The organism is Oryzifoliimicrobium ureilyticum, from assembly GCF_037199735.1.
In the GTDB taxonomy this organism is placed as follows: domain Bacteria; phylum Pseudomonadota; class Alphaproteobacteria; order Rhizobiales; family Rhizobiaceae; genus Rhizobium; species Rhizobium ureilyticus.
On the sequence record NZ_JBBBVQ010000001.1, the window covers coordinates 112,767 to 170,437 of the forward strand.

Annotated in this window: 48 protein-coding genes and 1 tRNA gene (2 of these 49 cut by a window edge); 37 read left to right on the top strand and 12 right to left on the bottom strand. The window is 55.9% G+C overall.

What is annotated here, in order from left to right; all coding sequences use genetic code 11:
- The 10 genes from fliQ to VQ830_RS00630 form a co-directional block, all read left to right on the top strand.
- Positions 1 to 30, top strand: the end of a protein-coding gene (gene fliQ, locus VQ830_RS00585; protein WP_337266115.1) for a flagellar biosynthesis protein FliQ. 237 nt of this gene lie to the left of the window's left edge; 30 of the gene's 267 nt are visible here — the last part of the coding sequence; the start codon falls outside the window, past its left edge; the stop codon is at positions 28 to 30.
- An 87-nt stretch (positions 31 to 117) separates the two neighbouring features.
- Entirely contained in the window at positions 118 to 2,205 is a 2,088-nt protein-coding gene (gene flhA / locus VQ830_RS00590; RefSeq protein WP_337266116.1) for a flagellar biosynthesis protein FlhA, read from the top strand.
- Positions 2,202 to 2,954, top strand: a complete 753-nt coding sequence (locus tag VQ830_RS00595; RefSeq protein WP_337266117.1) for a flagellar biosynthetic protein FliR — start codon at positions 2,202 to 2,204, stop codon at positions 2,952 to 2,954. Before flhA ends, VQ830_RS00595 begins: the two co-directional genes overlap by 4 nt.
- Before the next feature lie 7 nt (positions 2,955 to 2,961).
- Entirely contained in the window at positions 2,962 to 3,375 is a 414-nt protein-coding gene (locus VQ830_RS00600; RefSeq protein WP_337266118.1) for a hypothetical protein, read from the top strand.
- A 33-nt stretch (positions 3,376 to 3,408) separates the two neighbouring features.
- Positions 3,409 to 3,975: a rod-binding protein gene (locus VQ830_RS00605; protein ID WP_337266119.1), complete on the top strand. Its 567-nt coding sequence runs from the start codon at positions 3,409 to 3,411 to the stop codon at positions 3,973 to 3,975.
- Positions 3,976 to 3,986: 11 nt separating this feature from the next.
- A complete protein-coding gene (locus VQ830_RS00610) occupies positions 3,987 to 4,352 on the top strand; it encodes a hypothetical protein (protein ID WP_337266120.1) in 366 nt (121 codons plus the stop codon).
- Positions 4,352 to 4,888, top strand: a complete 537-nt coding sequence (locus VQ830_RS00615) for a hypothetical protein (protein WP_337266121.1) — start codon at positions 4,352 to 4,354, stop codon at positions 4,886 to 4,888. The genes VQ830_RS00610 and VQ830_RS00615 overlap by 1 nt, the downstream gene beginning before the upstream one ends.
- 248 nt (positions 4,889 to 5,136) lie before the next feature.
- Entirely contained in the window at positions 5,137 to 5,976 is an 840-nt protein-coding gene (locus VQ830_RS00620) for a WecB/TagA/CpsF family glycosyltransferase (protein WP_337266122.1), read from the top strand.
- 161 nt (positions 5,977 to 6,137) lie between these two features.
- On the top strand, positions 6,138 to 7,676 hold the full coding sequence (locus VQ830_RS00625; RefSeq protein ID WP_337266123.1) for a GumC domain-containing protein: 1,539 nt from the start codon (positions 6,138 to 6,140) through the stop codon (positions 7,674 to 7,676).
- 121 nt (positions 7,677 to 7,797) lie between these two features.
- Positions 7,798 to 8,700, top strand: a complete 903-nt coding sequence (locus VQ830_RS00630; RefSeq protein ID WP_337266124.1) for a bifunctional methylenetetrahydrofolate dehydrogenase/methenyltetrahydrofolate cyclohydrolase — start codon at positions 7,798 to 7,800, stop codon at positions 8,698 to 8,700.
- Positions 8,701 to 8,748: 48 nt separating this feature from the next.
- Here VQ830_RS00630 and VQ830_RS00635 read toward each other — a convergent pair whose 3' ends face one another.
- Positions 8,749 to 9,777: a LacI family DNA-binding transcriptional regulator gene (locus VQ830_RS00635; RefSeq protein WP_337266125.1), complete on the bottom strand. Its 1,029-nt coding sequence runs from the start codon at positions 9,775 to 9,777 to the stop codon at positions 8,749 to 8,751.
- Between the two features lie 239 nt (positions 9,778 to 10,016).
- Between VQ830_RS00635 and VQ830_RS00640 the strand changes: the two genes are divergently transcribed.
- The 6 genes from VQ830_RS00640 to VQ830_RS00665 all read left to right on the top strand — a co-directional run bounded on the left by VQ830_RS00640 (position 10,017) and on the right by VQ830_RS00665 (position 17,040).
- Positions 10,017 to 11,378, top strand: coding sequence for an ABC transporter substrate-binding protein (locus VQ830_RS00640; protein ID WP_337266126.1), 1,362 nt, complete (start codon positions 10,017 to 10,019; stop codon positions 11,376 to 11,378).
- 115 nt (positions 11,379 to 11,493) lie between these two features.
- Entirely contained in the window at positions 11,494 to 12,507 is a 1,014-nt protein-coding gene (locus VQ830_RS00645; RefSeq protein ID WP_337266127.1) for a carbohydrate ABC transporter permease, read from the top strand.
- A gap of 2 nt (positions 12,508 to 12,509) precedes the next feature.
- Complete coding sequence (locus VQ830_RS00650; protein ID WP_337266128.1) at positions 12,510 to 13,673, top strand: carbohydrate ABC transporter permease; 1,164 nt, start codon at positions 12,510 to 12,512, stop codon at positions 13,671 to 13,673.
- Between the two features lie 28 nt (positions 13,674 to 13,701).
- Positions 13,702 to 15,354, top strand: a complete 1,653-nt coding sequence (gene bglA, locus VQ830_RS00655) for a beta-galactosidase BglA (protein WP_337266129.1) — start codon at positions 13,702 to 13,704, stop codon at positions 15,352 to 15,354.
- Positions 15,355 to 15,374: 20 nt separating this feature from the next.
- Entirely contained in the window at positions 15,375 to 16,466 is a 1,092-nt protein-coding gene (locus VQ830_RS00660; RefSeq protein WP_337266130.1) for an ABC transporter ATP-binding protein, read from the top strand.
- Between the two features lie 220 nt (positions 16,467 to 16,686).
- Positions 16,687 to 17,040, top strand: coding sequence for a hypothetical protein (locus VQ830_RS00665; RefSeq protein ID WP_337266131.1), 354 nt, complete (start codon positions 16,687 to 16,689; stop codon positions 17,038 to 17,040).
- Positions 17,041 to 17,204: 164 nt separating this feature from the next.
- Here VQ830_RS00665 and edd read toward each other — a convergent pair whose 3' ends face one another.
- The 5 genes from edd to VQ830_RS00690 all read right to left on the bottom strand — a co-directional run bounded on the left by edd (position 17,205) and on the right by VQ830_RS00690 (position 24,143).
- Positions 17,205 to 19,025, bottom strand: coding sequence for a phosphogluconate dehydratase (gene edd, locus VQ830_RS00670; protein WP_337266132.1), 1,821 nt, complete (start codon positions 19,023 to 19,025; stop codon positions 17,205 to 17,207).
- A gap of 60 nt (positions 19,026 to 19,085) precedes the next feature.
- Complete coding sequence (gene pgl / locus VQ830_RS00675) at positions 19,086 to 19,784, bottom strand: 6-phosphogluconolactonase (RefSeq protein WP_337266133.1); 699 nt, start codon at positions 19,782 to 19,784, stop codon at positions 19,086 to 19,088.
- 12 nt (positions 19,785 to 19,796) lie between these two features.
- Positions 19,797 to 21,272, bottom strand: a complete 1,476-nt coding sequence (zwf, locus tag VQ830_RS00680; protein ID WP_337266134.1) for a glucose-6-phosphate dehydrogenase — start codon at positions 21,270 to 21,272, stop codon at positions 19,797 to 19,799.
- A 128-nt stretch (positions 21,273 to 21,400) separates the two neighbouring features.
- Complete coding sequence (locus VQ830_RS00685) at positions 21,401 to 22,699, bottom strand: NAD(P)/FAD-dependent oxidoreductase (RefSeq protein WP_337266135.1); 1,299 nt, start codon at positions 22,697 to 22,699, stop codon at positions 21,401 to 21,403.
- A 7-nt stretch (positions 22,700 to 22,706) separates the two neighbouring features.
- On the bottom strand, positions 22,707 to 24,143 hold the full coding sequence (locus VQ830_RS00690) for a glutamine synthetase family protein (protein ID WP_337266136.1): 1,437 nt from the start codon (positions 24,141 to 24,143) through the stop codon (positions 22,707 to 22,709).
- Between the two features lie 119 nt (positions 24,144 to 24,262).
- Here VQ830_RS00690 and VQ830_RS00695 point away from each other — a divergent pair, with 119 nt between their 5' ends.
- The 4 genes from VQ830_RS00695 to VQ830_RS00710 all read left to right on the top strand — a co-directional run bounded on the left by VQ830_RS00695 (position 24,263) and on the right by VQ830_RS00710 (position 30,635).
- Positions 24,263 to 25,444, top strand: coding sequence for a BaiN/RdsA family NAD(P)/FAD-dependent oxidoreductase (locus tag VQ830_RS00695; protein ID WP_337266137.1), 1,182 nt, complete (start codon positions 24,263 to 24,265; stop codon positions 25,442 to 25,444).
- A 153-nt stretch (positions 25,445 to 25,597) separates the two neighbouring features.
- Entirely contained in the window at positions 25,598 to 25,741 is a 144-nt protein-coding gene (locus VQ830_RS00700) for a hypothetical protein (protein WP_337266138.1), read from the top strand.
- Between the two features lie 254 nt (positions 25,742 to 25,995).
- A complete protein-coding gene (locus tag VQ830_RS00705; RefSeq protein ID WP_337266601.1) occupies positions 25,996 to 28,530 on the top strand; it encodes a methyl-accepting chemotaxis protein in 2,535 nt (844 codons plus the stop codon).
- Between the two features lie 269 nt (positions 28,531 to 28,799).
- On the top strand, positions 28,800 to 30,635 hold the full coding sequence (locus VQ830_RS00710; RefSeq protein WP_337266139.1) for a methyl-accepting chemotaxis protein: 1,836 nt from the start codon (positions 28,800 to 28,802) through the stop codon (positions 30,633 to 30,635).
- A 117-nt stretch (positions 30,636 to 30,752) separates the two neighbouring features.
- Here VQ830_RS00710 and VQ830_RS00715 read toward each other — a convergent pair whose 3' ends face one another.
- The gene (locus tag VQ830_RS00715; RefSeq protein WP_337266140.1) at positions 30,753 to 30,989 is read right to left on the bottom strand and encodes an SMc00767 family acetate metabolism repressor; all 237 of its coding nucleotides are present in this window, start codon (positions 30,987 to 30,989) and stop codon (positions 30,753 to 30,755) included.
- Positions 30,990 to 31,003: 14 nt separating this feature from the next.
- Positions 31,004 to 32,293: an isocitrate lyase gene (aceA, locus tag VQ830_RS00720; protein ID WP_337266141.1), complete on the bottom strand. Its 1,290-nt coding sequence runs from the start codon at positions 32,291 to 32,293 to the stop codon at positions 31,004 to 31,006.
- A gap of 184 nt (positions 32,294 to 32,477) precedes the next feature.
- Between aceA and VQ830_RS00725 the strand changes: the two genes are divergently transcribed.
- The 5 genes from VQ830_RS00725 to VQ830_RS00745 all read left to right on the top strand — a co-directional run bounded on the left by VQ830_RS00725 (position 32,478) and on the right by VQ830_RS00745 (position 38,094).
- Entirely contained in the window at positions 32,478 to 33,893 is a 1,416-nt protein-coding gene (locus tag VQ830_RS00725) for a helix-turn-helix domain-containing protein (protein ID WP_337266142.1), read from the top strand.
- Between the two features lie 131 nt (positions 33,894 to 34,024).
- Positions 34,025 to 35,122 (top strand): polyamine ABC transporter substrate-binding protein, encoded by a 1,098-nt coding sequence (locus tag VQ830_RS00730; RefSeq protein ID WP_337266143.1) that lies wholly within the window; start codon positions 34,025 to 34,027, stop codon positions 35,120 to 35,122.
- An 87-nt stretch (positions 35,123 to 35,209) separates the two neighbouring features.
- Positions 35,210 to 36,358: an ABC transporter ATP-binding protein gene (locus VQ830_RS00735; RefSeq protein WP_337266144.1), complete on the top strand. Its 1,149-nt coding sequence runs from the start codon at positions 35,210 to 35,212 to the stop codon at positions 36,356 to 36,358.
- A 3-nt stretch (positions 36,359 to 36,361) separates the two neighbouring features.
- Entirely contained in the window at positions 36,362 to 37,273 is a 912-nt protein-coding gene (locus VQ830_RS00740) for an ABC transporter permease subunit (protein WP_337266145.1), read from the top strand.
- A 2-nt stretch (positions 37,274 to 37,275) separates the two neighbouring features.
- Positions 37,276 to 38,094, top strand: a complete 819-nt coding sequence (locus VQ830_RS00745; protein WP_337266146.1) for an ABC transporter permease — start codon at positions 37,276 to 37,278, stop codon at positions 38,092 to 38,094.
- Positions 38,095 to 38,153: 59 nt separating this feature from the next.
- On the opposite strand, the gene VQ830_RS00750 is transcribed toward VQ830_RS00745, so the two are convergent.
- Entirely contained in the window at positions 38,154 to 40,037 is a 1,884-nt protein-coding gene (locus tag VQ830_RS00750) for an AsmA family protein (RefSeq protein WP_337266147.1), read from the bottom strand.
- Between the two features lie 81 nt (positions 40,038 to 40,118).
- Between VQ830_RS00750 and VQ830_RS00755 the strand changes: the two genes are divergently transcribed.
- On the top strand, positions 40,119 to 42,113 hold the full coding sequence (locus VQ830_RS00755; protein ID WP_438617136.1) for an acetoacetate--CoA ligase: 1,995 nt from the start codon (positions 40,119 to 40,121) through the stop codon (positions 42,111 to 42,113).
- Positions 42,114 to 42,215: 102 nt separating this feature from the next.
- On the opposite strand, the gene VQ830_RS00760 is transcribed toward VQ830_RS00755, so the two are convergent.
- Together VQ830_RS00760 and VQ830_RS00765 are read right to left on the bottom strand one after the other, a co-directional pair.
- On the bottom strand, positions 42,216 to 46,034 hold the full coding sequence (locus VQ830_RS00760; protein ID WP_337266148.1) for a PAS domain-containing sensor histidine kinase: 3,819 nt from the start codon (positions 46,032 to 46,034) through the stop codon (positions 42,216 to 42,218).
- 337 nt (positions 46,035 to 46,371) lie between these two features.
- A tRNA-His gene (locus VQ830_RS00765) sits at positions 46,372 to 46,448 on the bottom strand.
- 586 nt (positions 46,449 to 47,034) lie between these two features.
- Here VQ830_RS00765 and VQ830_RS00770 point away from each other — a divergent pair.
- The 3 genes from VQ830_RS00770 (at position 47,035) to VQ830_RS00780 (ending at position 48,132) form a co-directional block, all read left to right on the top strand.
- On the top strand, positions 47,035 to 47,274 hold the full coding sequence (locus VQ830_RS00770) for a helix-turn-helix domain-containing protein (protein ID WP_337266149.1): 240 nt from the start codon (positions 47,035 to 47,037) through the stop codon (positions 47,272 to 47,274).
- Between the two features lie 193 nt (positions 47,275 to 47,467).
- On the top strand, positions 47,468 to 47,896 hold the full coding sequence (locus tag VQ830_RS00775) for a DUF4174 domain-containing protein (RefSeq protein ID WP_337266150.1): 429 nt from the start codon (positions 47,468 to 47,470) through the stop codon (positions 47,894 to 47,896).
- A gap of 47 nt (positions 47,897 to 47,943) precedes the next feature.
- On the top strand, positions 47,944 to 48,132 hold the full coding sequence (locus tag VQ830_RS00780; RefSeq protein WP_337266151.1) for a hypothetical protein: 189 nt from the start codon (positions 47,944 to 47,946) through the stop codon (positions 48,130 to 48,132).
- On the opposite strand, the gene VQ830_RS00785 is transcribed toward VQ830_RS00780, so the two are convergent.
- Entirely contained in the window at positions 48,118 to 48,999 is an 882-nt protein-coding gene (locus VQ830_RS00785) for a LysR family transcriptional regulator (protein WP_337266152.1), read from the bottom strand. The genes VQ830_RS00780 and VQ830_RS00785 overlap by 15 nt on opposite strands.
- A 141-nt stretch (positions 49,000 to 49,140) precedes the next feature.
- On the opposite strand from VQ830_RS00785, the gene VQ830_RS00790 reads away from it, so the two are divergent.
- The 8 genes from VQ830_RS00790 to VQ830_RS00825 form a co-directional block, all read left to right on the top strand.
- Positions 49,141 to 50,637, top strand: coding sequence for a CoA-acylating methylmalonate-semialdehyde dehydrogenase (locus VQ830_RS00790; RefSeq protein ID WP_337266153.1), 1,497 nt, complete (start codon positions 49,141 to 49,143; stop codon positions 50,635 to 50,637).
- Positions 50,638 to 50,812: 175 nt separating this feature from the next.
- Positions 50,813 to 51,292 (top strand): iron-responsive transcriptional regulator RirA, encoded by a 480-nt coding sequence (rirA, locus tag VQ830_RS00795; RefSeq protein ID WP_337266154.1) that lies wholly within the window; start codon positions 50,813 to 50,815, stop codon positions 51,290 to 51,292.
- A 239-nt stretch (positions 51,293 to 51,531) separates the two neighbouring features.
- On the top strand, positions 51,532 to 53,127 hold the full coding sequence (locus VQ830_RS00800) for an ABC transporter substrate-binding protein (RefSeq protein WP_337266155.1): 1,596 nt from the start codon (positions 51,532 to 51,534) through the stop codon (positions 53,125 to 53,127).
- Between the two features lie 122 nt (positions 53,128 to 53,249).
- Complete coding sequence (locus tag VQ830_RS00805) at positions 53,250 to 54,254, top strand: ABC transporter permease subunit (RefSeq protein ID WP_337266156.1); 1,005 nt, start codon at positions 53,250 to 53,252, stop codon at positions 54,252 to 54,254.
- A 9-nt stretch (positions 54,255 to 54,263) separates the two neighbouring features.
- Positions 54,264 to 55,154, top strand: coding sequence for an ABC transporter permease subunit (locus VQ830_RS00810; protein WP_337266157.1), 891 nt, complete (start codon positions 54,264 to 54,266; stop codon positions 55,152 to 55,154).
- Entirely contained in the window at positions 55,154 to 56,170 is a 1,017-nt protein-coding gene (locus VQ830_RS00815; protein WP_337266158.1) for an ABC transporter ATP-binding protein, read from the top strand. The genes VQ830_RS00810 and VQ830_RS00815 overlap by 1 nt, the downstream gene beginning before the upstream one ends.
- A complete protein-coding gene (locus VQ830_RS00820; protein WP_337266159.1) occupies positions 56,167 to 57,132 on the top strand; it encodes a peptide ABC transporter ATP-binding protein in 966 nt (321 codons plus the stop codon). Before VQ830_RS00815 ends, VQ830_RS00820 begins: the two co-directional genes overlap by 4 nt.
- Before the next feature lie 10 nt (positions 57,133 to 57,142).
- Positions 57,143 to 57,671, top strand: the 5' portion of a protein-coding gene (locus VQ830_RS00825) for a gluconokinase (RefSeq protein WP_337266160.1). The gene runs 5 nt beyond the window's last position; 529 of the gene's 534 nt are visible here — the first part of the coding sequence; the start codon lies at positions 57,143 to 57,145; its stop codon lies off the right edge, out of view.

Here is a 57,671-nt window from a genome sequence, read left to right on the forward strand (position 1 = left end):
GTCTTCTCGCGCATTCAGTCCGGTTTTTGAGCCATCTTCGCGCAAGCTTCGGCTTGTATGCCTTTGGCTGAATGGCAGGCTTTAAGCCTGCTCCTCTCATGAAGAGACGGACAAAAGATGGCGCAACCACCTGCACTTACCCTTCCGAAATCAGGCCCGAACCTTCGGGATGTCGGCTTTGCGCTTGGCATTGTCGTCATCATCTGCGTTCTCTTTCTACCGATACCGGCATTTCTCATCGACATGGGTCTTGCCTTTTCGATTGCGCTTTCCGTTTTGATCCTGATGGTCTCTCTGTGGATCCAGAAGCCGCTCGAATTCTCGTCCTTCCCGACTATTTTGCTGATTGCAACGATGACGCGACTGTCGCTCAACATTGCAACGACGCGTGTAATCCTTTCGCATGGCAATGAGGGGCATGAGGCAGCCGGCCATGTGATCGCCGGCTTTGCCAATCTCGTCATGTCGGGCGATTTCGTGATCGGTCTGATCGTCTTTCTGATCCTGATCACGATCAACTTCATCGTCATCACCAAAGGTGCAACGCGTATCGCTGAAGTCGGCGCGCGTTTCACCCTAGACGCCATTCCCGGCAAGCAGATGTCGATCGATGCCGATCTTTCGGCCGGCATCATCGATGAAAAGGAAGCACAGCGCCGCCGGCGTGAACTCGAAGAAGAAAGCTCTTTCTTCGGTGCGATGGACGGTGCGTCCAAATTCGTACGCGGCGATGCCGTCGCCGGCCTGATCATCACCTGCATCAATATCTTCGGCGGGATCATCATTGGTTACTTCCGCCATGGAATGCCGATCGGCGAAGCTGCAGATGTTTTCGTCAAGCTGTCCGTCGGTGACGGCCTCGTTTCACAGATGCCTGCTCTGGTCATCTCGCTGGCCGCCGGTCTTCTTGTCTCTCGCGGTGGAAATACCGGCTCGACAGACAAAGCGGTTGTCGATCAGCTGAGCGGTTATCCGCGCGCCCTGGCCGTAGCAGCGGTGCTGATGGCCGTGCTTGCCTTGATGCCGGGCCTGCCTTTCATTCCATTCATGGTCCTTGGCGGCCTGATGGCTTTTGGCGGCTGGGCCATTCCTCGCAAGATCGCAGCGGAAAATGAAGCCTTGCGGGAAGCGCAGGAGCAAGCGGTTACAGAAAGCAAGGAAACCGAGAAAGACTCGGTTAAGTCGGTCCTCAAAACCTCCGAGATCGAACTTGCGCTCGGAAAAATGGTTTCCACGCGGCTTCTGGGCGCGCATCAGGAGCTTGCCTTCCGCGTCGGCAAAATGCGCAAGAAGTTCGCCACGCAGTACGGTTTCGTCGTTCCGGAAATCAAGGTGACGGACGACATTGCCATCAATGAGAAGGCCTACCAGATCCGTATTCACGGAACGACGGTCGCTTCGAACATTCTGCGGGTTGGCGAAGTTCTCGTTATCACGGGCAATGGCCGCAGGCCGAGCGTGCCGGGCGACGAGATCCGCGAACCAGCGTTCGGCATGCCGGCAATGTCCATTCTTGAAGCATTTGCGGAAGACGTGAAGCGCGAAGGCTTCCAGCCGATCGACAATGTCTCGGTCGTCCTGACCCACATGAGCGAGGTCATTCGCAACAATCTTCCGCAGCTTCTTTCGTACAAGGACGTCAAAATCCTCATCGACCGGCTTGATCCGGAATATAAGAAGCTGGCTGACGAAATCTGCACCTCGCACATGTCTTATTCCGGATTGCAGGCTGTCCTGAAACTTCTGCTGGCCGAGCGCGTCTCGATCCGCAATCTTCATCTCATCCTGGAAGCCGTCGCGGAATTGGCGCCGCATGTGCGCAAGACGGAGCAGATCGTCGAACATGTGCGCGTGCGTATGGCCCAGCAGTTGTGCGGCGATCTTTCCGACAATGGCGTCCTGCGCGTCTTGCGGCTCGGCAGCAAGTGGGATCTTGCCTTCCATCAGGCTCTGAAGCGCGACCAGAAGGGCGAGGTGATCGAATTCGACATCGATCCGCGCATGCTCGAAGAGTTTACGGAACAGGCAACGGAAGTTGTCCGTGAATTCATGGATCGCGGTCTTTCTTTTGTGCTTGTCACATCGCCCGAAACGCGCTCCTATGTGCGCATGATCGTGGAGCGGCTTTTTGCAACGCTCCCTGTCCTGTCGCATGTCGAACTCGCCAAAGGGTTCGACATCAAGATCCTGGGATCCATTTCATGATAACAGACCCGCAGGGGACCGTGCTTGCACTCTTTCTGGTCTTCTGCAGGATCGGCGGCTGCGTGATGGTGATGCCGGGTTTTTCCTCGGCGCGGGTTGCTCCTCAAATGCGCGTTTTCCTCGCCGCCGGGTTATCGATCTCTATCCTGCCGGTACTCTGGGACACTGTTTACCCTGCGGCACGCACATCGAGTCCGCTCTTCATTGAGCTGATTTTCAGCGAATCTCTGATCGGCGTTATGTTCGGCATGCTGGCGCGCCTTTATACCGTCGGCCTTCAATTTGCCGCCACGATCATCGCAACGATGATCGGCTTTTCGCAGCCCGCCGGCATGGATATCTTCGAAGACACAATGGAAAGTGCACTGTCGGGGTTCATCACCTTTTGCGGCCTCATGATGCTCTTCATGATGGATTTCCATCATATCATCTTCAGCGCCCTGATAGATTCCTATACGAGCATGCCCTTTGGCGGCGGCACCACGATGCGCGGTACCCTGATCTCGTTTACCGACACGTTGGAATCGACAACTTTTGTCATGCTGCGTCTGGCAAGTCCGTTTCTCATTTTCGGACTGATGTTCAATATATCGATCGGTTTCATCAATAAGCTTGCACCGCAGATCCCGGTCTATTTCATATCGACGCCCTATCTCCTGATGGGCGGCCTTTTCCTGTTCTACTTTTCCGTCACGGCCATCATCGGGCAATTCGCGCAGTTCTTCCCAACCATCTTTCTCGGGAAATAAAGATCCTATGGCTGACCAGGCTCGATCAGATAAACTTCGTCGTCTTGTTGCCGTTCAGCGCCACCTTGAGCGTATTGCCGAATTTGACCTGGCAGAAACTGGCCGCCAGCGCAGCGAGGTTGCAAAGCAGATGGACAATGTGGTGACGGCTTTGAACTCCGTCGATCCTGTTCATCAGGCTTTTGGGCAAGCTTATGCCGAACGTTTTTCTCGCTTAAGCGTAAAGGATCGGCAGCTCAAGGGCATGGAGCAGGTCCACGAAATGCGTTTGCGCCAGGAGCGCGCGAAGGGGGATCGGCTGGAAGAGGGCATGCGCGAGGCGCAGGAGGGCGAGCGCCGCGAGGCGGAGGATGCGGCGATCGAAGACTTGATCGACCAAAGATTTGCAACGCCAGCCTCCAGCAAGCTTCACAAACCATAATTGCCGCCATTCCGAACCACGGAGGATTTCGAATTGGCGATATCACCCCCGAGCGATCTCGTGCTCGACGTTGTGCGCGCTGCAGACCCGCTTGAGGTCCAGGCGGCACAGGAAAAGCTGAAGGCGAGCAAGGCCGCATTCGCAGCCCATAGTCTTGCCGAGGCAGGCAATGGCTTCTCGTCGACCGTCGATGTTCTTGACAAGCTGTCGCCAAAAACCGGGCTCGCCGAGGTCAGCAATCGTGAGGCGAAGACCGATACAATTCCCAAGACGTACCGCAAGTTCGAAGCCATGGTGATGCAGAGCTTCATCAAAGACATGCTGCCGAAGGAAAGCGATGATGTCTATGGCAAAGGCGCGACCGGCGATATCTGGAAGGGCATGATGGCTGAACAGCTCGGCAATGTCATGGCCGAGGGCAAAGGCATCGGTATTGCCAAGCAGCTCTATGAAAACGCGCTGAAGAAGCAGGAAGGCAAAGTCGTCAATGCGACGGCTGACCAGAACGACCGGCGCGTAGCCATGAGCATGGTGGAGGACTTCCAGCGCAAGACGTTTGGAACTCCGACCGCGGACACCAAAACAACAAAACAGGCTTGATCGAGGAAATTATGGAAATCATCTCAAACGAATATCGGATCAAATCCGTCCTCGGCCGGCTCGAAATGATCATCGACAATGAGAACAACCGGATCGGCACTGATCCACAGTTCGACCTCAAAGTATCGAACGCGCATAAGAGCCGCTGCCTTTATGAGCTGTCGAACCTCTTTCGCGACACCGATCCGCGTGAACTGGCTGACTCGCACGTTGAGCAGTTGCATGTCCTTAAGAAGAAGTTGGTGCTGAACGCCAGGCGTGTTGAAGCACATCTCGAAGCCGTCAGAGCTGTCGCGGATCTCCTGAAAAGCGCCGTGCAGGATGCCGATGCCGATGGTACCTACAGCCAGGAACAGTTTGCCCTGCGTGAGGCGTGATGATTAAGCTCGTCCTGACAGGCATCTGGGTCTGCGTCATCACGCTCGTATCGGTCTATTTTTCCGTAAAGATGGCGACGGCTCCAGTTCCAGACGCCGATGCCGCAAAGAAGGCGGAACTCGCTTATGTCAAAGGCGAGTCGGTGACGGTGCCTGTCATCGTCAATGGTGCGGTGAACGGCTATTTCGTCAGCCGGATCTCCTACATGATGGACAAGAAGAAAGCTGAGGACAAGACGCTGCCTGTCACGGCGTTGACGACCGACGAACTGTTCAGCCTGCTGGTGGGAAATACCGCTATCGACATAGGCAACATGTCTGCCTTCGATCCCAAGTCCTTTAGAGACATGATCAAGACCGATATGAACAAGCGTCTCAACGGCGATTTTGTTGCCGATGTCTTGATCGAGCAGCTTGATTACCTCTCTAGAGAGGATCTGAATGCAACCGCTTCCGGCGAGCCGCGTAAACTGCGCAAACCGGTCAGCCTTGTAACGCCCGTAGCGGATACGCCGGCAGCAGCGCCAGCGCACTAGGACAACGCAAAGGGCGGTCAATCGGTCGCTTTGGCCTCTGGTTTCCTAGTTAACGATGTTCTTATTCGTCTGCTCAAAGCCAAGCGATTTCTCTAAGCCTTGTTTGAGAGAGCTCTGATACTAAAGAGGGCGTCACTGTGCAGCGTCCTCTCATGTCATTCAGGCGCTCACACCTGTTACTCGGTGGGCCGCCGGATAATGGGAGGAACTCAAGGCAGCTGAGCCATCATGGCTTGGGCGGGAGCGCAATGGATACGACTGTTACGTCTGTTGGGACCTCGTCCCACCGCAAAATCTTTGACGTGCCGGTTTATGATATGGGCTGGCATGATGCGCTGTCGATGGCGGAAGATCTTGCCATGCGTCCGAGCGGCCAGACCCTCCTTGCCTTTGTCAACGCGCACAATATCCTTCTGACGTTGTCGGATCCGGAATATCGCGAAATCCTTCTCCGCTCGATCGTCCTGCCAGATGGCATCGGACTGGATATTGCCTCTAGCGTTGAACATGGAAGCGCTTTTCCCGCAAACCTGAATGGCACTGATTTCGTGCCGGCCTTTTTGACCTACATGCAAAGGCCGCGGCGCGTTGGCCTGATTGGAGCAACGCGTGAAATTGTCGAGAAGGCTGCCGCAAATTTTGCCAAACATGCCCCGTGGCATTTATTCTTTGTGATCTCTGACGGCTATTTCGACAAGAATAATCCAGCACCCGTGCTTGCTGAGATCGAGCGCCAAAAGCTCGATATCATTCTAATCGGGATGGGGACGCCGCTGCAGGAGAAGTGGGCAGTCGACCATCTCAAGCCCGAGCACGCTCGTCTGGTCATGACGGTCGGCGCCTTGTTCGATTTTGTCTCAGGGATCATTCCACGCGCGCCATACACCATTCGGCTTCTGCGGCTCGAATGGGCGTATCGCCTCCTGCAGGAACCTTATCGCCTCTGGCGCCGCTATATCCTCGGGATTCCCTTGTTTTTCTTCGAGGTCTTGCGACATCGTTTCCGCAGGGTCTGTCCGGACGAAACAAAGCCGCGTGTGCTGCATAATTCGCGCAAGCTGGATCGATCCAAGACCAATCGCGTCTAATCGCTTGCGGGCTCGAGGTGGCTGCAAAATACAGATGCCAGGCGCGCCACCTTGCAAAAATTAACCTTTTATTCGTCATGAAATTTTAGATTGAATTAATGAAGAGGTCGCGAGGCACTGCCGCGTCGGTCTCGCGACCTGTGGCAATCAAGGCGCACATTATGCGGCATGCAAATCTGGCGAAGCGAGCGACTATGCCCGAGGCTGTAGAGCGACAGCTCTCCGCCGACAATACCACGCGTCCCGCAATGGCCAAGGCCGAGGCTGATTTGTTGCGCGCAATCGAGCGTGCTTTGGAGCGGCATCGAGAGCAGGAGGAGCCGGCCGCCGAGCTTCCCACTCTGGTCGGACGTATCGAGACCATTCTCGGCAAGAGCATCGAGGCGGCCAACCAGGATCATCTGATCTTGGAGCCGCCTGAGCAAGTTGCCATGTCAGCGGTTGATCTCAGCGAAGTCTCGTCGGAAAATCCTGCCTCCAAACGATCGCGTCCGTCGGGAAGGGCTGCGCTTCCTTTCGCGACTGCTGCGCTAGGAGCGCTTCTCTTTTGTGCGGGTTTCCAGGGCCAGCAGCTCTATAGAGCGGAAGGCAGGCTCGAGCTTTCCAAAGACCAGGCGGCGCAGCCGAGCCGGGGCGAGGTCGTGCGCAAACAACTTTCTTCGCCGCATCTTTTGAGCAGCGTCGTCTCGGCGTTGCATCTCGATCGCGATCCCGAGTTCGGCGGAACGCAGAGCTGGTCGGATATTGCGATAGATTTGATATCGCCCAGCGGTAAAGCAATGGATCCCGTGTCGCGCGCGGAGGCAAAGCTTGCCGCCTCGCTGTCGGTAAGTGACAACGATGCGATGATCACTTATGGCATTACGACCCACGACAAGGCTAAATCTGTCCGCCTTGCGAATGACATCGCTGCCAAGCTCTCCTCGTCTGCTGCAGTCATCCAGCCAAATGCTCTGAGAGCGGCAAAGGAAGCTGCAGATGCTGAACTGGCTGCTTTCACGGCAAAGAGCGGGCAGGGCAATGTCAGTGCTGCGACGAATTTGTTGCAGCGAGTTGCGGCAACTGAAGACGAGATGAATGCAGCTTTACGCCGGTCTGCCGATGCTCAGACGGCCGCAGGCCGGTTAAAAAGCGCGACCGCTGATCAGGTCATTGCTGCCAGCTTTCCACCGAGCCTCGCATCGCCCGCTCTCACCGATTTGAGCAGTCGCTACGCGCAGGCCAAGGCGAACCTTGCGAGACTTTCGACCGATCTTGGTCCTCGGCATCCCAAGCTGATTGCCGGCCGGAATGAGGCCGATGAACTGAAACTGGCCATTGGAAAAGAGCTGTCCCGACTGCAGCGACAAGCCGAGCAGGATATGAAGACGGCCGAGGCGGATCAGCAGAGGCTCCGTCGGGCGCGTGAGAGCTTGATTGCCCAGGGCCGTGATACCGGCGTTGATCTTTCTCGCCTTGCCAGCTTGCGTGCGAAAGCCGAAGAGGCCAGCCAGCAATTTGAGGATTCAATGACGACGGCGAGCATCTCGCCAGCTCCGCTCGCAAAATTGACCGTCGAGCCGGATGTCACCGTTGTCAAAGCACCATTCCTGTCGCCGCTCAAGGTTCTTCTGGGCGCAGGCTGCGGCTTCGTCACGGGCCTTTTCCTTCTCTGGTATGCGCGTCGGCGGCCTTCGGTTCAGTTGGCTCAGGACGAATGAGTTCTTCTCTCTCGAGCACAGATTTTCCGTAATCCGTCGCAATCGATCCATTTTTGCGGACAAAGCTGACTACCCTCGTTGAGTGCCATGCGATAAAACGCCTCCAGCAAGGGAGAGTGGCATGACAACGCTGATTGACGGCAAGGAAGTTGCAGCATCCATCATCGAGCAGGTAAAAGCGGCAAGCGCCACGCTTGAGGCTGAAACCGGCGTGAAAACCGGCCTCGGCGTCGTGATCGTTGGGGATGACCCTGCCAGTCATGCTTATGTCGGCGCCAAGAGCCGCATGGCGAAAGACTGCGGCTTCAACTCAGTGCAGCACACGCTGCCTGCCGAGACCACGCAGGATCAATTGGCTGGGCTTGTGGCGCAGATGAATGCCGACACCTCGCTTCATGGGATCCTCGTTCAACTGCCGCTACCAAAGCCTCTTTCTTCAGAGCCGATCATCCAATCGATCCTGCCCGAAAAGGATGTGGACGGACTGCATGTCGTCAATGCCGGAAAGCTTGCTACAGGTGATCTCGAAAGCGGCCTTGTCTCATGCACTCCCGCCGGCGCGATGATCTTGGCACGTCGGATTCGCGGCAACGACCTGTCAGGTCTGCACGCCGTTGTCATCGGTCGGTCCAACTTGTTCGGCAAGCCGATGGCGCAGCTTCTCTTAAATGCCAATGCAACCGTCACTATCGCCCATTCGCGAACGAAAGATCTTCCGGCCGTCTGCCGCACGGCCGATATTTTGGTCGCGGCGGTCGGGCGGGCGGAAATGGTCAAGGCAGATTGGGTCAAGCCTGGCGCGACCGTGATTGACGTCGGCATCAACCGCGTTCCAGCTCCGGAAAAGGGCGAAGGCAAAAGCCGGCTTTTGGGAGATGTGGATTTCGGTGCCGTAAGGGATGTCGCCGGTGCAATTACTCCGGTACCCGGTGGGGTTGGCCCCATGACCATCGCCATGCTCATGGCCAATACGGTGATTGCTGCCTATCGCAAAGCAGGCAAGACACCGCCGGTCTTCATCTAAGCCCATGATCCTTCTTGCAAGCGTGCCGCGTGTACGGTCAATCGTGTGCTAGGTATCCGATGGCGCGGGTCCGGTTGATCCGCGCACGATCAGTTCGACGTTCCACAGTTCTTGAGCCGGATCGCTCGGCGGGCCCTCGATAGCTGCCACCAATCTTTGGGCGACACGGATACCGGCGGCGCGCAAGGAGGAGCGTGTTGTCGTCAGTGGCACTGAAAAATTTTCGGGCTTCAGCAGCGGCAGCACGTCGTCATGTGCGATCAGCGAAACGTCTTCTCCGAGCTTCAGCCCAGCCCGATTGACAGCGCGTAATGCGCCAAGTGCTAATGCCGTACTTGAACATAGAACGGCGGTCGGTCGTTGGTCCTGTTGGAGGAAGTTTTCCATGGCCTTCTGACCATTCTCATCGGTCATCTGAATCTGCACTTCACAATCCGCCGCTAGTGTCAGCCCATGTTCACCAAGGGCCGCAACAACGCCCGCACGACGACGAATGGCGAAATCGAGATGAGCTTGACCGTTGATCAGGCCAAAGCGCTTATGCCCAAGCTGGATCAATAGCTTTGTGGCATCGCGGAAAGCGCCCTCGTTGTCGATATCGATAAACGGAAAATTGCTTTCTACGCCGTAGGAACGCCCATGCACGATGTAAGGAATGCCGAGCGTTTGAAGAATAGTCAGGCGTGGATCCTGAGCCCGCATGTGTGCGATGAACAAGGCGTCGACATTGCCGCTCGTAGCCAACTTGTTGAGTGCCGCCACCTCGTCGTCGGGACCTGCCGGCATGATGACGAGATGCATATCGTGACGGGCACTCTCTTCGCCCACGCCCGCCAAGAACTCGCCGAAGTGAACGTCTGAATGATTGGTATCGGTAATTGGCATCACGAGGCCGATAGAGCCGGCCTTGCCCGTTGCAAGTCGTTGTGCGGCGCGGTTTGGACGATACCCGGTTTTACGCGCTGCCTTCAGCACGCGTTCGCGCGTATCCTCGTTGACTTCAGGAAATCCGTTCAAAGCCCGGCTTACAGTCGTTTGCGACAAGCCGAGCATCTTCGACAATTCTCTGAGGTTCAAAGGAACCCTCCTCCCGCGCCAAAATCAAAGCGCTTTGAATGTTTTACATGATGTGTCCTTGTCCCTCAAGATTGCTCTTCCATATTCTATCCAGAAGCCGACGGTGCTGAGGTGCAAGAGTTGCCTTCCGCTTAAGTGAATGGGAATGCGACCACTGTGGGTTGACACGGTTGGCGAAAAAAGAAATGTATAATCTCCAAAGCGCTTTGGAGCTTTCTGAGATGAGAGGGAGGAAGATCATGCGTCGTATTCTACTGGCGGGGATTTGCTTGGCGGCCGTGTATGGAGCGGCTGCTTCTGCAGCTGATTTGAAATTTGCTCCAGGTTCTGACGCGAAGTTCAACTGGAAGAGCTTTGACGAGTTCAAGGCAGCTCACGCCGATCTTAAAGGCCAGGCGCTGACCATCTTCGGACCGTGGCGCGGAGAAGACGAAGCGCTGTTTAGGAGCGTGCTCGCCTATTTCTCCGAGGCCACTGGCGCGGACGTGAAATATTCGTCCTCTGAAAATTACGAACAGCAGATCGTCATCGACACGCAGGCCGGCTCACCCCCAAACATTGCGATCCTTCCTCAGCCTGGTCTGCTGGCTGATTTGGCCGCCAAGGGAATGTTGACGCCGCTTGGCGATGACTACGCGAGTTGGATCAAGCAGAATTACGGGGCCGGCGATAGCTGGGTTGGCTATGGCACATATAAGGGTAAGGACGGCAAAGACGCTTTCTTTGCTTTTCCCTATAAGGCGGACGTAAAGTCTCTTGTTTGGTATGTGCCGGAAAACTTTAAGGAAGCCGGTTACAAGATTCCAAAGACGATGGAAGAACTGCACGCCCTCTCGGATCAAATCGTCAAGGATGGTGGCGTGCCATGGTGCATTGGTCTTGGCTCTGGCGGTGCCACGGGCTGGCCAGCGACCGACTGGGTAGAAGATATCATGCTGCGCCTCAATACGCCGCAGCAGTATGATGACTGGACCACCAACAAGCTGAAGTTCAACGACCCAGCTGTCGTCGCTGCCATTGAGGAGTTCGGCAAGTTCGCTAAGAACGACAAATATGTCGCGGGCGGTGTGGCTGCCGTCGCCTCGACCGATTTCCGCGATAGCCCCAAGGGCCTCTTCAGCGTCCCGCCGAAGTGCTACCTCCACCATCAGGCGTCGTTTATTCCCTCGTTCTTCCCTGAGGGAACGAAGCTTGGGAAGGATGCCGACTTCTTCTACATGCCGACTTATGCGTCTCATCCCGAGCTCGGCAAGCCGGTCGAGGGCGCCGGGACTTTGGTTGCTATCACCAAGGATTCCAAAACTGCGCGTGCTTTCGTCGACTTCTTGAAGACCCCGATCGCGCATGAAATATGGATGGCTCAATCTGGCTTCCTGACCCCCTTCAAGGGCGTCAACAAAGATGCTTACGGCAACGATACGCTGCGGAAAGAGGGCGAGCTTCTCATCTCTGCCACGACCTTCCGCTTTGACGGCTCGGATCTGATGCCTGGTAAAATCGGAGCCGGCGCATTCTGGACTGGCATGGTGAACTTCGTTGGCGGCAAAACCGCACAGCAGTCTGCAGACGAAATTCAGGCGGCCTGGGACTCCATTAAATAATCAGGCTGTCGTCTGATGCTAACTTCGCCGGCACCGTCGTGAGCGGTGCCGGAGGAAAGAGCGAGCCACCTTTAGAGGGTTCGGAAAAGGGCGTTTGGAGGGGAGGAAGAACGCGATGTTGGCGCAAATTGTGTCCGCCTTGGGCGTTGTGATTGTGGCGGTTTTCGCCTGTGCCGCCTATTTCTATATCTCCAACAAACTACTGGATATGGCGCTTCCGGTGACCAGTGACGATATCGCCAAGATGTCGCGCAACTTTAACCGGCGCGCTGCAATCCGTCCCTGGCTTTTTCTGGGGCCGGCCCTTCTGCTTCTCGGTCTTTATCTCGTTTATCCGGTCGCCGCGACGGCCATCTTATCCTTCTACGATCGGACCGGCACAAAGTTCGTCGGTTTTGCAAACTACCAATGGGCGATCAACGACCAGGAATTCCGTCAGTCGATCTTCAACAACATCCTGTGGCTTGCCGTTGTGCCGGCAGCTTGCACCTTTCTCGGTCTCGTCATTGCGGTGATGACCGATCGCATCTGGTGGGGAAATATCGCCAAGAGCATTGTTTTCATGCCCATGGCCATCTCGTTCGTCGGTGCATCCGTCATCTGGAAGTTCATTTATGAATATCGCGGTGGCACCGATACGCAGATTGGATTGCTCAACGCGATCGTGCAGCTTTTCGGCGGCACGCCGCAGGTCTGGATATCCATTCCGTTCTGGAACAACTTCTTTTTGATGGCCATCCTCATCTGGATTCAGACAGGCTTTGCCATGGTCATTCTTTCCGCAGCGCTTCGTGGCATCCCTGAAGAAACGATTGAAGCTGCCGTCATCGACGGCGCCAACGGTTGGCAGATCTTCTGGAAGATCATGGTTCCACAGATCTGGGGTTCTATTGCGGTGGTCTGGACCACGATCACCATTCTCGTTCTCAAGGTCTTCGACATCGTCCTGACGATGACGAATGGGCAGTGGAACACGATGGTGCTGGCCAATCTCATGTTCAACTGGATGTTCCGTGGTGGGGGCGATTCAGGTCGAGGTGCGATCATTGCGCTGGTGATTATGCTGGCAGTCACGCCGATCATGATATGGAACGTGCGCCGAGCTACCAGAGAATTGAGGGAGCGCTGAAAATGACCATGTCAGCTCGCTTTTTAAAGATCGGTCCCGCGCGACTTTTTGTTCATATTTGCGTGCTCTTCATCGTTATCCTGTGGCTCATTCCGACGCTCGGGATTCTGGTCAGCTCCATCAGGGACAAGGACCAGATTGTTGCGTCTGGATGGTGGACGTCTTTTTCCGGTTCGGCGCGCTCGATCGCCGTGAGAACGGCAGACGCGGATAAACAGAAGCAGGAAGGCGCTTCCTATGTGATTTCGGGCAACCTCTTGGAAGGCCAGAATGGCGGCGCTGTGAAAGCCTTCGGAACGCGCGTACAGCAGCCTACGGCCTACGAAGCCGGCCAGATGGCCGACCTTGGAGATGGCGTCACCCTTCAGGTCAACGAAGACGGAACCTATCGCTATCAGAAGAATGCTGCGTTTACCGATGATGATGGGGGCCGCAGGGTTTATCTTTCAATTGCCACCCCGCCGCATTTCACGCTCGATAATTATAAAACGGTTCTGACGGGCGAGGGGATCGGGCAGTCCTTTATGAACTCTTTGACGGTCGCGATCCCTGCGACGATCATCCCAATCCTGATTGCCGCCTTTGCTGCCTACGCCTTGAGCTGGATGAATTTTCCGGGGCGCGCGCTTCTCATTGCCATTGTCGTTGGCTTGATCGTGGTGCCGCTTCAAATGTCACTGATCCCGCTTCTGAAGCTTTACAATTCGTTCGGCAGCATTTTCGACGTGCCCTCGAAAACCTATCCCGGCATATGGCTGGCGCATACGGCGTTTGGCATGCCTTTGGCGATCTATCTGCTGCGTGCCTATATTGCCGGTTTGCCCAAGGAGATCATCGAGTCGGCCCGCGTCGACGGAGCAAGTGATTTCGAGATTTTCGTTCGCATTGTGCTGCCGCTGTCTTTTCCCGCCCTTGCGTCATTCGCGATCTTTCAGTTCCTCTGGGTCTGGAACGACCTTCTCGTTGCCATGGTGTTCCTCGGGACAGATCGCGACCATCTGGTGCTGACTGGAAGTTTGAATGCATTGCTCGGCTCGCGCGGTGGAAATTGGGAAATCCTGACGGCGTCTGCCTTTGTCACGATCATCGTACCGCTGCTCGTCTTTTTTGGGCTGCAGCGGTATCTGGTGCGCGGTCTACTGGCCGGTTCCGTCAAGGGCGGCTGACAAGTTTCTATTTCGACATAGGATAATGATGAATACGGCATTTCAGACCACTGTTGATGTGGACAAGGATTGGTGGCGCGGTGCGGTCATCTACCAGATCTATCCCCGCTCCTATCAGGATTCGAACGGGGATGGCATTGGCGATCTCAAGGGCATCACGGCGCGCCTGCCGCATGTCGCTTCGCTCGGCGCTGACGCGATCTGGATTTCACCGTTCTTCACCTCGCCGATGCGCGATTTCGGATACGACGTCGCGGATTACGAAGATGTTGACGCGATCTTCGGGACCCTGATCGATTTTGACGGGCTGATTGCAGAGGCGCACCGGCTTAACATCCGCGTGATGATCGACCTCGTCATTTCCCACAGCTCGGATCAACATCCATGGTTTGTGGAAAGTCGCTCAAGCAGAACGAATGCCAAGGCTGACTGGTATGTGTGGGCAGATGCAAAGCCCGATGGCACGCCGCCCAACAACTGGCTGTCGATCTTCGGCGGCTCGGCCTGGGCGTGGGACCCAACCCGCATGCAGTATTACCTGCATAACTTTTTGACATCCCAGCCCGACCTCAACCTGCACAACACGGAAGTTCAGGATCGTCTCCTGGAGGTCGTTCGTTTCTGGTTGAACAGAGGCGTCGACGGCTTTCGCCTCGATACGATCAACTTCTACTTCCACGACAAGCTGTTGCGCGACAACCCCGCCTTGGCCCCCGAGCGCCGCAACGCATCGACGGCGCCAGCCGTCAATCCTTATAATTTCCAAGAGCATATCTTCGATAAGAACCGTCCGGAAAACATCGCGTTTCTCCAGCGCTTTCGCGCCGTTCTCAATGAATATCCGGCCATTGCCGCTGTCGGCGAGGTTGGCGACAGCCAGCGCGGTCTCGAGATCGTCGGCGAATATACGGCCGGCGACGACAAGATGCATATGTGCTATGCCTTCGAGTTCCTCGCGCCCGATCCCTTGACGGCAGATCGTGTCGAAGACGTCATGCAAGCCTTCAAAACCGCTGCGCCTGACGGATGGGCCTGCTGGGCCTTTTCGAACCACGACGTGGTGCGCCATGTCAGCCGCTGGGGCTCGCTCGTTGCGGATCGGGAATCCTTCGCAAAGCTCTATGCATCCCTGCTTTTGACACTGCGCGGTTCGGTTTGCATTTACCAGGGCGAAGAGCTTGGCCTGACCGAAGCCGAACTCGCCTATCAAGACCTGCAGGACCCTTATGGCATCCAGTTCTGGCCCGAATTCAAAGGCCGCGACGGATGCCGCACACCGATGGTATGGGACTCGCAGGTGGCTCAAGGCGGCTTTTCCACGGTAAAGCCATGGTTGCCGGTGCCTGTCGAGCATATCCTAAGAGCCGTCAGCGTTCAGCAAGGCGACGAGACGTCGGTTCTCGAGCATTATCGTCGCTTCATCGCGTTTCGTCGCCAGTACCCGGCCTTCGCCAAAGGCGAGATTGAATTTGAACCGGCTCAGGGCGATGTTCTTATGTTCAAGCGCAAGCACAACAACGAGGTCCTGCTTTGCGTGTTCAATATGAGTCCGGCCGTTTCTGCCGCCATGCTGCCGCAGGGTAGTTGGCACCCGCTGCCGGGACACGGATTTATAAGTGACGTCTATGGCGACAGAGTCGATCTGCCCGCCTGGGGCGCCTATTTCGCAAGGCTTGCTTGATAGCCTCAGGGGAGGGTTCGATGACTGCGCTTTCACTTAAGGACGCTAGAAAAGCCTACGGAGCCGTCGAGGTGCTTCGCGGCATCAATCTTGAAATAGAGCAGGGCGAATTCATCGTCTTTGTCGGTCCTTCCGGCTGCGGAAAGTCGACGCTGCTGCGCATGATCGCTGGCTTGGAAGAGGTTACCGGGGGCGACCTTTACATCGGCGGCCAACGGGTGAATGACGTGCCGCCTTCGCGACGCGGGATCGCCATGGTCTTTCAGTCATACGCGCTTTACCCTCATATGACCGTCTACGACAATATGGCGTTCGGCATGCGAATTGCCGGCGAGAGTCGCCAGGAGATCGACCGGCGAGTGCGGGCGGCCGCAGATAGCCTGCAACTGACGGCTTATCTGGACCGGCTGCCAAAGGCGCTTTCTGGCGGACAGCGCCAGCGCGTGGCGATCGGCCGGGCGATCTGCCGCGATCCTAAGGTCTTCCTGTTCGACGAGCCCCTCTCCAATCTCGACGCTGCCTTGCGCGTTGCGACCCGCATCGAGATTGCGCGCTTGAAGGAACAGATGGCCGATACCACGATGATCTATGTCACGCATGATCAGGTGGAAGCCATGACCCTCGCAGACAGGATCGTGGTCCTCTCGGCAGGTCGCATCGAACAAGTTGGCGCACCTCTCGAACTCTACGAGCGTCCGGCCAACCTGTTCGTTGCCAAATTCATCGGATCGCCTGCGATGAACATCATCAAGGCGAAAATCAGCGAGGCTGGTTCAACGACCAGGGTTGACCTCCAGGCAGGTCGTACGGCAACGCTCGACATCGTTACCGATGCCTCGCAGAAAGGCAAACCGGCAAGTTTTGGCGTGCGACCGGAAGACTTGCGTGTCGTCACAGATGGCGAGGATTATCTATTTGAGGGAGAGGTTGCGCTGGTCGAGGCGCTTGGCGAGGTCACCTTGCTTTACATTAATGGTCCTGCCTCCGAAGAGCCGATTGTCGTCAAGCTCGCCGGAATACACTCCATCAAAAAAGGCGAGAGACTGCATTTTGCAGCAGATCCCGCTCGCTTCCATCTCTTCGATGAAAATGGCCGCACCTATCGCCGCTGAGAAAAACTGCTAAGGCGCGCCCATTTGGTATCGGGCGCGGCTCAGGTCGTAGAGTCCCGAGAATTACGACCACAGGTTTCATGCGGAAAACGCGACTAAGCCGTCCTGTCTATTACGATCCGTTAAAGAACAGCTGATAGCGTTATTCCTGAAATAAGCAGGGAGTGTAGCTGTGGCTGGCCCGGGTTCGACAAACTACTTAAACAAAGAAGAATCCTTCATGTATGACCGCGAGGCGCGGTTCAAAATGGAGGATACGATGAATGCTGCCCGTATCGAATATACGGAGAAAGGCGTGATGCATATGGCGTCACGGCGTTGCGACATCGTGCGTATCTCCCTGAGCAGCGCAGTCCTGGCCATTCTCACGCAATACAACCTTCCCAAGCAATTCTATCTCGACATACCGGATGCCCGGATTACCAAGATCGGGTGCATGTTGATGCGGGTGAACGCCAACAATACGGTGGAGGTCAGGTTCCTGCGCCTGCTCACCCAAAAAGAGCTAAATCGCATTTTCGTCTACAGCACCCATCCCGCGCATCGCGACCGGGTCCTGGACATTCGCGGCTGAGCTGATTGAGAGCTACGCGCCTGCTTGATGACCGACGGCGCGCTTCAAAGTCGTTTGAACGCGATGCGGCTGAAGCTACTTTTACGGCGCGAACAAACAACTGAAGTGTGCTTTTGTCGATGGATGGGAGCCTGCGATGTGAGCTCCCAATCTCGAAGTCTTCTTTAGTGAAAGAGCACGCTGGCTCCCTGATCGGATGGTCCCACAACCCGTCTGAACGACGCAAAGAGCTCGCGGCCCATACCGAACTCGTTCTCCGACAGATCGGCAGTGACCGGTTCCCGCTCCGCCAATGTGGCCGCATCGACGAGCACTTCCAACGTTCCATGGACCGCATCGAGGCGGATCATGTCGCCATCCTGAATGCGCGCGATTGGGCCGCCATCGACAGCTTCGGGCGTGACATGGATTGCGGCAGGAACTTTGCCTGAGGCGCCTGACATGCGCCCGTCTGTCAGCAATGCAACGCGGAAACCCTTATCCTGGAGCACGCCAAGCGGCGGCGTCAGTTTGTGGAGTTCCGGCATCCCATTGGCTTTCGGTCCTTGGAAGCGGACGACCGCAACGAAGTCACGATTGAGCTTTCCGCTCTTAAACGCGTCCTGCAACTCTTGTTGGCTATGGAAGACGATCGCGGGCGCCTCGATAATATGCCGTTCAGGTTTGACGGCGGAAATCTTGATGACTGCCTTGCCAAGATTGCCGCGCAGCATTTTCAGGCCGCCGTTCGGCTGGAACGGCGTTTCGATGCTGGCAAGCACTTTCGGATCATGGCTCTTCTCAGGAGCTGGCTCCCGGACGATGTTGCCGTCGTCACCGAGCCTCACTTCGATCGTGTAATTGGCAAGCCCTTGCCCGAAGACGGTGCGGACATCGTCATGCAGGAGGCCATGCTTCAAAAGTTCCTTGATCAGGAAACCCATGCCGCCGGCCGCATGGAAGTGGTTTACATCTGCCAAGCCGTTAGGATAAACGCGCGCCATCAGCGGTACGATCTCTGACAATTCGGCAATATCCTGCCACGTCAGCTGGATACCGGCAGCCTTCGCCATGGCAAGCAAATGCAGCGTATGGTTTGTGGAGCCGCCCGTCGCGTGAAGACCTACAACCCCGTTCACCACGGAGCGTTCGTCGATCATCTCGCCGGCGGGCGTGTATTCGTTCCCTTGTGCCGTAATGGCAAGAGCCCGTTTGGCGGCTTCTCGCGTTAAGGCATCGCGCAAAGGGGTACCGGGATTGACGAAGGATGCGCCGGGCATGTGGAAGCCCATGATTTCCATGAGCATTTGGTTGGAATTGGCCGTGCCATAGAACGTACATGTACCCGGTCCGTGATAGGATTTGGATTCGGCTTCGAGGAGTTCGGCGCGCCCAACCTTTCCTTCTGCAAAAAGCTGCCGCACGCGCGACTTCTCGTCATTGGGAAGCCCAGACGTCATTGGACCTGCGGGCACGAAGATCGCCGGAAGATGACCGAAGGAGAGGGCGGCGATGGTCAAGCCCGGAACGATCTTGTCACATACGCCGAGATAGACTGCCGCATCGAACATATTGTGCGACAACCCAACGCCTGCAGCCATCGCGATCAGATCGCGAGAAAAGAGTGAGAGCTCCATACCTGGCTGACCTTGGGTCACCCCATCGCACATCGCGGGCACGCCGCCGGCAACCTGCGCGATACCGCCTGCTTCGCGGGCTGCCTCCCGAATGATCGCCGGATAAGTTTCGAACGGCTGATGCGCCGACAGCATATCGTTGTATGAGGTTATGATGCCGAGATTGGGAATGCGGTCTCCTGCCAGCGCGTCCTTCTCAGCGGGGGAACAGACCGCAAAGCCGTGCGCCAGGTTTGCGCAACCCAGAACGGACCGCGCGACGCCTTTCGACGAAGCAGCGCGAAGCCTGTCCAGATATCGTTCCCGTGTCGGCTTCGACCGTTCGACAATGCGCGACGTGATCGCAGAAATGCGTGCATCAGCAGCCATGGCTTCACCTGCCCTTTAAACGTCAGATATGTGTGCAGTCGCTCCCGCCCAGAAGGCTTCTCAGGGAGCCCAATAAATTTCGACAAGCGAAGCGGCACGTCGCAAAATGGCGCGGATCGGCATTTCGCTTTCCGGTCCGTCGGCCTGCGCCTTTTCTAGAACCTGCTTCTTGCTGTCGCCCTCGATATGAAGGATGAGCAGTCGCGCGTCCTGCAAGCTCGCAAACGTGAATGTCAGACGAGGTTCGCCCGCGCCTTCCGCCTCCATGGTGATCACGCCGCGAGGCGTTCCAGCGTCGAGTGCTTTGGCCAGATTGGAGCCACCTGGAAAGAATGAGGCGGTATGTCCGTCGCTGCCCATTCCAAGAATGACCGCATCGAATGGATTGCCGATCTGTCTCGTCTTCTCGCTTGCAAGGCGTGCCGCTTCCTCGACGGAAGCGACAGCCTGATAAAGAGAAGCGAAATGCGCTGCCGCTGCTTTGTTTTGAAGCAGATTCTGGGCAACGAGGAGATGGTTCGAACGATCATTATCCGGGGGTACGAAGCGCTCGTCTACCAGCGTTATCGTGACCTTAGACCAATCCATATCTCGTGTTGAGAGCGTCTGGAAGAAGCGCTTTGGCGTTGATCCGCCGGACACTGCCAGGCTTGCTGAGCCTCGTGTTGCAATGGCCTTGGAGAGGGCGCCGACAATTGCGTCGGCGAGGCTCTCGGCGAGGTCTTGCGCAGTATCAAAACCGTGAAAAGCGCTTGTCATATCCATCCGTTCCTACAGTGTGTCGTGCCATGTGCGACCGTCACGCTCGATCAGCGCGATGGCCTGGCTTGGACCCCATGTGCCGGCCGTATAGCCTTGCACGGACTGTCCGGTTTCTTCCCATCCCTTCAGGATCGGGTCCACCCAACGCCACGCCGCTTCTACTTCGTCACGCCGCATGAACAATGTCTGATTTGACCTGACGACATCCATCAAAAGGCGCTCGTAAGCGTCAGGGCTGCGAGCATTGAAGGATTCCGCAAAGCTCATGTCGAGCGATACGTTCCGCAGGCGCATGCCCCCTGGACCCGGGTCCTTGATCATCAGCGACTGCTTGACGCCCTCATCCGGTTGCAGCCGGATCATCAACTGGTTCTGGCTTATACGGCCAGCGGCTGGCTCGAAAATCGTATGCGGGATAGGCTTGAAGGTGATGACGATTTCCGAAACACGCTGACTGAGCCGCTTGCCGGTGCGGATATAGAACGGCACGCCGGCCCAACGCCAATTATTGATCTCGGCCTTGATAGCGACGAAGGTTTCCGTGTTGGAAACACCACCTTCAAGTTCTTCGAGATAGCCCTTGACTGGACCGGACGTCGAAGCGCCGGCGCGATACTGTCCACGAACGGTAAACTGCTCGACATTCGAGGCGTCAATTGGCTTGAGTGAACGCAGAACCTTGAGCTTTTCATCGCGAACAGCTTCGGAATCCACAGTGTTCGGAACTTCCATGGCGGTAAGGCAAAGAAGCTGCAGAATATGGTTCTGCACCATGTCACGCAGGGCGCCCGCGGTATCATAGTATCCAGCGCGGCCTTCGAGGCCGACGGCTTCCGCAACCGTGATCTGGACGTGGTCGATGTAGTTCGCGTTCCACAGTGGCTCATAAAGTGCGTTCGCGAAGCGCAGCGCCATCAGGTTCTGGACCGTCTCTTTGCCAAGATAGTGGTCGATACGGAAGATTTGCTCTTCCTTGAAGACCTTGCCGATTGTCTCGTTGAGAAGCAGCGCCGACGACAAATCTCTGCCGATCGGCTTTTCGACAACGATACGGGTGCGATTGGTGATCAACTTGTGATCGGCGATCTTCTTGGAAATATCGCCAAAGATGCCAGGAGCAACGGCAAGGTAAAACGCGCGAACGCGATCTTTGCCCTCATCCAGAAGTTTCTTCAGCTGATCCCATCCGCCGTCAGAGCGTGCGTCAACCGGGACATAGTAAAGCCGAGCGCAGAACTTTTCTGCTTCCGCTTTATCATATTCACCTTTTTTCAGATGCTTCTTGAGCGCTTCATCGGCAAACTTCCGGTATTCTTCATGCGAGAGCGCGCTGCGGGAAGCACCAATGATACGGGTCGGTTCAGAAAACTGACCTTCGATCTGCCGATGATAAAGGGCTGGTAGAAGTTTGCGTTCGGCAAGGTCGCCGCTGCCGCCGAAGACGACATAGTCAAAGGGATCGACGGGAATGATCTGACTGCTCATGACTTTCTTTCCAAGAAGGGGTACTTGGCTTTTAATCTAATCGATTTAAAAAAGCCAGTCCGCGGCGTGATGAATCTCCCGCAACAAGTTTTAAAGCGGATTTGCCTGCGTGAAAACCCGCAAACGGACTAAAACCTGTCGCGCAGGGCGAACCAGCTCAAAGCCAGGAAAAGCAGTGGCCTACGCATCCGCGCCCCTCCTGGAAAAGCAGGTATATCGAGGCTCTTGAACAATTCTATGTCAGGAGAGGTTCCGAGCACCGACTGCGCGTAAAGCCGGCCGCAATAGTTCGCCAACATCACCCCGTGGCCGGAATAGCCTCCAATCGAGGTCACGCCTGGCATAACGTCACGCACGAAGGGTTGACGCGGCATCGTGATGCCGACGGAACCGCCCCAGGCATGGGTCATCTCGATGTCTTTGAGTTGCGGGTAGAGTTCAGCGATTTGCCGGCGAATATGATGGCTGATATCGCGCGGATTATCAGCCGTGTACGCCTCGCGCCCGCCGAACAACAAGCGGCCATCTTTGGTTTTCCGGAAGTAGCGCACGACAAAACGGGAATCGGCCACCGATTCGCCGCCAGGAATAATCTCAGGAAAGCGATCGAGCGGCACGGTCGCTCCAATGAAGGAGCGGATCGGCATGACATGGCTGGCTGTCACCGGCTCCAGATTGCCGATATAGCCGTTGCAGGCAATCAGGGCACGGTCGGCGGTGAGCTGCCCCTTCGCAGTGTCAATGACCACCTTGCCGCGCTGTCGATCGATCGATTTCGCAGCCGTCATTTCAAAGATTGAAGCCCCCGCTACGGAAGCTGACCGGGCGAGGCCGATCAAAAGCTTAAGCGGGTGTATATGGCCTGTCCCCGAATCGTAAACGCCGCAATGATAGCGTGTTGATCCGAGGATCGAATCCGTTTCCGCTTTGTCCAGAAAACGCATGTGCGGATAGCTGTATCGACTTGCCGCGATTTCTGCATTGGCTCTGAAGGCAGCCTCGTAGCTTTTCTTGTGCGAGACGTTGAGGTGGCCTTGGACAAAGTCGATGTCGATCTTCTGCTCGGCGGCGAAATCGAGAAGATGCCGCTTCGCCCCTTCTGCCAGATCGAAAAGAGCCTTGGAGCGTTCGTAGCCGATTTTCTCTTCAAGCTCCTCCGGCCACCAACGCTGCCCCGTGCCCAACTGCCCGCCATTGCGGCCGGAAGCGCCGTCGCCCACTCTCTGGGCTTCGATCAGCGCAACACGTGTCCCTGCCTCGGCAAGATGATAGGCGGCCTGCAAGCCTGTATAACCGCCGCCGATAATTGCCACATCGCAGTCAAGAGAGCCCTCCAATGCCGGAAACGCAGGCCGTTCGCCAGAGCTTTCCTGATACCAGGAAAGGCCCGGTGCAATGGGGCTTTGCCAATCCTTTGCAATGAACATGATGACCTCACACGTTCAGCAGAAGGAATTCGCGCTCCCAGGGGCTGATCACCTGCATGAATGTCTCGAACTCGCCGCGCTTGACGCCGGCATAAAGCCCGATGAACTCCTTGCCGAAAACTTCTTCAAATGCAGGTTCGTCCTCCATCAGCGCAACAGCCTCCAGCAAGCCGCGCGGCAAGTCGATGGATCCTTCGTTCGCCGAGTCTTCCGTTGGCGCGGTCGGTTCGATCTCTTTCATGATGCCAAGCAGACCTGCGGCAAGGGAAGCGGCCAAGGCGAGATAGGGATTGGCATCCGAACTGGGGAGACGGTTTTCGACACGGCGCGCCTGCGGATCTGAGACAGGAACCCGAAACGCGGTTGTCCTGTTATCGTAGCCCCAGGCATTGTTCACTGGGCAAGACATATCCGGCGTCAGTCGCCGATAGGAGTTGACATAGGGCGCAAGCATCGAAAGCGCACTTGGTACATATTTTTGCAAGCCGCCGATAAAGTGGAAAAACTCCTTCGAGGCTGACCCGTCGCGATTGGAAAAAACATTGCTGCCGTCATCCAGACGTACCACGGACTGATGAATATGCATGGCTGACCCAGGCTGTCCTTGCATGGGCTTGGCCATGAAGGTCGCGTAGATGTCATGCTTCATCGCAGCTTCGCGTATGGTGCGTTTGAACAGGAAGACTTGGTCGGCAAGTTCGATCGGATTGCCGTGACGCAGGTTGATTTCCAGCTGCGCCGGACCTTCCTCGTGAATAAGCGTATCGATCTCCAACCCCTGCTTCTCGGAGAAGTGGTAGATATCGTCGATCAACTCGTCGAATTCGTTGATCCCGGCAATGGAGTAGCCCTGGCCGCCAAGGATCGAACGGCCGGATCGTCCTTTGGGAGGGCGCAGCGGATAGTCCGGATCGTCGTTCTTGGCGACGAGATAAAACTCGATTTCAGGAGCGACGATCGGCTTCCAGCCACGGCGATCGTAAAGCTCGAGGACGCGCTTGAGAACATTGCGCGGCGTGTAGGATACCTCGCCGCCATCGGCGTTGACGACGTCGCAAATGACCTGCGCGGTTGGATCCGTTTCCCACGGCACCACGGAAAGCGTGGAAAGATCCGGTGTCAGCTTCAGGTCGCTATCGCGCGGCTCATATCGAAAGCTGTCCGTCTCGGCAGGATATTCGCCGGAAATCGTATGACGGTAGATCGCCGAAGGCAGGGCAAGCGATGTGTTGGATGTAAACTTGGAGCTTGGCATCATCTTGCCGCGCGGCACGCCGGCAAGGTCGGGAGTAATGCATTCGACGTCTTCGATACCGCGTGCCCGCAGCCAGCTTGCCGCTTCCTTCCAATCCGCTACGCCGCGCAAAGACCCGGGGTCAGGAGGAGTGCTTTTCTTGGGAGACACGTTTCTGACGGGTTTCAGTGCGTTTTTTTTGGGAGCCATGACACGATGGGTTCGGTTGATCGGACCTCTATCATAACCAGCATTTAGTGATTGGCGAGTGGGGTGCCGTTGACTTTCTATGGCTCTGTCGAAAAAAGAAGCAAGAAGCGGAGACCAAGGTGCAGTCAAAAGCGGACGTTATTGTTATCGGCGCGGGTGCCGCCGGCATGATGTGTGCGGCTCGTGCCGCACAGCGCGGCCGTTCCGTGATTGTGCTTGATCACGCCAAAGCACCGGGTGAGAAAATCAGAATCTCAGGTGGCGGTCGGTGCAATTTCACCAATGTTCACACCAGTCCGAAGAACTTCCTGTCGGCAAATCCGCACTTCTGCAAATCCGCTCTCTCGCGCTATACGCCCGCCGATTTCATCGCCCTGGTGGAACGTTATCAAATCGCCTGGCATGAAAAGACCCTGGGACAACTGTTCTGCGACAACAGCGCCAAGCAAATCGTCGATATGCTTCTAACCGAGATGCGGGAGGCGGGGGTCACGCTCAAAATGTCGACTGAGATTACCTCGATAGAACCTGCGAATAGCGGCTTTAGAGTCGTCTCGTCGGAAGGCGTTTTAGAAAGTGCGGCCTTGGTGATCGCGACAGGCGGCAAGTCTATTCCGAAGATGCGCGCAACGGGCTTTGCCTATCGGATTGCCGAGCAATTTGGCCTGACTATCGTCGAGCCGCGGCCCGGCCTGGTACCGTTGACCCTCGACCCGCATCTCTTGGAAAGACTATTGCCCTTGGCAGGGGTTGCTGTCGATGCCGATGTCGCCTGCGGAAAGACGGTTTTTCGAGAAGCATTGCTTTTCACCCATCGCGGCCTCAGCGGCCCTGCCGTGCTGCAGATTTCCTCATATTGGCGAGAGGGTGACGACATCTCCATCTGCATGGAGCCGGATGTCGATGTACTTTCGAAATTGAAGCAAGCGCGCAAGGACAATGGACGGCAGTTGCCGCAAACCGTTTTGGCTGAGTTTTTGCCAAAACGGCTTGCTCAACATCTGACGGCCAGCAGCCAAGTCTCTGGTCAGCTAGCTGACCTTTCGGATCGTGTTTTAGGAAAGATCGCAAGTGGCATAACTGACTGGCGGATCAAACCGTCCGGCTCGGAAGGATACCGGACTGCGGAAGTCACGCTGGGAGGCGTCGATACACGTCATCTCGACTCGCGCACGATGCAAGCCAAAACGATACCTGGACTTTACTTCATTGGGGAGTGTGTCGACGTGACAGGCTGGCTCGGAGGTTATAATTTCCAGTGGGCTTGGGCCTCTGGTGTTGCCGCAGGCGAAGCCGTTTAGCTTTTTTCGAGTTCGTTCGGAAACCACAAACGCGATTCGATAGTTCTTAACGGGCGGTCGTCATTCTGTTGAATGGCGAAGGAAGGCTTGTTCGGTCAAGCTTGGCGCAGTCGCCGGCTTTGCAGTGACTTTACTCGAGGATGAGGATAGCCGATGTATAGAAACGCCCGGCGCGCTCGCGCCATCGCAATCGCCAAGGTCAAGGATGACAACAAGCTCTTGATGGCCCGTGCACTGATGATTGCAACCGGTGCAATGGCAGCCCTCCTTGCCTTGCTTCTCGCCAATCCCGGTTGAATTCGCGCTCTACCGGTTTCATCGGCTTTTAGGTCTCGGGCTTCGTCCGTTTTTGTACGGAAAATTCCGGCTTATAAAAAATTAAAAGATTGTCCTTAGGCTTGCCTGGATAATTGAGCAGGACCATTCCGTCTTCCGGAGTGGAAGGCAATGACTGCCGCCCGCCCTCAGCGGCTCCTCACACTGTTCCCCATACATCGCAGTCAATGCCGCGCTTCCCACAGCGGCTTAAATCCAGTGGGCGAGGGATCATGATGTTCATCGACAAGGTTCTTTCCCGTTTCAAAATCAAAACGAAGGTCGTGATCTTTGTTTTGCCATTTGTGATCAGCATTTCGGCCGTTGGCCTGACCGGACTTTACGCTTCGGGGCTCCTGCAGGGCAGAATGGAGATTTCCAACAGTATTCTGCAGTCGCTCAGCGGGTTCAAAGATCTCTATGGTTCGATGAACGACTACTTACGCGCGCCCAGCGAGCAGGCACGCGACAAACTGAATGCCGACTTGAAGGCACAGCAAGGCATGCTGCAGGCAACCTTGTCGCAAATCGGTGATGGTGCGGGTCGTGAGGATCTCGAAGCTGCCATTTCCGGCACCGGCGATATCAATGGTCTGGTCTCCCGCCTGTGGAACGGCCACCAGACTGAGCTTGCCCTTCACAAGTCCATGGAAGACAACAAGAACGTCTTGATCGATGCACAAGCCAAGATCGGTAATGATGCTCGGCAGATGGAAGACAGTATTAAGAAGACTGAGGGAACCGCAACGGCAGCGCTTCGCGCCGGCGACCGTCTCTTGAAGGCTGGCGAGTCGATGACGGGTGTCATTAATGACTATGGCAAGGTGTCTGCTGCTGCCGATAAGCTGAAGTTCGTGATCGGCGTTCTGCCACGGCTGAACGAAGCGCTGAGCGCTATCGAAAGCGCGGTGCCGGCAAACCAGAAAAACGTCGTCCAGTCGATCGCACAAACGATCAACGATCTGAAAACCGCGGTGAGCGCACCGGACGCGGCAACCGACGAATCGATTGCAAATATCGGCCGCCTGGTTTCACGCTTCCGGCAAACGGCCACCTACACACAGCTGACCGCGACACAGATGATGCGCGGTGCTGCATCCACCTTTGTTGAACTCGATAGCCGTATCGTCCAGTCCAACGCTGTTCTTCAAGATACTCGCCGCGTCCAGAATGCGGTCTACGATCTTGAATTGGCGCTCGCCGATTTCAACCTGACGCCAACGAAGGCCAGCCGGGCCAAGCTGCAACTCCAATCGGCTGTTCTCGGCAACAGTGTCATGAGGCTGCTCGGTAGCGCCAAAGGTTTGAACTTTGCCAAGACGCTTTCCGACACGATCACACCCGCTTTGAATAAGATTGGGCAGGATTCGCAAAAGCTTCTGGACAACCTCGCACAGGAAAACGCAGACTTCACGCTTGGCCGCCAGCAGCTCGATACGGTCTGGAAAAGGCTGACGTCGTTCGCCGAGCTGCAAAAACAGACAGCTGGGGCAGAACGTCAACAGGCGAACGGCATCTCCTTCGCGGCGACTGCACTTGGCGTCATTCTTTCGATCGCAGGCGGTATTGCGTTGGTCATCACGTTGCAGCGCCCGATCGGTCAGATCACGGCAGCAATGCGCAGGCTCGCCGATGGCGCTCTCGATACCGGCATCACCGGCGAAAAGCGTGGGGACGAAATCGGCGACATGGCGCGGGCGCTCGGCATCTTCAAGGAAAATGCCATTTCGAAAGTTCGCATCGAAGAACAAAGCGAGCAGGAACGCGCTGCAGCTGAAGCCGAGCGGCAACGCAATGATGAGGAAAAGCGTGAGCTTGACCGTCAGATCGAGCTTGCCGTAACGGAGCTTGCCGCCGGTCTTGAGCGGATGTCGCAAGGCGATATTTCCGTAACGATCGATCGCCCGTTCATCGGACGGCTGGAGCAATTGCGGCAGGACTTCAACGCCTCCATGCTTCGTCTGCAGGCAACCATGCGCCAGATCCGCGACAATGTGCAGGTTATCCAAGGCAATGGCGGACAGATGGCGGAATCGGCCGAAGGTCTGTCGCGCCGCACAGAGCAGCAGGCTGCTTCTCTCGAGGAAACCGCTGCCGCCGTCGAGGAGATTACCGTCACCGTAAGATCTTCAGCGGAGCGAGCTCGCGAGGCCGAGGACATCGTCATCAAGACGAAGAAGAATGCGGACGAGTCGAGTGCCGTTGTCGGTAACGCGATCAACGCGATGAAGCGGATAGAAGATGCTTCACAGCAGATCGAGCAGATCATCGACGTCATTGACGATATCGCTTTCCAGACCAACCTCCTTGCTCTCAACGCAGGGATAGAGGCAGCCCGTGCCGGCGAAGCTGGCAAAGGTTTCGCCGTTGTCGCGATGGAAGTGCGTGAACTTGCACAGCGCTCTGCCGCAGCAGCCAATGAGATCAAGGATCTTATCAACAAGTCCACCACAGAGGTGACCTCCGGCGCTCAATATGTTCAGCAAACGGGGTCTGTGCTGTCGAGCATCAGTGCGCAGATTGTGACCATCAGCCAGCACGTCGAAATGATCGCCCGGGCAAGCCAGGATCAGTCGGTTGCGCTACAGGAAGTAAATACCACTGTTGCTCAGATGGATCAGATGACCCAGCAGAATGCCGCGATGGTCGAAGAAACAACTGCAGCGAGCCGCGAGTTGTCCAATCAGGCCGATGACCTTTTACGATTGGTCGAACAGTTCCGGATCGAAGCCCAGGGACATTCTTCACAGGGTTATTATCGGGCCGCTTGAGCATCGTAAAAATCAATCGAACCTCGATAGAATCCCGACCCTGGCCGCTAGGCTGGGGTCTTTTTTGTAATCCGACCAGCTCGCACGTTCAATCGAACGGACACTCAGCTCTGATCATCGCGTTTTGCATGCTAGCTCTCGTTTTAGTAGGACGCAAAGCCCGCGAAGAGTAACAATAAGGTGAGACATTTCATTGATTTAGATCAAATTGAAATCCCATTAATCATTGCCAGCTAAAACTAGGAGCACTTTCTCTGGGGGCTTTTTGTATGTTTGGCGCACTCCTTTCCTCTGTCACAAACCGGATCGTTCTGGTTGCGATGGGCCTGTTGCTCGTTAGTACGGCCGCAATCATGGCGGTCAACTATCGTGATCTTTCCCTTTATGTTCGCGAATCTGCTGACGACGATGTTCGTGACGCAGCGCGTGTCATGGCAAATTTTTATGCAGCGGCCGATACGACTGTCAGCATTGGGGTTGAAAATGATCGTCTGGCCAATGTGGTAGAACCAAAGATACCTGCCTTCACAGATCACTCTCTCGTAGATCACGTTTCACAATCGATTTCCGGCGTCGCCACGATTTTTGAAAAGCGTGGCGATGATTATGTCCGTGTTTCCACGAATGTGAAAAAGGAAAATGGCGAGCGCGCCGTTGGCACCAAGCTTGCAGCTGACCATCCAGCACAGGCAGTGCTTGCGTCTGGCCAGCCTTATTTCGGTCCGGCGCAGTTGTTCGGCAAGGAGTTTATGACGGGCTATTTCCCGATCAAAAATACCTCAGGGCAGAACATCGGGATCCTCTTCGTCGGTATTCCGATGGCAGTTTACTGGCAGGAGCTCAACGATCTTCAGAATACCCTTCTGACCTTTGGATCTCTGATCATGCTGGTCGTGTGTATCGCGGCGTTCCTAACCATACGGCCGATGGTCAAGCCGCTGAGCAAACTCACCGGTTGCATTCGCAAATTGTCGGGTGGTGATCTTTCGGTGGAGATACCGTTTGCCGATCGCCGGAACGAATTCGGTGAGATCTCACGGGCTTTGGTGCAGTTCAAAGAAGGCGGCAAAGCAAAGCTTGAAATGGAACTGCAAAGCGCGCGCGAACGCGAAGCTGCCGATGAGGAGCGCCGCAGGAGTGAGAACGACAAGCGTTCCGTCGATCAGGGCATTGAACACGCCGTTTCCGAACTTGCCGCTGGGCTGAAAAGGCTTGCTGCCGGAGATCTGTCAAAGGGAATCGAGGTTCCTTTTGCTGGCCGTCTGGAGCAACTGCGCGCTGACTTCAACAGCTCCTTGAAAACACTGCGTGACAGCATGCTGGGTGTGCGCGACACGGCGGCATCCTTACGTGCGAGCAGCAGCGAGATCATGGCTGCGGCTTCGTCTTTGTCAAAGCGCACCGAACAGCAGGCAGCATCGCTGGAAGAAACGGCGGCTGCCGTTGATGAAATTACCGTAGCTGTCCGTGCCTCCGCAGAGCGGGCAAAAGATGCCGATCGCTCCGTTGTCGCCACCAGTCAAACTGCACAAAGTTCCGCCGAGGTGGTGAAGAATGCAATCGATGCGATGACGCGCATCGAAAGTGCCTCTGCTCGCATTGAGCAGATCATCGACGTGATCGACGACATCGCCTTCCAGACCAATCTCCTTGCCCTCAATGCAGGGATCGAGGCGGCACGCGCCGGAGAAGCCGGAAAGGGCTTTGCCGTCGTAGCTCAGGAAGTTCGCGAACTGGCGCAAAGATCGGCGGACGCTGCGCGTGAGATCAAAGCCTTGATCACCCAATCCACAAACGAGGTGGCCGGGGGCGCATCGCTTGTCAACGAGACAAGCCGTGTCCTCAATTCCATCGGCGATCAGATCATGGTCGCTCGACAGCACGTCGAAACCATTTCGTCGGCATCTTCGGATCAGGCGAGGGCATTGCATGAGGTCAACGGCAGCGTAAATGCGATGGATCAGATGACACAGCAGAATGCCGCAATGGTCGAGGAGACCACGCGTGCTATCCAGCTTCTTTCGGAAGAGGCCGGCCATTTGCTCGGACTGGTCCAGCAATTCAAGATCGACGCGCCCGCAGGAACACAGCGCTTGGCCGCTTGAGGCTAACACTCGTTACAGAAGGGAGCGGTAGCCGAAAAGCTGCCGCTCCTTTTCTGTTTCGGTTTTCGTTCGCGGTCAAGCCTCGATCGTCATTTGATTTGAGGCAGTATCGGCGAATTATTCGCGCGTCGCGATGACGACTGGAACGAGCAGGTCGCCCCAGGTGCCGCTGCCGCCATGGTGGCGGGCCGAGCGAACGAGTTCGACGCAAACACCCGCTTCAACCGCTTTCATGACGGACTGGTTGAGGCGATGCAGGTCATTGGCGAGCATGCGGATGAGGCTTTGCTGCTCGCTGCTCATTGCGCTGACTTGCTCTTCGGTTCGTTCTTTTACGGGTGCAAGGGTCGGCATGGTTCTCTCCTCTCTTATTCTGCTGCGGGACGAAACTGCGTATGTTCCGTCGACCCATGCATCGCGGTTGTTGACGATAAACCGCCCGAAATTGCCATGGAGACGGCATCGAAGTAGCCGGTGCCGACTTCGCGTTGGTGTTTGGTGGCTGTGTAGCCTTGGCTCTCGGCCGCAAACTCAGCCTGCTGGAGTTCGGCGTAGGCTGTCATCTGGCGCTGCTTATAGCCACGTGCCAATTCGAACATGCCGAAGTTCAATTGATGGAAGCCGGCAAGCGTAATGAACTGAAACTTATAGCCCATCGCGCCCAGCTCGCGCTGGAAGTTGGCGATGGTCGCTTCATCGAGGTTCTTGCGCCAATTGAAGGATGGTGAGCAGTTGTAGGCGAGCATCTTGCCCGGCCACACCTTGCGCACACCTTCGGCAAAGCGGCGCGCCTGATCAAGATCGGGCTTCGATGTTTCGCACCAAATCAGATCGCAGTGCGGCGCATAGGCAATGGCCCGGGCGATGCAAGGCTCCAACCCATTGCGCACGTGATAGAAGCCTTCGACCGTGCGTCCCGCTCCATAATCGACAAACGGTTTGTCGCGTTCGTCTATATCGGAGGTCAGAAGCTTGGCGGCTTCTGCGTCCGTCCGGGCGATGACAAGCGTAGGTACCCCCATAACGTCGGCGGCAAGGCGCGCAGCATCGAGATTGCGGATATGCGCGCTCGCCGGAATGAGAACCTTGCCGCCAAGGTGGCCGCATTTCTTTTCCGAGGCGAGCTGATCTTCAAAATGGACGCCTGCAACGCCTGCCTCAATATAGGCCTTCATGATCTCAAATGCGTTAAGAGGCCCGCCAAATCCGGCTTCGGCATCGGCGACGATCGGGGCAAACCAAGTCTCAACGGAAAGGCCTTTCCCTTCCGCGGTCTCGATCTGGTCGGCGCGCTGCAGTGTCCGGTTGATCCGCTTGGCAAGTTCCGGCCCTGCATTGGCTGGATAGAGCGACTGATCCGGATACATGGCCGAGGCGGTATTCGCATCGGCCGCCACCTGCCATCCGGACAGATAGATCGCGTCGAGACCGGCGCGAACCATCTGCATAGCCTGATTGCCCGACAGTGCCCCTAAAGCATTGACGAAGTCCTCGCGATGCAAAAGCTCCCAAAGCCGGTTTGCTCCCACTTCGGCTAGTGTGTAGCGCAGTGAGACCGAACCGCGCAAACGCTGGACGTCTTGGGCAGTATAGGGTCGCTCGATATCCTTGAAGCGATCTGCCGGTGCGGACGATATCAATTTGTAAATCTCTGTCATAATGTCTCCTCCACAGGATGGCGCCGTCATGGCGACTAATTGGCAGCATCAATAAAAACCGTTAGGTTGACCAGGAGAAAAGCAACGCCATGCCGAAGATTAGGGTTAAGTTGCAAGAGATTGACAAGGCATGATTGTGCTGTTGTCATGATTTGTAAAATGTTCAGAGATGAGGGGTGGGCGGATGGTCGAAAGAAAGATTTTTGCGGGGGCAAAGGTGCGCCGCATTCGCAACGGTCTTGGCCTGACGCAAACGGCCATGGCTGAGACGCTGGAAATTTCGCCGTCCTATCTCAATCTCATCGAACGCAATCAGCGACCGCTGACGGTCCAGCTTCTGTTGAAGTTGGCGACCGCCTATAAGGTCGACCTCGATGAGTTGCGCCGCGACACTGATAATAACCTGCCGGCCCTGCGGGAGGTTTTCGCCGATCCTCTTCTCGCGGGAGAACTGCCGGGCGATCAGGAACTTTCCGAAATTGTGCAAGCCGCCCCCAATGCTGCAAGCGCCATCGTCAAACTTTATCGTGCTTATCGCGAGCAGGCCGAACGTCTTTCCGATCTAGCGGCAGTGATGGCCGATGGCGGTCCGCTGCCAGCGTTGGCGCGAACGCGTCTGCCCGCTGATGAAGTCCGCGATGTGCTAGAGCGCCGATCTACCTACTTTCATGAGATCGAGCAGGAGGCTGAGACCTTTGTTGCCGAGTTGGACGGTCATGCCGATCTGCCCCGCGCGCTTAGCGAGTGGATGAGAAGCGCGCATGGGATCACCGTTCGGGTTCTTCCTGTCCATGTCATGCCGGACCTGCGGCGCCGCTTCGACCGACACTCGGCCCGTCTTTTCATTTCCGAGCGTTTGTCACCTTCGGAGCGACATCATGAACTGGCTATCGAAGCGGCTCTACTTCGGTTGAACGACAGCATCCAGAAAGAGGTGGATAGTTTTGGTCTAACGACGCCGGAAGCGAAACGCCTCGCCCGGTTCGAGCTTGCTCGGATCGCCGCATCGGCAATCCTCATGCCGTATGGAGCGTTCCTGAATGCTGCACAGACTGGTCGCTACGACGTCGAGATTTTATCTGCGCGATTTAGCGTCGCGTTCCATCACGTTGCGGCGCGCCTTACGATGTTGCAGCGTCCCGGTGCTTCGCTCGTACCTTTCTTTCTGATGGAAATTGACGCAGCCGGCCATCGCTTGAAGCGCGCTGGTGCTTCAGGCTTTCCGCAGGGTAGGTTCGGCGGACATTGTCCAAAGCTCAATATCCATCAGGCGTTTCTGCAGCCTGGTCAGCTTCTTGCCGAGGCGGTGGAAATGCCTGACGGCACTACGTTTCTCACCATTGCCCGAACGTCAGATGGGCCTATGACCGTCTACGGGGAGCGGGTACGCCGAACCGCGGTCCTGTTGGGTTGCGATCTATCCTTTGCCGAGGCCACGGTTTACGCCCAGGCCGTTGCCGCAACTAAACCCGTTGCGATCGGGCCGGCGTGCCGGCTGTGCGAGCGTCGCTCGTGTTTGTCGCGCGCCGAACCTCCCGTTACACGCCCACTGGCCCTGGATGGTATGACTGCGGGTTTGAGCCCCTTTGATTTCCGCTGAAGGAAATAGATGTCTTCTTTGGAATATAGCTTGTCCGGCAGAAAATTCCTTTTTAGTCTGATGCCATCCAGAGGGACCGATGCTTCTAGGATACCTTGCGGGAGCTTAGGCAATAAGCCACAGGAGAAAAAATGAGGTCTATCATTGCAAGATTTGCGGTGGCCGCCACAGCCGCAGCGATTTTGGCGTCACCGGTCTTTGCGGCCGATCGCGTGGTGAATGTCTATAACTGGTCGGATTATATCGACAATTCGATCTTGGAGGATTTCACCAAGGAGACGGGCATCAAGGTCGTCTATGACGTCTACGATTCCAATGAAACCTTGGAAACAAAACTTCTTGCGGGTGGAACGGGCTATGATGTCGTGGTCCCTACCAACAACTTCCTGGCTCGTCAGATCAAGGCTGGCGTTTATCAAAAACTTGATAAATCGAAGCTTCCGAACCTGAAGAATATGTGGCCGGAAATCATGGAGCGTGCGGCCAAGTTCGACCCGGATAATGCCTACGCCGTCGACTATATGTGGGGCACGACCGGGATTGGCTATAATGTTGCTAAGGTCAAGCAGATCCTAGGTTCCGACGAGGGTATTAGCTGGGACACCCTCTTCAAGCCGGAAAATGCCGCGAAGTTCAAGGACTGCGGCATCTATATGCTGGATTCGCCGACGGATGTTATTCCCTCGGTCCTTGCTTGGATGGGCCTTGACCCGAACAGCCACGCTCAGGCGGATCTAGACAAGGCGGGCAAGGCTCTGGCGCAAATCCGCCCCTATGTCCGCAAATTCCATTCGTCTGAATATATCAACGCACTTGCAAATGGCGATATCTGCATGGTGTTGGGCTTCTCAGGCGATATCTTCCAAGCGCGTAACCGTGCCAAGGAAGCCAAGAACAATGTCGACATTGGCTATGTCATTCCCTCGCAAGGCGCAGAAATGTGGTTCGACATGATGGCTATCCCGAAGGATGCGCCGCACGTTGCGGAGGCGCACGAGTTCATCAACTATCTGATGCGGCCGGAAGTCATCGCGAAAGCCACGAATTATGTGGTTTACGCCAATGGCAACAAGGCTTCGCAGGAGTTTGTCGATAAAGAGATTCTCGATGATCCTGCTGTCTATCCGAAGCCGGAGATGATGAACAAGCTTTTCACGATCGCGCCTTACGATCCAAAGGTTCAGAAGGTTGTGACGCGAATTTGGACGAAGGTCGTCACCGGTCAATGAAATATAAAAGGCCCGGATCGTCATCGATCCGGGCCTTCCGCTTCCGGTCCTCCAGCACGGCTTGGTCATAGTCAATCGGGAACCTTCATGAAGTCGCAGTCGCTAGGCAACATCCGCCGTTCCTTTGCCCCCTGGGCCGATCCGTCATCCAAACCATTTATTTCGTTTAAGAACGTCACAAAGCGTTTCGGTACATTTACGGCCGTCGACGATCTTTCGCTTGATATTTATCATCGCGAATTTTTTGCGCTTTTGGGTGCTTCCGGATGTGGAAAGTCGACGCTGCTTCGGATGCTGGCGGGCTTCGAGCAACCGACGGAAGGCGAGATCGTTCTTGATGGGGCGGATCTTGCCGGCACACCGCCTTATCGGCGTCCTGTCAATATGATGTTTCAATCCTATGCGCTCTTTCCGCATATGAGCGTGGAAAAGAATATTGCCTTCGGACTGCGGCAAGACGGCATGCCAAAGCAGGAAATCACCGAGCGCGTTTTGCAAATGTTGCAGCTGGTCAAACTGGAGAAGTTTGCAAGCCGCAAGCCGCACCAGCTTTCAGGGGGGCAACGCCAGCGGGTCGCGCTGGCGCGTTCACTCGCCAAGCGTCCCAAGGTGCTGTTGCTGGATGAGCCGCTCGGAGCGCTCGATAAGAAGCTTCGCGAGGAAACGCAGTTCGAGCTGATGGATCTGCAGCAATCGCTTGGGCTGACCTTTGTGGTTGTAACGCACGATCAGGAAGAAGCGATGACCATGGCAGATCGCATTGCGGTCATGAGCCAGGGCAAGGTTGTTCAGGTCGCAACACCAGGTGAGATTTATGAGGCGCCGAACTGCCGCTTTGTTGCTGATTTCATTGGGGATGTGAATATCTTCGACGGCAAAGTCATCTCCTCTGCCGATGGCAGGACAGAGATCGCCACTGCCGATGGCATCACGATCCGCACGAGCGGCAGCTCTGCGCCGCCTGCCGGAAGCGAAGCCGCCTTTGCGATACGCCCCGAGAAGGTAAGGGTAACGCGAGAGCCGCCGGGAGATGCTTCCGTCAATGCCGCTCGCGGTGAAGTCTGGGAGATCGCATACCTCGGCGACATGACGGTCTTCCACGTCAAATTGCCAAGCGGCAAACTCGTACGGGCATCGCTCCTCAATGCTCAGCGCTCCGTTGAGGATCCGTTCGGATATGATCAGACGGTGTGGGTTTCTTTTGCCGAAGATGCCGGCGTTCTGTTGAGGGCCTGAACGATGCAGAAGATCGGCTCTGCCATATACCGCCGGCTGGTCATTGCCATTCCGTATGCCTGGCTATTGCTATTCTTCCTTGTCCCGTTTTTTATTGTCTTCCGCATTTCCGTCTCGACGACGGCCATCGCGATGCCGCCTTACGAGCCGGTCTTCTCGCTGTCTGACAGCTTTACAGATTTCTGGGAAAAGGTTTCGAGCTTCTCTCTCGATAACTACACAGGGTTATTCGACGATCCGCTTTATGTGAACGCTTACATTTCCAGCGTTATCATTGCAGGCATTTCCACGCTTATCACCCTTCTGATCGCCTATCCCATCGCCTATGGCATGGCGCAGGCGCCCCGTTCGGTGCGGCCGACGTTGTTGATGCTGGTAATCCTTCCTTTTTGGACCAGCTTCCTGATCCGGGTCTATGCGTGGATCGCGATACTCAAGCCCGAAGGGCTGCTCAACGAACTGTTGATGTCGCTTCATGTCATCGATACGCCTCTGATCATTCTCAACACCAATGCCGCCGTCTATATCGGCATCGTCTATTCCTATCTGCCATTCATGATCCTTCCGCTCTATTCGTCACTCGAAAAGCTGGACGGGACGCTGATCGAAGCAGCCCAGGATCTCGGATGCCCGCCCATCACGGCGTTCTGGCGCGTGACCTTTCCTCTATCGATCCCTGGCGTGGTTGCCGGCTGCATGCTCGTGTTCATTCCTGCTGTCGGCGAATATGTCATTCCGGATCTGCTTGGCGGGTCGGAGACACTGATGATTGGCAAGACCTTATGGACCGAGTTCAACGCCAATCGCGACTGGCCGGTCTCGTCGGCCGTCGCGACGATCCTGCTGCTCATTCTGGTCGTGCCGATTGTGCTGTTCCAGCGAATGCAGGCAAAAGCAGAGGAGGCGGGGAGATAGTCATGAACCGTTGGACACGCTTCAATATCGTCTCGATCACGCTCGGATTTGCATTCCTCTATCTTCCTATCCTTCTCCTCGTTGTCTTTTCCTTCAACGAGTCAAAGTTGGTGACGGTGTGGGGCGGCTTCTCAACACGATGGTATGTGTCACTCATGCAAAACGAGGCGCTGCTAGATGCAGCCTGGGTGACGATCCGCGTTGCCCTGATCTCGGCGACAGCCGCCACGGTCCTCGGAACGCTTGCTGCCTTGACACTCGTTCGCCACACGAAATTCCGCGGCCGCATCCTGTTTTCCGGCATGATCTATGCGCCTCTCGTGATGCCGGATGTCATCACCGGACTGTCGCTCCTTCTTTTGTTCGTTGCTGTCGATATGGATCGCGGTTTCTGGACCATCACCCTTGCCCACACCACGTTGACGATGTGTTTTGTCGCAGTGGTCGTTCAATCTCGTCTTCTCAGTTTCGATCAGTCGATTGAAGAGGCTGCGCTTGATCTCGGAGCAACGCCGGTGCGCACCTTCTTCGAGATCACTTTGCCGGTTATTGCGCCGGCTGTGCTTTCCGGCTGGATGCTGGCTTTTACGCTGTCGCTCGACGACCTTGTCATCGCCAGCTTTACCTCTGGCCCTGGCGCTACAACGCTGCCGATGAAGATCTACAGCCAAGTGCGTCTCGGGGTAACGCCAGAGATCAATGCGGTCTGTACGATCCTCATCGGCATCGTCACGATCGGCGTCGTCTGCGCCTCGATCGTTACCAAGCGCCGGGAAGTGCAGCGTCAGCGTGACGAATATGCGGCCGCAGCAGTAGGCTGATACCTTTCGGTCAAAGACGCTTTAAGCTGTGCATTCTTGGCGGCACTTGCGTGCCGATCTCAGCCTTTGTTGCTGGCTTCGTTTGCGGGCGCTGGTGACATGACGGGTTTGGGCCACGAGCCGCCGATGAAAAAGGGCAGGGGAGGAAACTCGCTTGCCTTGGCCGAATCGGTTGCGGTGAGTGAGCCCGTCAATGCCAATCCGCTTGACGCGTAAGGGATCAGCCCGGAAAGGCTCATTGTCTGGGATGGGCCGATGATTTGGGCATTGTCCAGCTCCGCGGCACCATCCTTTATGGTCGCCTTTATCGCCAGCGTGTCAAATGCAAAAGCACGCGATGCCGCGGTGTTCAGCGGGAAGAACCGTGTTTTGGCGGCAGCTTCGCTGCGTATTGCGTCGACATCGATGCCCGGCAAAGTCCCGTTCTTTACCTCAAGATCAACCGTGCCGCTGAGATCTTCTGGACGGGCCAGCCATATGGCCTTCGACGTTTGGACATCGATATCGATAGAACCCCGACCGAGAGGGATCGGGCCTTGTGGATGGAGCCTGTCCATGACCGCAGCCAGATCCGTATTTCTAATGTTGATCTGCAGTTTTCCTCCGCCGTCGAAATCGCCATGCGTGACATCGAGATGTGCAATCAGGTCGCCGCCTTCAAAACGTGCATCGCCGATTTCAAGCTTCGCCTCCGAGCGCGATACGATCACGCTCGCGGCGACCTCCTGAAGGTTGAAAACATCAAGCTGAGCTTGTTTCGCTGAAAGTCTGAGATCGATATCCAGCTTTTGAAGCAGACCGCCTTCCGAAGGGCCTTCCGCCTCACCAGCGCCAAGTCTCAGGGTAAACGCATCCAGAAGCGGACGCAGGTTCATGAGGTCGAAGGCAAGAGTGCCGCCGAGCCTGGGCTGGCGATCGGGCCGGAAGGAAATATCCATTGCGCCGGTAGCGCTGGCATCGTTCATCTTGAGCGCGGCGCTGTCAAACCGCAGTCCGTGATCAAAGGCCTGGACATCTCCTTCCAGGCTGAAACTTTTCAGGGTCGCGACACCGGGAAGTGTGCGGTCGGCCCATGCCGATAGGGCGGGCAGGTCCGGAATGCTGATACTGACATGACCATCCATGCCCGTGAGGCTCAAGATGTTGGCCGTTCCGCGATAGCTGCTCGTCAAAAGAGCTGAGCTGATCGACAGATTCATGTCGGCGTTTTTGCCGGCAAAAAGCAGAAGCGGAGCAGCCGAGGAAAAGTTGACTTTAAAGTCCTGGCCATTGCTGCGCGCAATCAGAACGGCATCCATCTTTCTCGAGAGGCGTCGCCAGTCGATATCGGCCGAAACGGACTCGAAGTGGAAGACACGGCCGCTGGTGATGTCCAGCAGCGCGAAAGTTCCGTCTTCGACGGTAATGCGTCCGACCGAGGCATCAAATTCGCGTTCGAGAACCTGTGATCCATTCTGCAGATGTGCCTTGCCGATCGCGTTGGAAAGAAGCCCCTGGTTGGTCCAGTCGATCAAGCCGGATTTATCTCGATGAAGTGACAGGCTAGGCCGCAGCAGATGGAATTCGTGGAATTTTGCGTGACCCAGGATGGCATCGACGATGCTGAATTCCGCCGATAGGGTATCGATCGTCCCAAGCAGGCGGTTGCCGTCCTGCTTGTTGCGAATAGCGATCTGATGGATCGTGATGCGTGGCGTCGGCCAGAATTCGAGTTCCGAATGGCCACTGATCTGCGCACGATAGCCGGTCCATTCGGATAGAGCATTCTCAATGCCGGTGCGCACCATGCGTGTCGAGACGACATAAGGGGCGGCGACCCGCAGTGCGACGAAAATCAGGAGGAAGCAAAGCAGGAGAATTGTGGCCGTTCGGGCCAGGATATGCAGCCACCGTGATGGCACTCGCCGGGATTTCCGACCCTGTGGTTTTTTAGGTGTTTTCATCGGCATCGCTGTACCACCGGCAGCTTGCCTTTTTGTCGCTGCTGTGGCGGGAATATAGGAAATAGTGGCGGGATGCAATTCATGGAGATTGCCCTGCGCCGCTGTCCTGGAGGAACGAGAGGGATATCTTTGGAAAAGCCGCTGTGGAGCCCGCGTCAAACGACGATTGAAACAACTCCTCTCTACCAATTCATGCAACACTGCAGCACAAAATACGGCCTTCAATTCGAAGGTTACAAAGATCTGCATCGCTGGTCGGTGGAAAGCCGCGACGAGTTCTGGCGATCGCTTTGGGATTTCTGCGCCGTCAAAGGAGATCCAGGTTCACGTATCCTTGTCGACGCCGATGACATGCGTGGTTCGCGTTTCTTCCCTGACGCAACCTTGAACTTTGCGGATAATCTTCTGCGACGTGACGGGGACGATGACGCCATCATTTTTCGTGGCGAAGATAAAGTTATGGATCGCTGGTCCTGGAGCCGGCTTCGTGCTCTCGTCTCACAGCTGCAACAGGCTTACCGCGCCGCAGGCATCGGGAAGGGCGATCGCATCTGCGCAATGATGCCGAACATGCCGGAAACCGTTGCCGCTATGCTGGCTGCTGCCTCGCTCGGCGCCATCTGGTCCTCCTGCTCACCGGATTTCGGCGAGCAAGGGATCCTGGATCGCTTTGGCCAGATCGCGCCGAAGCTGTTTATTGCCTGCGATGGTTATTGGTATGGTGGAAAGCGTCAGGACGTACGGGAAAAGGTAGCGCATGTTGCAAGGCGACTTTCAACGCCGACGATCATCATTCCGTACGCCGGAGATGCCCTCGCCATGGCTGCCGAAATCGGTGATGCAACTACGCTGCAGGATTTTATAAGGCCTTATCAACCTGATGTTCTGCAGTTCGAGCCGCTACCGTTCGACCATCCATTGTACATCCTGTTTTCATCCGGCACGACCGGTGTTCCGAAATGCATTGTGCATTCAGCTGGGGGAACACTGCTGCAGCATTTGAAGGAGCATGTCCTCCATTGTGGCCTTAAGAGCGGTGAGCGGCTCTTTTACTTCACAACTTGCGGCTGGATGATGTGGAACTGGCTGGTCAGCGGCCTTGCGGCCGAAGCGACCCTTTGCCTTTACGACGGCTCCCCGGCAGCGCCTGATATGGCGGTTCTCTTCGACTATGCGGAAGCCGAAAATTTCGCCGTCTTCGGCACATCGGCCAAATTCATCGATGGGCTGCGAAAAAGCCGCTTTGAACCGCGCCAGCATTACGATTTGGCGCCGTTGAGACTGATCACCTCAACCGGTTCGCCTCTGTCTCCAGAAGGATTCGACTTCGTCTATGAGTCGATCAAGCCGGATGTTCAGCTTTCCTCCATCTCCGGCGGTACCGATATCGTCTCCTGTTTTGTGCTGGGAAATCCTTTGGAGCCGGTTTGGCGTGGGGAGATCCAAGGGGCAGGCCTCGGTATGGCTGTCGATGTGTGGAACGATGAAGGCCGCAGCGTAAAGGGTGAGAAGGGGGAGCTTGTCTGCACGAAGTCATTCCCTTCCATGCCCTTGTGCTTCTGGAACGATCCCGATGGGTTAAAATACCGGGCTGCCTACTTCGAGCGCTTTGAGAATATGTGGTGCCACGGCGATTTTGCGGAATGGACGGATCACGGCGGCATTATCATACACGGTCGGTCCGATGCGACGCTCAACCCGGGCGGCGTGCGGATCGGTACGGCTGAGATCTACAATCAGGTTGAACAAATGCCTGAGGTGCTGGAGGCGCTTTGCATCGGACAGGACTGGGACGGGGATGTCAGAGTCGTTCTTTTCGTTCGGCTTGCCGATTCCGCGGCTTTGACAGACGATCTCGTCAAAGCAATCAAATCAAAAATCCGCACCGGCGCGTCACCACGTCACGTTCCAGCCAAGATCATCGCCGTCTCCGATATTCCCCGCACCAAGTCGGGGAAGATCGTTGAACTTGCCGTCCGTGATGTCGTGCATGGCCGTCTGGTGAAAAACAAGGAAGCGCTTGCCAACCCCGACGCGCTGCAGCTTTTTGCTGATCTGCCCGATCTCAAGACTTGAGGTGAAATTCAGCCCCATCGGGCGCGGGCAGCAGAACTGACCGCGATGGACCTTGGAGCATTCGACACCAGCCGGGACCGTGGCCACCTTGATCGGAGTTGCTTATCCGGCCAGAACGCGCTGAGAAGGAAAGGTGATCTCGACCAGGGTGCCTTCATTTGGCGACGAATTGATCGCAAAGACTGCCCGGTTCGCATCCACCATGGCTTTCGTCAATGGCAGGCCGAGCCCGGTTCCGTCACCGCGATGACGCGACTGTGTCGAAACCTGCCGGAAAGGCTTCATGGCCTGTTCCAACTCGCTGCGGCTCATCCCAATACCAGTATCGCGAACCCGAAGCACGACGCTGCCATTCGTCTCATAGGAGGTTGATACCACCACTTGGCCGCCGGAAGGCGTGAAGCGAATAGCATTCGACAGAATGTTCAAAGCGATCTGCTTGATGGAGCGGAGATCGGCAACAACATGCGGGACAGCATGAGACAAAGCCGTGCGAATGATGATGCGCTGCGCATTTGCCTGGGGTTGGACGAGTGAGACAGCTTCGGCCAGTGCCTCGTTGAGACCAACCGCCGTGAAATCGAGATCCATCTCACCTGCTTCGATTTTCGAGATGTCGAGGAGATCGTTGACGATATCCAGAACATGCCGTCCGGAACGGCCAATGTCATTCGCATACTCGATGTAGCGAGGATGACCGATGGCACCGAAGCGTTCATTCGCCATCATATCGGAAAACCCTATGATCGCGTTCAGTGGCGTGCGGATCTCGTGGCTGACGCGTGCGAGAAAGTCTGTCTTATGTGCATTGGCCGTTTCCGCCGCACCCTTTGCCGCGCGGAGTTCTTCCTCAGTTCGCTTCCACTGCGTGATGTCGCGGATCACCGCGCAAAAGCCGTCAGAGGACGTCAGCCTTCCCATTGTCATGAACAGGGGCACGAATCCGCCACCAGCCTCCCGGCCAATAACCTCGCGTCCATCATTCAGCACGCTGGCAACGCCATGTTCGGCTAAGCCGTGAACGTAATCCATCACGGCCTTCTGGCTTTCATGGGCAAAGAGCATCGCGAATGGTTTTCCGCGCGTCTCCTCGTCGTCGTAATTGAACAGGGCGCTCGCGGACCGGTTCATCGAGCGGATCTCTCCGTCCGCGCCGATGACGACAACACCATCGGTAGCCGTTTCCAGAATGGAACGAAGCTCTTCGACTTCGACCTGAAGTCGTGCAACCTTCTCGGTCAAGCGATCCGCGCCGCGGCTTGCAGAAGGACTTTCTTCGGGCGGCGGCAGGACATGCTCCCCACCGACTGGCATCAGCGCCAGCATCAAGGCGCTGGTATCCTCCCAGCGAATGGATTGCAGACGCGCCATGACCGGCAGCAGCACATCGTCTTCCCGCACAAGCGTCAGCGTACCGGCGTTTTCTTCATTTTCCAGGTCGCCCCGCTGTAACAGGGCATCGAGCCCACCGACCTCTTCAAGAGCCTCAAGCGAAGAATAACCGGTCAGGCGCAAGAATTCTGCATTGGCATGAAGAAGTCGATCGCCAACATGAATGAGAATGGCGAGCGGAAGAAGATCCACGGCGTCGGCTGAAAGCCCTCCCTTCATCCGTGCGCGTGGTGGGATCAGATGCGCCAGAACATCGGCCGCAGGTATGGTCTCTTCCATACCTTCAACGGGCATCTCGTCTTCAGACGGAACATCATCCTCCGCATGAGAGGTTACACTCTTCTGATCCGATGCATGGCCGACGAGACTCTGTTCTTTCGCGTCACTTCCGTCATCCGGATCATTGCTCTCTTCGAAGGCCTGTGTCGTTGAGAGCTCCTTTGCATCAGAAGGTTCTTCCACCGCAGTTCTCGCCTGCGTAGACGTCTCCTTGGAAAGAGCCGCCAGTTTACCCGTGCCAAGAGCCTCTAGCCGACGCGCGATTTCGCGGAAATTTGCCTGTTCGGCATTGCTTAGTCCTGCCGCGCTACCAGACTGAAATGGGATGATATTGGTGGTGGAGGCAGGCACGGACGGTGCCGGAGCCAAGTCTTCCGGCGTTTTTCCCGCATCGGACATGAGTTCGCCGTGCTCGGTCGCCTTCGGATCCTTCTGATCCTGATCAATCTTTGTGTCGTCAGCCAAGTCCGTTGGCGTTGTCATATCCGCCGGCATAGCTTCTTCGTCAGCCTGAGGAATACTTTCTTCATCTGCCGCCGGGTCGAAGCTTACCGGCTCGCTCTCAACAGCCAGAGTTTCGCCTTGGTCCGTCTCACCTGAATAAGGCTGGATGCCGAGCTGTTCATCCGCGCCGGAGATATCCTCGCTCTCCAGCTCTTCCATCCCTTCTTGCTCAATCGGAATGGCGTCATGAGTATCGACGTTTTCGAACAAATCTTCGAAGCCAAGCTTCAGGCCTATGGCGAGAGGATCTTCGACCGCATCTGCGAGACGAACGACCCCAAAGCCCCTAAAACCGTCGAAATCTCGCGTGCGCGTATAAGTGGGCAGCGCTGCTAGATCGACAGGAACGGAAAGGCTTGTGCCCTCGATAGGCCAGTGAATTGTTTTGCCCGACCATGTATCCCGCCGTGCCAAAGCCTCTTCGACTTTGTGTTCTGGGTCGATGTGGAAGAGCGCGTTCATCTCTTCGAAGGTGCGGCCGACGATATCGGCTGAATGGGCGCCCACTGCCGATGCGAATTCTGAAGAGACCTCGCTGAACCTGCCATGTGCATCGATCTTCCAGACAAAGCGCGTTGCGCGCGATGTCGGTTGATACTGAAACTTCGAGCCTTCGCTCACCGAAGCGCTGTCTGAAATGGGTTCGTCGTGTAGTACCTCATCTATTTGTGATTGAGGCACAGTTTCTTCGAGGATTTCAGACTTATCGGAAGCACTGACGGAGACGGCTGCTTCCGAGCCTTCGCCTGCGATATCATCAAGATCGTTGGAGGCTGGCCCAGCATCGGACGTTCTTGCTTCTTCTGCCGCGGGCAGTCTTTTGTTCGATAGATCGTGATCTTCGTCAAAACCGGCGCCTACGTCATCGGGCGTGATTGAAGCGTTGGCTTGCGCCGGGTCCGAACCGTGTTCTTGCTCATCCGCAAAATCATCGTCATCGACAGGCTCTTCGATTTCTTCGATGTGTGCGACTGCATCCAGAGTTTCAGAATAGTCTGGATTATGCGCTGGCGCTTCCACTCCTGCCACTACGGGATCGGAGGTTGACGATCCAGGCAGGTCAATCGGATCGAGATGGCCAATTGCCGTTTCCACGGCAAAGAAAAGGTTGAGGGAGGGCTCGTCGCTCAGTCGACCAACAGCCGCCGGCAGATAGCCTTTGCCGGTTGCGACAGGCCGTTTCACGAGCCGTTCGGGATGGTTGCCGGCCAGAGTGATCAAGGTCTTGGCAGCTTGCGGCGTAATGCCAAGCTGTTGAAAACCCGGTGACCCGCTGATCACTTCGCCGTCGCCACCGATCACCGCCATATGGGTGTCAGGATCGTCCAAGCCTTCTAGCATCTGCGCAGCAGTTTGCTGCAGGGACAGCCCCTTTGCCGAGACCGGGACTGAAAATAAGATTGCCTCTTCCGAAGAGCTCAAGCGAATCCGTTCGACACTCGCTTGAACGGTGACCTTCTGAAAGGCTTTGGCGATGCGGATCATAACGTTCCGGTGATCGCCTTCACTGTTCAGCTGCTGCGCTGTCGTCTTGATCTGGCGAAAAGTGATGTCCGCGGCGCCAACACCGCGTTCGAGGAAGTCATAGATCTCGCGATGGCCGAACAGTTTAGCGCCGAGACCGTTCGCCCAAAGCACGCGATCGAGGCCGACTGGAAAAAGCACCATGCCTTCTCCTTGGGCAAATCGGTCCCGCACTCGTCTATGGACGGCGATGTCGATGAACGGGTACGTGACAGCGGGCATGGTCAAACCTTGATCTGCGTCCAGAAATTAACACTTCATTAATAACCTGATCGACAGCGTCTTATCCAGTGAAGTCCATTGCATTCGGTCGATAGGGTTAACGCTAGGATGGCAACAGAGTTGCCGGCGTACCGCCTTCTTCTCCCCTTAAAAATGAGAAGAAGGTTAATTCCCATGCTGTCTTCCATTGGCAAGGAAAAGCCTTGGTAAGGACCATAAAGGCTGCTCATACTTTTTCAATATGAAGATCGCCGAACCCTAGATTTTCACAGCTATCCACCCCGCGCAGCGCACAGTAGATTTAAGCGAAAGACAAGATCAGCAATTTTAGATTGAATGGTACGGTTGGGGGGTCTCGAACCTCCGACCTCAGGTGCCACAAACCTGCGCTCTAACCAACTGAGCTACAACCGCACAACGCCGTTACCGGCGAACCGAGGGTGACATACGAGGACTTGATCAGAAATTCAAGACCTGATTTGCATCATCATTCAAAAAGCCGATCCCGAAAAAGGGAAATCGGATGGCCGTCCGGCGCTTCAATGACTTACGCTATACGCGGATCATTCATTCACTCAAGCATCGGGCCGACTAACGGAAAACTGAAGTTTCCGGTCCGAGCGCGTATGATCGGCGTCCCATTGTATTATTGTGTCGCCAATAGACCTAAGCCCGCCTCTTGCTTAAGAAGCGCTGGTTAAATCCTCCGTCAGGGTGTAACTTTTCGTCTGGCAAGCGTTTAGGCGCGTATGGAGGTAGAGCTATGCCTTCCATTTTTGCGTTACGTTTGCTTTTGATGGCTGCGCATGTGTGCTTTGCAGCAACCGCATAGCGAATAGAAATTGAATAAACTCATAGAAAACAACGGGGTAGCCGTAGGGATCTTTGCGTCTGTTAACGTGAATTTGATAACGAAACATTATATTGCATTGCAAAATGTGAGCTTGAGTGCCATTTCTCGTCTCGGGGCCATTCAAAGTGATTTCATAAGGAGGCTTTCATGTCCATTTCCCTGACAAATCTCGATGAAGCCAAATCAGGTGCCGCGCCGATTAACATTGCTAGTGCTGTCAAGACGGCGCGGGAAGCGGCAGGCTACACCATCGAGGATCTTTCTGTAACCTGTGGTCTCGTGGCCGCTGAAATCGCCGCTATTGAAAACGGCGCCGACAATGATCCTGCAAAATTGCGACGCATCGCGTCGGCTTTGCAGGTTCCAGCGTCCGATTTTATGGTCTGATTTCAGCAGTTTCGAGATTTAATTTTTTACGTTCAATGAAGTTTACACCGCAACTCTTCGGGTTGCGGTGTTTCAGTTTCTGCACAAAGTGCGACCTCTTGTTGTTGACCGATATGATCGTCGGTTTGCAGATCTCATTTCTCGGGAACTTCGCGCGCGCTCTATCCGTTCAAACCAACAACGGGAGAGATGAGTGACAGTTCGCAAGAGCACAGGTCAAACGACAACCGGCCAGGAGCTTAAGGTAGGCAGCTTGGCTGAGCTTCGTTGGCAAAAACGCATCGTCATCATCTTCTCTGACGAGAATAATCAAATGGCCGCCCGTCAAGAAAACCAACTACTTGCGGTTCGCGAAGGTTTGGAGGACCGTGACGTTATTGTGCTCAGGTTTCGCGGGACGGCTGTTGATGTACTATTCGGTTCTATTCGAGTGAACTTTGAAGCCAATGCGCTTCGTCAGTCGCTGAGTGGTCCAGAGACAGGTGAATTTGCGATGATTCTAGTTGGAAAAGATGGCACGGAAAAGCTGAGGGCCAAGACGCCCGTACCGGCGGAAGAGCTCTTCGCGCTTATCGACAATATGCCGATGCGACAGGCCGAAACACGTCACGCTGACGAATAAGGCAGCCATCTTCTCGTATTTTCCAAGATCGATGGAAAGGAATAAAGATGTCAGTTCCGAACGATCCGTTTCCGGGCACGCCCGTCCCTCCTGGACCTGATTGGCAACCTGAGCCGCCGATCAAGGAGCCGGAGCCGGACCGCCTGCCGGATGAGACGCCCAATCCCAATCCTGATGAGGTGGATAATCCACCACGCCAACTGCGGCGAGGGGATTTTCCTTCACAGGAACATTGATCGGTTCGCCTGGACGATTTCCTGAAGGAATTCGATGACCGTGCGAACGCGAACCAGATCGCGGGCGGTCTCATGATAAGTTGTCCAGTACGATCTTTTGATGGATGTACCGGGCAAAAGCCTCACCAGTTCGGGATATTGGCGGGCGATATAGTCGTGGAGGATACCAATCCCAGCGCCTGAGCGGACTGCCTCCGTTTGCCCGATCGCTGTTGAAATTTCGAAAGACGCATTCCAGTTGCGCATGACTTCGCTCGTGAAATCCAGCGATGCCGTAAAGATAAGATCCTCGACATAACCGATGCGGGGGTGATCTCGAAGCGCTTCAACATCGTCCAGGCTTTTGGACGCGGCAACATAGTCGCGCGAAGCATAAAGGCCGAGGGAATAGTCGATCAGCTTGGCTGAAATGAGCCGGCCCTGTTCCGGCCTCTCCAATGTAATGGCAATGTCGGCCTCACGCTGCGACAACGAAAACGAGCGCGGCACCGGCACCAGTTGCAACCGCAACTCCGGGTGGCGCGCAATGAGTTGGCCAAGTCTTGGCGCAAGGAAAGCAACGCCGAACCCATCTGGGGCGCCAATCCTGACAGTGCCGGCGATTGCACTATCGACCCGTCCAATAGCGGATTGAGCGCGAAGCATTTCCGCCTCCATTCGCTCGGCGGCATGCAGGAAGACCTCTCCTTCTGCGGTCAATTCGCAGCCATTGGTTCGACGCACGATCAACCTCGTGTTCAGCCGCTGCTCCAAGGTGGTCATGCGTCGGCTTAAGGTTGCGTGGTTCACCCCAAGCCTGCGCGACGCCGCGAGAATCTGTCCTGTTCGCGCGACCGCGAGAAACATACGAACATCGTCCCAATCCACGATCGCCTCGACTTTAATTTTTGCACAACGGTTGCTTATAATAGCCTGTTGATATGTGCAAATTGAAGTGCGAAGCTCCTTATTACAAGTCGGGGCTTATGCCACGTCAAAGATCAGCAGAAAAAGAGGAGGCATATCATCATGCAGGAGATCGGTCATTTCATCGGCGGCAAGCACGTTGCCGGCACCAGCGGCCGTACCGCCGAGGTTTTCAACCCTGCGACCGGTGAAGTCCAGGCAAAGGTCGCCTTGGCCAGCGTCGAGGAAATGCGCGCTGCCGTCGAAAATGCAAAAACTGCTCAGCCGAAATGGGCTGCAACGAACCCGCAGCGTCGGGCTCGCGTGTTTTTCAAGTTCGTCGAGCTTCTCAACAAAAACATGGACCAACTTGCCGAACTGCTTTCCAAAGAGCACGGTAAGACGGTCGAAGACTCCAAGGGTGATATCATCCGCGGGTTGGAAGTCTGCGAATTTGTCTGTGGCATTCCGCATCTGCAGAAGGGCGAGTTCACGGAAGGCGCAGGACCAGCCATCGACATGTATTCCATCCGTCAGGCGGTTGGTGTCGGCGCGGGTATCACGCCGTTCAATTTTCCGGCGATGATCCCAATGTGGATGTTTGCCCCCGCAATTGCCTGCGGCAATGCCTTTATCCTAAAGCCTTCCGAACGTGATCCTTCCGTCCCGATGCGTCTGGCGGAACTCATGATCGAAGCCGGGCTTCCAGAAGGCATTCTCAACGTTGTCAACGGCGACAAGGCCGCCGTGGACGCCATCCTGACGGATCCGGACATTGCCGCCGTCTCATTTGTCGGCTCTACGCCGATTGCACGCTATGTCTACGGAACAGCCGCTGCAAACGGCAAGCGCGCCCAGTGCTTCGGCGGCGCAAAGAACCATATGATCATCATGCCCGACGCCGATCTTGATCAGGCCGTCAATGCTTTGATGGGTGCAGGCTATGGTTCTGCTGGTGAGCGCTGCATGGCGGTTTCAGTTGCCGTGCCGGTCGGTGACGAAGTTGCCAACCGCCTCATCGAAAAGCTGACGCCAAAGGTCGAGTCGCTTCGCATCGGCCCTTACACCGATGATAAGGCAGACATGGGTCCGCTGGTGACCAAAGCTGCTCAGGACCGCGTTCGTAGCCTGATCGACAAGGGCGTAGAAGAAGGCGCAAAACTCGTTGTCGATGGCCGCGATTTCAAGCTGCAGGGCTATGAGAACGGTTACTTCGTCGGCGGGACCTTGTTCGACAACGTCACACCAGACATGGAAATTTATAAGACGGAAATCTTCGGACCGGTACTTTCGGTTGTCCGCGCCAAGAACTACGAAGATGCGCTGGCGCTGCCAATGAAGCATGAATACGGCAATGGCGTTGCTATCTACACCCGTGACGGCGATGCCGCTCGCGACTTCGCCAGCCGGATCAATATCGGCATGATCGGCGTTAACGTGCCGATCCCGGTTCCGCTTGCCTATCACTCGTTTGGTGGCTGGAAAGCCTCTTCCTTTGGCGATCTGAACCAGCACGGAACAGACTCGATCAAGTTCTGGACGCGAACGAAGACAATCACGGCGCGGTGGCCGTCCGGCATCAAGGACGGCGCCGAATTCGTCATGCCGACGATGAAGTAAAAAGCCGACAACACGCTGAGGGGCCGGGATCGAAGGATGTCGGCCCTTTTTCTTTGCCAGAGCAGCGTTTCCCACAGGTCCAAGAAACGTGATTGCAAATTTCATATTTTGGAATTGTTCAAAACTGTGGAACTGACTATATACGGAGAGACGGCCAGAGATTCAGGAGATTGGCATGCGTTTGACGAAGCAAACCAACTATGCGGTGCGCATGTTGATGTACTGTGCTGCCAACGAGGGCAATCTGAGCCGCATCCCGGAGATCGCCAAGGCCTATGGGGTTTCTGAGCTTTTTCTTTTCAAAATCCTTCAGCCGCTGAACAAAGCTGGCCTTGTCGAAACTGTTCGCGGTCGCAATGGCGGTGTTCGCCTCGGCAAGCCTGCCGCCGACATCAGCCTTTTCGACGTGGTAAAAGTGACCGAAGACAGCTTTGCGATGGCCGAATGCTTCGAAGATGGCGTAGCAGAATGCCCATTGGTTGATAGCTGTGGCCTGAACTCTGCCTTGCGCAAGGCGCTGAACGCTTTCTTTGATGTGCTGACAGAGTATTCGATCGACGATCTGGTCAAGGCGCGGCCGCAGATCAACTTCCTTCTCGGTATTACCGGAAACGTTAAGCTTCCGAAATCGGACGTTCGCGCGCCCGCAGCCTAAAGGCTCGAAAAATTCTAGCTTCCAAAAAAGCCACCCTTTGAGGGTGGTTTTTTCGTTGCGTGCAAGCTGATGCGAGAATTTTTCTCAACGCGCGTCAAGTTTTGGACAAAATTATAAACAGGGGCCGAAAAAAATGCGGCGCGGGCCGTTGCTTTCCGCTCCCAAATATCGTTCCATCCGGCGTCTGATCCAGGGGAACCGAGATCGATAAAAACCATAAGAAAATGGGAAAACGTTTGATGAAAAGACTTCCTTTGCTTCTGGCCGCCACTGCGGTTGCCTCCGTGATGGCCACGACGGCTTGGTCCAAGACGCTGGTGTACTGCTCTGAAGGCTCGCCAGCCGGCTTCGATCCCGCCCTCTACACTGCTGGAACCGATTTCGATGCGTCCTCCAAGCCGGTTTATAACCGTCTTGTCGAGTTCAAGCGCGGTTCAACAGAAGTCGTCCCCGGTCTTGCAGAAAAGTGGGAGGTTTCCGCCGATGGCCTCACCTACACCTTCCACCTGCGCAAGGGCGTGAAGTTCCAGACCACCGATTTCTTCACGCCGACGCGTGATTTCAATGCAGACGATGTGGTTTTCACTTTCGATCGTCAGCTCAACAAGTCTAACCCCTATCACTCCTATATTGACAAGGGCAGCTACGACTACTTCAGCGACATGAGCATGCCAAAGCTCCTCAAGTCGATTGAAAAGGTTGACGATTATACCGTCAAGATGACGCTGTCCTCGCCAAATGCGCCGATGATCGCGAACCTTGCGATGGACTTTGCTTCGATCGTTTCCAAGGAATATGCCGACAAGCTCCTGGCCGACAAGACGCCGGAGAAGCTGAACCAGCAGCCACTTGGAACCGGCCCCTTCGCCTTTGTGGATTACCAGCAGGATGCCGTCATCCGCTTCAAGGCTAACCCGGAATATTGGGATGGCAAGCAGGCGATCGACGATCTCGTCTTTGCGATCACCCCGGATGCGGCAGTTCGTCTGCAGCGTCTGAAGGCTGGCGAGTGCCAGGTTGCGGTTGCACCCAACCCGGCCGATCTGCCTGCGCTGAAGCAGGACAAGACCTTGACGGTCATGGAGCAGCCTGGCCTAAACGTTGGCTATCTTGCCTACAACACAACACAGGCGCCATTCGATAAGGTCGAAGTCCGCCGTGCTTTGAATATGGCAATCAATAAGAAAGCCATCCTTGAGGCAGTGTATCCCGGTATTGGCGCCATCGCCAAGAACCCGATCCCGCCGACAATGTGGTCGTACAACGATAAGGTTGAAGACGACAAATATGATCCGGAAGCTGCGAAGGCCGCTTTGGAAAAGGCCGGCGTCAAAGATCTTAAGATGAAGGTTTGGGCGATGCCGGTGTCGCGTCCCTACAACCCGAATGCACGCCGTATGGCCGAACTGATCCAGGCTGACTTCGCAAAGGTCGGCGTTGGCGTCGAAATCGTGTCCTACGACTGGACGCAGTACCTGAAACTCGCTGGCGATCCGAAGCATGACGGCGCGGTTCTCGCTGGCTGGACCGGTGATAACGGCGACCCGGATAACTTCTTGGCGATCCTGCTCGGCTGTGACGGCGTCGGTTCGGGCAACAAGGCTGCCTGGTGCAACAAGGACTATGACGCGCTGATCAAGAAGGGTGCGATCACGTCCGACAAGCCGGAGCGCACCAAGCTTTATGAAGAAGCGCAGGTGATCTTCAAGAAGGAAGCACCTTGGGCAACCATTGCGCACTCGCTGGTCAGCTTGCCGATGTCCACCAAGGTGAAGGGTTACCTGATGGATCCTCTCGGTTCACACCGCTTCGACGGGGTTGACATCGAAGAGTAAGTCCTCTTTATCGCATTCCGAGCGCCGTCGCCTGAGTGCGACGGCGCTCGCTTGTTATTGTATTAGAGGTCCATGACCTTGATCCGCCGGCTAAACGGCGCGCTTTTCCTGGAAACATCGCTATGTTCGGATTTCTGCTGAAGCGCATCGGGCTTCTGATTCCGACTTTCATCGGCGTCACGCTCATCGCTTTCTTCTTCATCCGCCTCCTGCCGGGAGATCCCATCATCGCCCTCGCCGGCGAGCGAGGGATGACTCCCGAGCGCTATCAGATGATGGTGCATCAGTTCGGCTTCGACCGACCCCTTTATGTCCAATATTTCGATTATCTCTGGAAGGTGCTGCACGGCGATTTCGGCGTTTCGATCGCGACGAAGCGTCCGGTGCTGACGGAGTTTCGCTCACTGTTTCCAGCGACGCTGGAATTGTCGTTGTCCGCGATGATCGTTGCCGTCTGTCTTGGCATACCGGCTGGCATCATTGCCGCTGTGAAGCGCGGCACCTGGTTCGATCAGACCATCATGGGCGTCGCGCTGGTCGGCTATTCCATGCCGATCTTCTGGTGGGGGCTTCTTCTGATCATCTTTTTTTCCGGCTACCTCGGTTGGACACCGGTCTCCGGGCGCATTTCGCTGATGTATTTCTTTAAGCCCGTGACAGGGTTCATGCTGATCGACAGCCTTCTGTCGGGTCAAAAGGGCGCATTTGCATCTGCTGTCAGCTACCTGATTTTGCCAACGGTCGTTCTTGCTACGATCCCTCTTGCCGTTATCGCACGTCAGACGCGTTCGGCGATGCTCGAGGTTCTGGGTGAGGATTATGTCCGCACCGCACGTTCGAAAGGCCTGAAGCCGCGACGCGTCGTCGGCGTACATGCCCTTCGCAATGCGATGATCCCCGTCGTTACGACCATCGGTCTTCAGATGGGAACTTTGCTGGCAGGTGCGATCCTGACGGAGACGATCTTCTCCTGGCCAGGTATCGGCAAATGGATGGTCGATGCCGTCTTCAAGCGTGATTATGCCGTCGTTCAGGCAGGTTTGTTGATGATTGCAGTCATCATCATGGTGGTCAATTTGATCGTCGATCTGCTCTACGGTCTCATCAATCCGCGTATCCGGCATTAAGGAGCGGCTATGAGCACGGTTTCTGTCAAATCCACCCAGCCATCGGGTCTTTCCGAGTTCTGGTACTATTTCTCTCGCAACAAAGGTGCCGTCCTCGGGCTTGGTATCTTCATCATCGTGTTGGTCGTTGCCCTTGGTGCGCCTCTTCTGGCGCCGCACGATCCGACCCAGCAGAACACGGATTCATTGCTGCATGTGCCCTTTTTCATGGAGGGCGGCACGACGAACTTCCTGTTGGGAACGGACGCGGTCGGCCGCGATATTTTGTCTCGGCTAATTTACGGCGCAAGATTTTCGCTCTTTATTGGCGTTGTCGTCGTGACACTGTCCGTTGTTGCCGGCGTTCTGGTCGGATTGATCGCGGGCTATTTCCGTGGCTTCATCGATACGGCCATCATGCGGATCATGGACATCATATTGGCTTTTCCCTCGCTCTTGCTGGCCTTGGTGCTGGTTGCGATTTTGGGACCTGGTCTTATCAATGCGATGATTGCCATTGCACTGGTGAACCAGCCGCATTTCGTCCGCCTGACCCGCGCGTCCGTGATTGCCGAGCGCGAGAAGGATTACGTCGTTGCGTCGCGCGTCGCAGGCGCCGGCAACCTCAGGCTGATGTTCATCACCATCCTGCCAAACTGTCTTGGGCCGCTGATCGTGCAGGCAACGCTGGCCTTTTCGGCCGCAATTCTTGAAGCCGCGGCGCTCGGCTTTCTTGGCATGGGTGCCCAGCCGCCGACGCCTGAATGGGGGACCATGCTGGCCGAGGCCCGCGAATTCATCCAGCGTGCGTGGTGGGTCGTGACTTTTCCCGGTCTCGCCATTCTTATCACCGTGCTGGCGATCAACCTGATGGGTGACGGGCTGCGTGACGCGCTCGATCCCAAGCTGAAGAGGTCGTGATGCCGCTTCTCGATATCGAAAATCTTACTGTCGAATTTCAGACGGCATCCGGTCTTTTCCGTGCCGTGGACGGCGTCTCGTTGAATTGCGACAAGGGTGAAATCCTCTCGATTGTTGGTGAGTCCGGTTCCGGCAAGTCCGTATCGATGTTGGCCATGATGGGTCTACTGCCATGGACTGCAAAGATCACCGCTGATCGGATGCAGTTCGACGGCCAGAATCTTTTGGGTCTTTCCTCTCGCCAACGGCGCAAAATCATCGGCAAAGACATGGCGATGATTTTCCAGGAGCCGATGTCCAGCCTCAATCCGTGCTTCACAGTCGGCTTTCAGATTGGTGAAACCCTTCGTGTTCATATGGGGCTCGACCGAAAGGCTCGTCGTGAAAGAACGATAGAGCTCCTCAATCTTGTCGGCATTCCGGCGCCCGAGGACCGGCTGTCCAGCTTCCCGCATCAGATGTCGGGCGGCATGAGCCAACGTGTCATGATCGCCATGGCACTTGCCTGCAATCCGAAGCTTCTCATTGCAGATGAGCCAACAACGGCGCTCGACGTGACCATTCAGGCACAGATCCTGGATCTGCTCGTCCGTCTGCAGAAAGAGCAGGATATGGCGCTCGTTCTCATCACCCACGATATGGGTGTGGTTGCCGAAACGGCCGAGCGTGTCCAGGTTCAATATGCAGGGCAGAAGGTAGAAGAGCAGCCGGTTTCGGCGCTTTTCCGCGATCCCCACCATCCTTACACGGCTGCGCTGCTTGCTGCGCTTCCCGAACGGGCCGAAGTAGGCGGACGTCTGCCTTCCATCGCCGGCGTCGTTCCGGGCCAGCATGATCGTCCGCCTGCCTGTCTGTTTGCGCCGCGATGCACATTTGCCACCGCGGAATGCAACCGAACCGTCAAACGGCAAGATCAGAGCCTTGGTCTCGCGCTATGCAATTATCCGCTGAAGAACGGCGTGCCGCTTGGTCACGCTGGGCCGGCCGTTAGTGCAAATGCAGGAGGTGTGGCATGACAGCCGCCGTTCTTGAAGGGCGCGACCTTGCCCGCTTCTACGAAGTCAAACGTGGCGTCTTTAAACCGCACGCCACAGTGCGCGCGCTCAACGGCGTCAGCTTCAGCCTGCAGTCCGGTCGCACACTTGCCGTTGTCGGCGAGTCAGGCTGTGGAAAATCGACACTTGCGCGTCTTGTAACCATGATCGAAGACCCGAGTGCCGGCGAGCTACTGATTGACGGAAAACCAGCGCGGCGCGGCGATCGGAGCTTGCGCAGCCAAGTCCAGATCGTCTTCCAGAACCCTTATGGCTCGCTTAATCCGCGTCAGAAAGTGGGAAGCATTCTTGAAGAACCGCTGAAGATCAACACGGACCTCGATTCTGCTGCCCGGCGCAAGCAGGCGGAAGAGATGATGGCACGGGTTGGTTTGCGGCCCGAGCACTACGATCGCTATCCGCATATGTTCTCTGGCGGCCAACGTCAGCGCATTGCAATAGCGCGGGCGTTGATGCTGAGACCAAAGGTCCTGGTTCTAGATGAGCCGGTTTCGGCGCTCGATCTGTCGATCCAGGCGCAGGTGCTGAACCTTCTGATGGATCTGCAGAAAGAGATGAACCTTGCCTACATGTTCATCTCCCACGGTCTTTCCGTCGTGCATCACATCGCCGATGAGATTATGGTCATGTATCTCGGGCGTCCGGTGGAAACGGGTACGGCGGCGGAGGTGTTCGGCAATCCCAAGCATCCTTACACCGCGGCACTCCTATCTGCGACGCCTATCGCCGATCCCGACCGAGAAAAGAACCGCATCCGCCTTCAAGGCGAGTTGCCCTCTCCGCTGAAACCGCCGAGCGGCTGTCATTTCAATCCTCGCTGCTGGAAGGCGCAGGACCATTGCCGCAAGGTATCTCCTGAACTAAGTGGTGAGGGTACACATCAATATGCCTGCCATTTCCCGCTGGAGGGAAATGAGGTCTGAGGAGAAAGTCATGCCGGATACTCAACCCCAAGCCTTTGCCATCATCGTGATGGGGGTCAGTGGATCCGGCAAAACCTCTATCGGGGAAGAGATCGCCAGAAGGCTGAACATGGCCTTTCTCGAAGGCGATTCTCTGCATCCAGCCGCCAACATCGAGAAAATGTCGAAAGGCATACCGCTTGATGACGAGGATCGGATGCCCTGGCTCGACAAGATCGGGGAGCAGATGAAATCCTCTCTAAACAGGGGCGAAAGCCTGATCGTCTCCTGCTCGGCATTGAAGCGTATCTATCGCGAACGGCTTCGTGCCGCAGCGGGCGGTAAGCTTTCTTTCGTTTACCTAGATGGATCAAAGGCATTGCTGACGGACCGGATGAAGCACCGGACAGGCCACTTCATGCCGGTTTCACTCTTGGAAAGTCAGCTGAATACGCTCGAGGTTCCGACGGGAGAGCCAGGTGTCGTAACCGTGGATATCGATGCCAGCGTGCCGGAGATTGCCGCTTCCGCCGTTCAGCAATTGGAAAAAGTAGGCGTAC

Excerpts from the sequence above, each read along its gene's own strand:
- flhA (WP_337266116.1), top strand. The coding sequence starts at position 118 with ATGGCGCAACCACCTGCACTTACCCTTCCGAAATCAGGCCCGAACCTT.
- VQ830_RS00595 (WP_337266117.1), top strand. The coding sequence starts at position 2,202 with ATGATAACAGACCCGCAGGGGACCGTGCTTGCACTCTTTCTGGTCTTC.
- VQ830_RS00600 (WP_337266118.1), top strand. The coding sequence starts at position 2,962 with ATGGCTGACCAGGCTCGATCAGATAAACTTCGTCGTCTTGTTGCCGTT.
- VQ830_RS00610 (WP_337266120.1), top strand. The coding sequence starts at position 3,987 with ATGGAAATCATCTCAAACGAATATCGGATCAAATCCGTCCTCGGCCGG.
- VQ830_RS00615 (WP_337266121.1), top strand. The coding sequence starts at position 4,352 with ATGATTAAGCTCGTCCTGACAGGCATCTGGGTCTGCGTCATCACGCTC.
- VQ830_RS00620 (WP_337266122.1), top strand. The coding sequence starts at position 5,137 with ATGGATACGACTGTTACGTCTGTTGGGACCTCGTCCCACCGCAAAATC.
- VQ830_RS00625 (WP_337266123.1), top strand. The coding sequence starts at position 6,138 with ATGCGGCATGCAAATCTGGCGAAGCGAGCGACTATGCCCGAGGCTGTA.
- VQ830_RS00630 (WP_337266124.1), top strand. The coding sequence starts at position 7,798 with ATGACAACGCTGATTGACGGCAAGGAAGTTGCAGCATCCATCATCGAG.
- VQ830_RS00640 (WP_337266126.1), top strand. The coding sequence starts at position 10,017 with ATGCGTCGTATTCTACTGGCGGGGATTTGCTTGGCGGCCGTGTATGGA.
- VQ830_RS00645 (WP_337266127.1), top strand. The coding sequence starts at position 11,494 with ATGTTGGCGCAAATTGTGTCCGCCTTGGGCGTTGTGATTGTGGCGGTT.
- VQ830_RS00650 (WP_337266128.1), top strand. The coding sequence starts at position 12,510 with ATGACCATGTCAGCTCGCTTTTTAAAGATCGGTCCCGCGCGACTTTTT.
- bglA (WP_337266129.1), top strand. The coding sequence starts at position 13,702 with ATGAATACGGCATTTCAGACCACTGTTGATGTGGACAAGGATTGGTGG.
- VQ830_RS00660 (WP_337266130.1), top strand. The coding sequence starts at position 15,375 with ATGACTGCGCTTTCACTTAAGGACGCTAGAAAAGCCTACGGAGCCGTC.
- VQ830_RS00665 (WP_337266131.1), top strand. The coding sequence starts at position 16,687 with ATGTATGACCGCGAGGCGCGGTTCAAAATGGAGGATACGATGAATGCT.
- edd (WP_337266132.1), bottom strand. The coding sequence starts at position 19,025 with ATGGCTGCTGATGCACGCATTTCTGCGATCACGTCGCGCATTGTCGAA.
- pgl (WP_337266133.1), bottom strand. The coding sequence starts at position 19,784 with ATGACAAGCGCTTTTCACGGTTTTGATACTGCGCAAGACCTCGCCGAG.
- zwf (WP_337266134.1), bottom strand. The coding sequence starts at position 21,272 with ATGAGCAGTCAGATCATTCCCGTCGATCCCTTTGACTATGTCGTCTTC.
- VQ830_RS00685 (WP_337266135.1), bottom strand. The coding sequence starts at position 22,699 with ATGTTCATTGCAAAGGATTGGCAAAGCCCCATTGCACCGGGCCTTTCC.
- VQ830_RS00690 (WP_337266136.1), bottom strand. The coding sequence starts at position 24,143 with ATGGCTCCCAAAAAAAACGCACTGAAACCCGTCAGAAACGTGTCTCCC.
- VQ830_RS00700 (WP_337266138.1), top strand. The coding sequence starts at position 25,598 with ATGTATAGAAACGCCCGGCGCGCTCGCGCCATCGCAATCGCCAAGGTC.
- VQ830_RS00705 (WP_337266601.1), top strand. The coding sequence starts at position 25,996 with ATGTTCATCGACAAGGTTCTTTCCCGTTTCAAAATCAAAACGAAGGTC.
- VQ830_RS00710 (WP_337266139.1), top strand. The coding sequence starts at position 28,800 with ATGTTTGGCGCACTCCTTTCCTCTGTCACAAACCGGATCGTTCTGGTT.
- VQ830_RS00715 (WP_337266140.1), bottom strand. The coding sequence starts at position 30,989 with ATGCCGACCCTTGCACCCGTAAAAGAACGAACCGAAGAGCAAGTCAGC.
- aceA (WP_337266141.1), bottom strand. The coding sequence starts at position 32,293 with ATGACAGAGATTTACAAATTGATATCGTCCGCACCGGCAGATCGCTTC.
- VQ830_RS00725 (WP_337266142.1), top strand. The coding sequence starts at position 32,478 with ATGGTCGAAAGAAAGATTTTTGCGGGGGCAAAGGTGCGCCGCATTCGC.
- VQ830_RS00730 (WP_337266143.1), top strand. The coding sequence starts at position 34,025 with ATGAGGTCTATCATTGCAAGATTTGCGGTGGCCGCCACAGCCGCAGCG.
- VQ830_RS00735 (WP_337266144.1), top strand. The coding sequence starts at position 35,210 with ATGAAGTCGCAGTCGCTAGGCAACATCCGCCGTTCCTTTGCCCCCTGG.
- VQ830_RS00740 (WP_337266145.1), top strand. The coding sequence starts at position 36,362 with ATGCAGAAGATCGGCTCTGCCATATACCGCCGGCTGGTCATTGCCATT.
- VQ830_RS00745 (WP_337266146.1), top strand. The coding sequence starts at position 37,276 with ATGAACCGTTGGACACGCTTCAATATCGTCTCGATCACGCTCGGATTT.
- VQ830_RS00750 (WP_337266147.1), bottom strand. The coding sequence starts at position 40,037 with ATGAAAACACCTAAAAAACCACAGGGTCGGAAATCCCGGCGAGTGCCA.
- VQ830_RS00755 (WP_438617136.1), top strand. The coding sequence starts at position 40,119 with ATGGAGATTGCCCTGCGCCGCTGTCCTGGAGGAACGAGAGGGATATCT.
- VQ830_RS00760 (WP_337266148.1), bottom strand. The coding sequence starts at position 46,034 with ATGCCCGCTGTCACGTACCCGTTCATCGACATCGCCGTCCATAGACGA.
- VQ830_RS00770 (WP_337266149.1), top strand. The coding sequence starts at position 47,035 with ATGTCCATTTCCCTGACAAATCTCGATGAAGCCAAATCAGGTGCCGCG.
- VQ830_RS00780 (WP_337266151.1), top strand. The coding sequence starts at position 47,944 with ATGTCAGTTCCGAACGATCCGTTTCCGGGCACGCCCGTCCCTCCTGGA.
- VQ830_RS00790 (WP_337266153.1), top strand. The coding sequence starts at position 49,141 with ATGCAGGAGATCGGTCATTTCATCGGCGGCAAGCACGTTGCCGGCACC.
- rirA (WP_337266154.1), top strand. The coding sequence starts at position 50,813 with ATGCGTTTGACGAAGCAAACCAACTATGCGGTGCGCATGTTGATGTAC.
- VQ830_RS00800 (WP_337266155.1), top strand. The coding sequence starts at position 51,532 with ATGAAAAGACTTCCTTTGCTTCTGGCCGCCACTGCGGTTGCCTCCGTG.
- VQ830_RS00805 (WP_337266156.1), top strand. The coding sequence starts at position 53,250 with ATGTTCGGATTTCTGCTGAAGCGCATCGGGCTTCTGATTCCGACTTTC.
- VQ830_RS00810 (WP_337266157.1), top strand. The coding sequence starts at position 54,264 with ATGAGCACGGTTTCTGTCAAATCCACCCAGCCATCGGGTCTTTCCGAG.
- VQ830_RS00815 (WP_337266158.1), top strand. The coding sequence starts at position 55,154 with ATGCCGCTTCTCGATATCGAAAATCTTACTGTCGAATTTCAGACGGCA.
- VQ830_RS00820 (WP_337266159.1), top strand. The coding sequence starts at position 56,167 with ATGACAGCCGCCGTTCTTGAAGGGCGCGACCTTGCCCGCTTCTACGAA.